Genomic DNA, 57,671 nt, shown 5'->3' with positions numbered 1-57,671 from the left:
CCTATTCATGGCGTTTGCCAGTTATTAAGCAAAATAACAGTACCAATCGCCATGGCAACAAATGCCCGACGGGATGAAATGGAGTTCAAACTCCAAAAAATTGGCCTAGCAGAACGCTTTGCAACTCGTTTTAGCTTTGATGATGTGGCCAATGGCAAACCTTTTCCCGACCTCTACCTAAAAGCCGCCGCGGCATTGGGGGTTGCCCCGGAAGATTGCATTGTCATTGAAGACTCCATTGCCGGGATTACCGCAGGGCGAGCCGCCGGTATGCGTGTTTTTGCCTTTAGCGAAACACTATCCGCTGACAAACAAACCGCCGCTGGCGCAACGGTTTGTTTTGACACCATGGAAGAACTCGAAAAGCTGCTCGGTTTACACTAGTTTGGCGGCGCTTCTTGCTCGCCAAACCAGTAAAAAGACCTATTAGCTCATGGATTTTAATTGCTTGAGCAGACTCTTTGGCAACTCTTTAATAGTAAGAGTGCCAGTGTCTGCATCAAAGTGAATGGACTCGCCAAGCAGATCACTGTCAAAACTCATGGTTAATGCTCGTGAGCTCCCTGAAAGACGCGTTAATTTTTTCAACCCAGCCTTCTCGACGAAAATTTCTTTTTCCATTTTAAAACTGTCTGAATCGGCGATTTCCAGAAACTTATTGGCCTGCTCCACCGAAAAGCGTGTTTCCACTTCACGAGCAATGTCCTTAATCTCCAACGGCTCCCGTTCTTCCGCTTTGCTTTGACAATGCTCCGATACAACACGTTTAAAATCATTTGCCTGTTTCGATGGTAAGCCTTCAGATTGGCAAAATGCAGAAGTCAAATCCACCAACTTACGGGTTTCTTTGGCTGCCGCCTTTGGCTCATCACAACCAATAAATTGCGTAAAGTACTCACTTTCAAATTTAGGCGCGCGACCAAAACGAAAGGCTATGTAGCGTCCCTCATCCTCCGCCTGCCAAGCACTAAGATTAATGCGCAACGCCATATGAAGCTTTTCTATTTCAATTTGCTCAACTTGCGACAAACTCAAATCCGCCCCAAGACCAATGCCTTGCTTGCGTTTTAACAATACAATGTATAAAAAATGCGCGTCATGCAGCTCATAATGGTTAAACCACAACAACCCGCCTTCCGCTTCTTCAACATTTTCTAAGTACTTTAAATACTCAGCAGCACACTCTTTAGAAAATCCAGCAAAATCCAAAAACGCACCATCTTTAAAATGCTTCGTCAACAGTGCAGGCAATTGTGATCCCTCCTCACTGCCATGTGGATTCGAAAAGCGCCCCGTATTCATACCTGAGCGGTTAAACAAATTAATGACCTGCTCAGAAAGTGCTTGGGCCTGCATATCGACCGGATTTTCATTAGGACGCGCAATCAATATTGCTTTACGTTCACCTTCATGCTTTTGAATTTCATGCACAATTAAGTTGGTAATAGACACCAGCAACCTCTTACGTTTAGTATGAATAGATTATGACCACGCCCTTAGAAAAGGCAATTCAACACCGATAGCACGACTTATGATCAAACCTAAAAGCACAAAGAAAGACACACGCAAAGAGATTGATTCTCTCGTCGAGGAATTCATCAAAGCTAAAGGACAGATCCAGCAAGTTGAGATGGGAGAATCTGGTCTTGTTGACGGCAAGTATAACACGAGCCACATAGGCTTTACCGAGCCCAAAAAAGAGCGTACACCACTAAATCACATTGTGGCCGCTCTAGATAAGCGAAAACACCCAAAAAACAAATCATCCAGTATTAAGAAACGCCCTAAAAAGAAAATCATCTACGACGATTTTGGCGAACCGATACGCTGGGTATGGGAAGAATAGTGCAAATATTTCCCTTGAGGTGTTTTTCATGGCTCAATACCTTTATTATATCGATATATCTCAATATATGGGCATCTTAAAAGCGATCAATAAGGAGTACTCATGTCAGCACGATACCTACATGCCATGATCAGAACCGACAAACCGGAAGAAAGCCATACCTTCTACACCCAAGGCCTAGGGCTTATCCAGACGCGCCGCATGGACAGTGAAAAAGGACAATTTTCGCTTATCTACTACGCGACAGAAAAGGGTGCACCAGAAGTGGAACTTACTCACAACTGGGATGATCGAACTTACAGCGGCGGTGATCAATTTGGCCACCTTGCTTTTGAAGTAGACAACATCTACGACGTCTGTGCCAACTTACAATCCATGGGCGTTACCATCTTGCGTCCCCCACGGGATGGCCACATGGCGTTTATCAAAGACCCAAACAACATCTCCATCGAACTATTGCAAAAAGATGGCAGCCTGGAACCCGCTGAGCCTTGGTTATCCATGGAAAACACTGGCTCTTGGTAACATTCCTATTTGAATAAACAGCCTGATTACAAAACATTTATTTTGTTTACACTTGATTACAAAAAATGTTTTGTAACAGGCTCCTACTACATTTGCACTACAGTCCAGCCCACCTAAATCTCCTAACCTGTATACAGTCAGAAGTTGAGCAGTGCTTTTTTCTTCTCGTAAAAGCTAAGAAAACACACTCAAAATATATGAGCCTAGTCAGTTAGGAGACTCTAATGAACCGCTATCGTTTTATGACGCTTTGTGCCATGACCAGCTTATTTGCTCTTGTACAGAATGTCTTTGCTGAGACAAATGCTCAACCGTTCCCCAAAGACAGTGTCTACAACAACAATGCCAGACTCTACAGCAGCGCGATTCAAACAAGACTCAATGACCAAGATGGAGACGGCGTCATCGATGGACGTGACCTATGCCCGAATACGCCGCCCAATGCTGTCGTTAACAATGATGGCTGCTCTATTCAATCCTCTAAACTATTCAGTCTAGACATGAAAGTCCTATTTGACTCAGGCAAAGCCGTTGTCAGACCGCAATTTTATCCGCAAGTCAAAAAACTGGCCGATTTCTTAAAAAAATACCCGAAAAGCACGGTAAATATTGAAGGCTACACGGATAATATTGGCAATCAAGCCTACAACTTAAACCTATCCCAACAACGAGCTTCTGCCATCGCCGATGTATTGATTCATATTTTTGGCATTTCGCCAACGCGAGTAGAAGCCATTGGGCATGGTCAGAACAACCCTATTGCTTCCAATGACACCGCCGCAGGAAGGGAGCGTAATCGCCGCGTGGTTGCTGAAGTCTTTGCGAAACAAAAAGCCAACAACCTCCGCTGGACCATTTACAGCGTCGATCAAAACCAAAATACTGCCTTTAACACAAGAAATTAGGCCTCGTCTTTTAGATGTTTTGCGCCTACTAAAGGTAAGGTCTCGACCAAAGCACCAAAAAAAACAGGCGTTATAAAGGCCGTTAAGCCTTTATAACGCAGTATTATCCCTCTCTACACAACCTACCTATAACCCAAAGACATATCTTAAATTCTACTTAACCGAAAAAAACCACCTAAACTCTTGTTTTTCTTAACCGATTGTTCGAAAAATAACCGACAGAATGAGTGACTCAACTAAAAACCAAGTCTATACTACTTCTTTGCAGTTTCTTTAGTTTTGCAGGTTGTCATGGACAGAGTACGTTGTAATCAAAAGACCATATCTCATAATAACAATATAAACAAAATTTATATCACATTATTATCCATCTTAACCATCACCATGACGCTATCATCACCAAGTGCAGGTGCCATGACCGTCCATGCGATTTACGAAGCTCCATCGACAGACACCACCCCTATTTTAGAACTGGGGTTTCCAGAACATACAACGCTTGTATCCATGGCGGATATTGAAAGCTTGCCGCTATACAAAACGGACAACATAAACCACTTTGATGGCCCCTCTGGTCAGTTCTATGGTGTCTGGCTGAATGACCTGTTAGCAAAATACCATCTTGAGAATGCACCACGGCTGCGTTTTACCGCATTAGACGGGTACGAAGTTTTTATCGATCAAGCAAACCGCCAAAAGCGACAATATTTTTTAGCCACTCGATTAAACAACCTTCCCATTACAGCGGATAATCTGGGCCCATTGATGCTTCTTATCCCCTATGACCTCAACCTCCCAGTTAACCAAGCTGAATCCAAAAGCCGCTGGATTTGGGCCCTTCATACCATAATCGCCCAATGAAAATCGCCACTTCCGCAAAAAAAATGCGCGTCATTGTCTGGCTGGTTTTTATCTTCTTCTTAATGTTATGTTTTGGATCCTTGTCATACTTCCAAAAACAGTCGCGCCAATTACTGGGCTCTAACTTCACAGCGCTGGTTATCGACGTGATGCAAGCTGAAGAAGATTCTCACTTATTAAAACGCGCCCTAATGCAATTAAAAAGCAACAGTCCCTATTTTGATAGCAATGAGCTGAAAGCGATTCGTTTAAGGTTGCAATATCGCTTTCCTATCATTGATAAAAAAATGCGCAACAGTTCATTTGAGCCAGAAACCTACATGCCTTATATAGAAAAACTACAAACATTAAAGGGGTTGCTCCCAGAATTAACCAAACGTATTGATAGCTACCAGAAAGACCCAAGCACCAAACCCTCTCTTGTCGCTTTATTAACGACATTTGATGTCAATATGAGCTTCGCTTATAACGAATTACACACAATTATCCAGGTCAACTCAGACATCGAACGCCGCTTAAAAAACAAATTAACCTTGCTTATTTGGGGACTAGTCTTTGCGTTCCTTTGCACGCTGTTCGCCCTATGCATTGCCATTACGCATTTGTATTCCAAAAGAGAAGAACTCACCATACAAAGCAATGAGGATCACCTTACCCAATTACCCAACCGACGTTTTATTGCAGAAAAAGCCCAGGAGATCCTAACAGGCAACCCAGATTTTATTGGCTTGGCTATTTTAGACCTGGACCACTTCAAAAAAGTAAACGATTTATTTGGCCATCCAGCAGGAGATGAAGCGCTCAAGGCCATCGCCAACATTATCAAGCAATACACTACACCGCCTCATGTTGCAGCACGTCTTGGTGGCGAAGAATTCTGTATATTGTTTACCAATATTTCAGAAAGAAAAGCCAACGCTATTTGTGAAGATATCCGACAGACCGTCGAAGAAACCAACATTCCCATCAACAATACCAGCACCCATATCACCATTAGTGTTGGTCTGTATTGCCAAGCTACACCTTGTGACGATCAAGTCTTTCGCCACATCTACCAGCTGGCTGACAGCGCACTCTATCTAGCGAAGAAACAAGGCAGAAACCAAGTCGTTTTGTTTCAAAAAGAAGTAATGGATCACGCTTAGCACCATCACCTATCGGAAAGAGTAAGCAACCAATCGATTGAGATAGAAAAGTGAATCGTTACGATTCACTTCTAACCATGGAAAAACAGCATAAAGTTAAGCATAATACTGCCCATAAGGTCAGGGTTCTTGTTGTATGGAAGCAAAACAACGAACGTAGAGAGACCTTTGCGCGATGCCACGAGCGACGCCAAGACGCGGCAAAAACAGACGAGAAAGCGGAGTTTATCGCTATAAATGGGCATTTTGAGTCTGTTTTTAACAAAGTATTGGCAAGCGCAGTCGTCGTGCAAAAGTCTCGTAGATTTTTTAAATGGCACTCCCCCTAATGCCAGTAACATGCCAAGCAAACACTAAGACAGGATTATCCTATATTCCGTATTAGCGAATGAGCTTGGGTTTCATAAATTATCAGTGGAAAGACTATGCTTCCGATACTTCATTTTATCTTTGCGTTGCTGGTTATCTTTGCCTTAGCCGCATTAGTCAGTTACGACCGCAAAAAGATCCGTTTTCAATACATCGCCCTCATGATTATTATTGAGCTTGCCATTACTTGGTTTCTGCTCAACTCATCATACGGCTTAGCCTCTATTCAAAGCGTTGCCACAGCGTTTGAGAAATTGATGAAATTTGCCGGAGAAGGCACCGACTTTGTCTTTGGCAATATGAACAAACAAGGTTTGGCATTTGTCTTTATCAATGTGCTTTGCCCTATCATCTTTATCTCGGCACTCATTGGTATTTTGCAACACTTTAAAATCTTGCCCTGGATTATTCGCATCATCGGTACGATTTTGTCTAAAGTGAATGGCATGGGCAAACTGGAATCCTTTAACGCCGTTAGCTCATTATTGCTTGGTCAATCAGAAAACTTTATTGCCTATAAAAGCATTTTGAGCAAACAGTCACCTCGTCGCATGTACACAATGGCTGCAACCGCCATGTCGACTGTGTCCATGTCCATCGTAGGGGCCTATATGACCATGCTAGAGCCCAAATACGTGGTACTGGCACTCATTCTTAACCTCTTTAGTACCTTCATCATTCTTTCTATTATCAACCCATACCGCCCACACGAAGAGCCAGAACCAGAACTAAACGACATGCATGAATCGCAAACTTTCTTTGAAATGCTTGGCGATTACATTCTAGCGGGCTTCCGTGTGGCCATGATTGTCGCGGCCATGTTAATTGGTTTTATCGCCTTAATCGCCCTACTAAACGCAATATTTAGCAGCCTGTTCGGCTTAAGCTTTCAAGACATCATGGGCTACCTGTTCTACCCACTTGCTTGGGTCATCGGCATTCCCGCACACGATGCGTTGCAAGTTGGCAGCATCATGGCAACCAAACTGGTGTCCAACGAATTTGTCGCCATGTTAGAAGTTCAGAAAATTGCCACACAACTTGAACCCCGTAGCCTTGGCATTCTATCTGTCTTCCTAGTCTCCTTTGCCAACTTTGCCTCCATCGGCATTGTGGCTGGCGCGATCAAAGGTGTCAGTGAAGAACAAGGTAATGTGGTGTCTCGCTTTGGCTTCCGTCTTGTTTACGGTGCAACGCTGGTGAGCTTGTTGTCTGCTGCTGTGGTGGGCGCGATTTTATAACTGCCCATAATAAAGACACAAAAAACCATTAAAAAAAGAGGTCAAGCGACCTCTTTTTTTTGATAAATACATTATGGTATTTACAGATAAACAGAGCGTTTACCATTACAGACCCAACTAGAAGACAGATGACACTGACCCGACTCTAGAAGAAACGCACTAGAACGAGAATACGATTAGAAAGACACGCACTCAGGTGAATCCACACGCATCACAGACTCTTGCTGAAATTGCTTTCTGTACAAATTACGCAGCGCTTCAATCTTCTCATTGCTGGCTTTGTCATTGGTAGGGTAAATCAGCATCAGCGCACGACTGTCTTCTTTCGCCACCTTACCGTCATTTCCCAACCACTGGCCTTTCGCCGCAAACACCGTTAAACCATCACGAAAACGCGGAGTGACTTCTTTATCAACAAACCCTTGCCACTGAGCCTCAGTAACCACCCCGCCCGCAGGACGACTCATGCCAAAATACAAGGTTGTCTGCTGCATTTGATCGCCCACTGTACAGGCCATAGCAGGAGCCGCCGACACCTCTTTAGAACCCATCTGCGCACAGCCAGACATCCCCAAAACCGCTACCGAGAAAACACCAACCACCATACTACGGCGAAAATAAGACTTCTTCATACTGTTTACCTTTTAGCCAAATACAAAGCGCCCGAAAACGCCAACAACGAAAATAAGAGACCTTACCGTTCCGTCGAAAAGCCCACCCATTAAGAAATGAATTTGAGGAGCATTTTACTGTAAACCGTATAAAATTTGCTAGCAATAAGGAAAACAGAGAAAGCCAATAGCAAGCTCCCCCACCCAAGCACCACATCTTATCCAAAAATAAAAATGAAGCCTAAGAGCACTTTACGGTAGAATAAACAAAAGTTTGCCAGCATTAAGGAAGAGCATGACCTTAGAAAAGTCGTCATTACACTACGCCTCATTAGCCTGATAGATTTCAAGACCAAGACGTGATAGAAACCAATAAAATGTCGTTGAAAAGGATTTCAATATGTCAATTAAAGACCAAAAATTGCTGTACCATTTAACAAGCCTAGAAAATCTTGCATCCATTCTTACCCATGGATTATTACCCCGTAGCCAACTAAACAATTTTACCGATGTCGCAGACAGTGACATCGTTACAAAACGCCAAGCTCAAAAACTACAAGACTATGTACCTTTTCATTTTTTCAGCAAAAACCCTTTTGACTTAGCGGCTCAGCACACTTACAAGGACAAAACTTTTGTATTGATCGCGGTAAGACGAGATCATGCCAGTTCCAATAACTGGCAAATCATTCCATGTCACCCACTTGCAAACGAAGAGACAACACGACTCAATTACAGCCAAGGAATGGATTCCATCAACTGGGGTCTAATGGACCAAAGAAACTACAGTGATCATCATTGTAAAAGCGTCTGTATGGCAGAATGCCTTTCTCCAGAAGCGGTTCCAGCCAATCAATTTTTTAAAATTTTCACCCAAAACCAAACAGTAGCTCAGCAAGTTCAAGAAATAATGAAATCTGTTAACATCACGGTCAGCACACAGATAAACGAGAATATGTTTGTAAAACATCATGACTAACCATTATCCAAACCTAAACCCTGAAAAAGCACTCATATGGAGAATCGTCCATAGAGACAACCTTGCTTGGATTTTGGATAATGGCCTTCATTGCGCTAGCTCACAAAAGCTCGCGGAGCATTATGAACCAATAGGCAATACAGACTTAATTCATAAGCGCACTCAGCGCAACATACCTATCGAACCCTATGGCACGCTAAGTGATTACATTCCCTTCTACTTTACCCCCTTCTCACCTATGATGTACAACATACACACAGGGCGCGGTGGCGTAAAAAAAAGAGCCAATGAGGAAATTGTCATCTTAGTGTCTTCGATACCAAAACTAATAGACTCAAAGGTGCCGTTTATTTTCACTGATCGTCATGCTTATACGGCGTTTGCAGAGTTTTTCAACACTTCAGACGAGCTAATCAAGCTAGACTGGCCTATTATTCAACAACGAAATTTTCAGCGTAACCAAGACGATCCTGCTCAAATAGAACGCTACCAAGCAGAAGCCTTGGTTTACCAACACTGCCCGATCACCAGTTTACTCGGCATTGTTTGCTATACTGACGAAATGAAACAGCAGCTTGAACAAATAGTAAGAGAAAAATCTTTAGCTATTGATGTTCGAAAAATGACACAGTGGTACTTTCAATGATTCATTACACACAAGGCAACTTACTGGAAGCGGATGTCGAGGCCCTTGTTAATACAGTCAATACCGTCGGTGTAATGGGAAAAGGCATCGCGCTTATGTTTAAAGAGCGCTTTCCCCAAAATACACAAGATTATTCAAAGGCTTGTAAGGCGAAGCAGGTAGAAACAGGCCGTATGTTCGTCACTCAAACGGATGAACTCGTGGGCCCCAAGTGGATCGTTAATTTCCCGACGAAGCGCCATTGGCGTCATCCATCTAAACTAGAATGGATTACAGAAGGCTTAATCGATTTAAAACAATTCATCCTTGATAAACGCCTAAATTCCATTGCCATTCCTGCTTTGGGTGCGGGTAATGGCAAGCTTGACTGGGAAAGCGTAAAACCTGAAATTGAGCGCATTCTCGGTGACCTAGAATCTGTCGATATTTTGGTTTTCGAACCAACACAACACTATCAAAATGTTGCCAAACAAAAAGGCCACACAAAACTCACCCCAGCCAGAGCCATGATTGCAGAATTAATTCGTCAATACTGGGTGATGGGGATGGAATGCACTTTGCTGGAAGTCCAGAAGCTGGCTTGGTTCTTAGAACGCTCGATTGAAAAACGCAACGGATCGAATAAAGCAGATAACCCTCTAGACCTCAGATTCGAAGCGAACTTATATGGCCCTTACGCAGATAGGCTCAGACACTTAATCGATCATCTGGATGGCACTTACCTACATTGCAACAAGCGCATTAATGACGCAGAACCACTCGACGTCATTTGGTTTGAGGACTCAAAACAGAGTCAGCTGAACGAGTACTTAAACAGTGCGGAAATGAAACCCTATCAGCCATCACTACAGGACACAATACAACTGATAGATGGTTTTGAGACACCTTATGGCATGGAGTTACTATCGACAATTGATTGGCTTATTAGCAAAGAAAACATTGAGCCGGATCTACAAAAAATCATTCAAGGTATTCAGCACTGGCCTGCTGGCGAGACAAGCGCAAAACGCAAAGCCAATTTGTTTGATGAACGTTCGATTAACATTGCCTTAACTCGTTTAAAAAGTGCCTATCAGGCACCTCACCAAAGCACGTAGATAATCATTAAAACGCCGTGATTTTCCCGTCATAACTCACGGCGTTAGGTTTTACCCTAAACTTCTTTTATCTCAACCTCTTCGACCGACGCTAAGTCTCTTCCAGTGCTGTCTTTCCATTCCTTTAAACCATTGGCACTGCGCCCCATAATCACCGCAGCGGCACTGGATGGACTGCTAAATAAATAATCCTGCTGGAAAACCAAGCACTCACCTTTAGTGACAATAACACCACCTTCGATCAATTCATCGCGAATCAATTGCGCCCATTTAGGGAAAGACGGCACGGTATCTTTCGTCACTACAGAGCCTGTAAACACCACAAAACCATCTGCTACTCGTTTGCCTCGGCCATTGGCGCCACGGGCACCTTTGAGATACAAACCATCGTCGGCTTGAAGAATATCATCCATGTGCCGAACCAGCGGCTCAAACACACGAAAACCCATGGTATTCACAAGAATCTGAACGTACTCGATAAACTCTTCCATTTCCGCTTGGTCGGACTCAGAAATAGCACTACGTGTAGGCGTGTTATCGTTTATCAAATCATAGCGCCCTGCTTGGTTGGCGATTTCAAACAATCTGGACTCAAGGTATTTGATATGAGCTTTATTCAGATTGTCGTCTTTACTAATAAAGACCACCGCCTCATTCCAGAAATCTTTTTTAGACACATGCTGAGCAAGGCGTTTAAACGCGTTTTCCGCTTCACCAATATAGACCTTGGGTTTTGAGGTAGAAGATTCCGTTTTGCCAAACAACAGATACACACAGGTGCTTTGTAAATCCGCTCGGTCGGCGCAATCTTTCACCTTACCTCGTGGAATACGATAAGCCTTACCATTCCAATTGGATAGCTCGCACACCATGCGCCCTTCTGGATCGGCATCCATTAAGAACAGCTTGATCGTTTTAGCGTATTGCTTGTTGTACATCTCACATTCCCTGATATAAACGTATTAGGTCTCTACTTAATAATATCGCCAAAGGTTATAAAACTTGCTCGACTAGGGCATCCGCAAGGTTCAGTTGCGTGGTCTGCGCTTCGCTAAGTCGGGCTTTCAGCTGGTCGCAGATAGTCATTAATTCATCGACTTTGGCGACGATTCGGTGTTGTTCTTCGAGTGGAGCCAAAGGTATGGGAGCTATTTTTAGTTTATCTTGCGATATATTCATTTGGCTCTCAGCCATACCAGACTTTACAGTCTCTAAAAATTCAGCAGTAGCTCCAGCATTTAAGCATAGTGAAATAAAGCGCTCAGACATTTCAACTTCGACCAAATGAAACCTAATAATTTTATCGGAGATCATTAAATGAGGTCTTGTTGATTGCACTAAACATGACACTCCTACTCGATTTTTAGGTCCTGCACGAGTTATTAAAATATCGCCAACCTTAACTTCATACTGAGGCTTTGGATCTTTTGCCGTATCCAGTACTTTATTTTCATATTCCCGATATTCCATATTTTGGACAGCGGTAGTTTTCAGAACTCCCCAAGTTTCATTATTTGGGGAAGGCTCAGGTGGACAAGCTGGACTCCACCCTGCATCCATTAAAGTTATCAATGAAGACAGACTTACCCACTCCCACCCCTTGGGCAGTTCAAACGGTTTTTCTTCTTCGGTAATAGGTGGTAGTGGTTTCTGTTTTTTGATTTTCTTTTGCTTAGTCAGTTCGTCTTTCTCGGCGGCGATGCGTTTTAGAAGCTCGGACGCAGGTTCGTCGTTGGGGTCTTGAGGCACAAGTTTCCCCATCACCGCGAGTTGCAGGATGGTTTGTTTTAACTGGTCGATGCTGTGCTCTGTGGTGAACAAGGTGTCGAAATGGCCGCTGATTCGCGTCCAGTTTTCCGCGAGCTCTTCAGCATTCTGGCTATTCACTAAAGTGTCTAGCAAGACGGTCACTAAGGTTTGGTGCGCATCAAGGCTGGATTCGGTTTGCGCTTCTAGCTGATCGCAAAGTGCCATAAGTTCATCGACTTTAGCGACAATGCGGTGCTGTTCAGACTCAGGAGGCAATAGCACCAGTATTGAATTCATCTTTGCTTGATTCATTTTAGGCTGAGCCATGCCAGTAATGTAAGGCAACAAAGAGATAGAGTTGATATACAAACATAGGTACTGAAGGAAAGATTCACTGATACCATCAACTACATGAGCATGGTTATTCACCCAATATTTTCCACGAGCAATAAATGCAATCGGAGTACTTCGACTCACAAGATTTGCACCATCTTCGCCTATCAGTAAAAGTGGCTTATCAAAAAGGTAATCATCAACTGTATCAATGACACCTGAAGCCCCATAGTAATCATAATTTCCTTTCTTGCTCTTTCTTTCATTCACTGACAACGGAATACGTCTAGCGTCTAAATTAAACGTAATATCCCCAAAATCGACAGCCTTCCAATTTAAAGGCAGGTCATTTGCAGAAATAGTTGCATCATGTGCGACTGCTTTCTTTACCGGTTTCAATTGCCCACTAGAAAGTAACTTTTCTTTTTCAGCGGCAATACGCTCTAGCAAAACTGAGGCGGGCTCATCATTGAGATCTTGAGCAACAAGCTTGCCACGCACAGCCAGTTCTAGAATCAGTTCGCGCAGTTTTTTGATGCCGTACAGTTCTATTTTTTTACTTGAGCCTCGGCCAGAGCTGGATTTGCGTTTGATGGCGCTGCTCCAGATATCGATATGCTCGGTAATCAGATTGTCTATTGGGCTATGGGGTTGCTCAGACATTACTTCTCTCCGCCCACAGTAGCGCTAGACGAATTTAACGCTGCACCCAGTATGTCTTTTAGCTGGTTGCGCAAAGCGGCGATGTCGTCTTGTTGTGCTTGATAGGTTGCCAGCAACTCTTCTGGATCGTGGCTTTCTACCGCTTCTTGGTAGGGGTTTTTAATGTTTAAGTCAAAGTTCCGTGCAATGATGTCATCAATGGAAACTTTCCAAGCTTGGTTGGTTTCCACGCGGCTGGCAAAGCCGTCCGCTTCGTCGCCCCACCAGTCGATTTCCGCCTGAAACTCTTCAAACTTCATTGGCTTGGTTTTGTTGTAGTTTTTTACACCTTCTGGATACGGATGCTCGTAGAACCACACGTCTTTTGTCGGCTGGCCTTTGGTGAAAAACAGGATATTGGTTTTAATGCCGGTGTAAGGGTTAAACACGCCGTTCGGTAAACGCACAATGGTGTGCAGGTTGCATTTTTCCGTGAGCATTTTTTTGATCTTGGTTTTCACACCTTCACCAAACAAGGTGCCATCAGGCAATACCACCCCAGCTCGGCCTTGGTTGTTCAGTACTTCTATGATCAATTGCAAGAATAAGTCGGCCGTTTCGCGGGTTTGCATGTCCGCTGGAAAGTTCTTTTCAATCCCGTCTTCTTCGGTGCCGCCAAACGGCGGGTTGGTAGCGATCACATCAATATTACTGTCCCAGTTCGCCAACGGCTGATTCAGGGTATTGCCATGGCGAATTTGCACGGGCACTTCAATACCATGCAACATCATATTGGTGATGCACAATAAATGCGGCAGTTGCTTTTTTTCCACGCCGTGGATCTGTTGTTGCAGAGTCTGATGATCTTCTGTGGTCTGCACATAACGGTCTTTTACGTGATCAAAACTACAAGCAAGAAAGCCACCCGTGCCTGCAGCAGGGTCCATGATACTTTCCCCTAGTTTGGGGTCGAGACGGTTAACGATAAACTGAGTCACGGCACGAGGGGTATAAAACTCCCCTGCGTTGCCCGCACTTTGCAAATCGCGCAGAATTTGCTCGTAAATATCACCAAACAGGTGACGCTCTTGAGAATCGGTAAAATCGATTTCGTTGAGTTTATTGATCACCTGACGCAGCAAGGTGCCGTTTTTCATGTAATTGTAAGCATCACTAAAGGCTTCTTTCACCACAAAACCACGAGGATTACGGTCTCGGGTGGCATCAAGGTTTTTCATGTCAGGGAACAGATCATCATTGATGAAATCTAGCAGATCGTCGCCAGTAATGCCTTCGGGATTAGTTGCCCAGTTGTGCCATAGGTAATTTTCTGGAATGGGCGCTTGGTAGGCGTCGTCTTGTTCGAATCTTAACTCTTCTTCTTGGGCATCAAAAATCTTTAGAAATAGTAACCATGACATTTGCCCAAGGCGTTGGGCGTCGCCGTCTACACCGGCGTCTTTGCGCATAATGTCTTGGATGGATTTAATAACCGTACTGATGGACATATTTCTCTCTATTATTCCTAATTCGTGCTTTGCTTGTTCAGCTCTTTCATGTTGAAACTCTGAAACTCAGACCACGCATTTAATCTACAGACTTCTCAAGGAGTCTAGTGAACGCAAGCATTAAGCCCATGGATGGGCATGACGCCCGTCGCGGACAGGGATGTCCGTTCAGGCTGTGCTGCGTTCACTAGACGATGTATGTCTGAAGTGCTTAAGTTAATGCAGGCTCATATATATGCCTAGGCAATCTGGTTCTGATACAACTCGTCTTCTAAGGCTTTCACCGCGTCATAGTAGGTTTCTTTTTTGCCATTGAAGCCTTTTTTAATGATTTCCTGCATCCGTCCTAATTGGTCGAACGGAGCCACTTTAAGCACTTGTATGTTTTCGATTTCCGCTACACCTGCATCGGCGTATTTATCGAGCAAACGACTAAGCACTTCTTGCGCTATGCCGTCGTAACGAGTGAAGTAGTTGCGTTTTTTCACTTGGTTGGCGCGCTCTTTGCGGGTCAGCGGCGGCTGATCATATACGATATGGCAAATCATATCGAATGGATCTAATTCTTTTCCTACTTCCTGTTCGAGCAACTCCCAAATAACCCCCTGCTCTTCCAGTTCGTCAATAATGGCTTGTTTGCGTTCTGCCGCTTGCCATGTTTTGACAAATTCATCGAGCGAGGCAAAACGCTTCGCTAAGGTTTTGCGGGTGTAGTCTTTAAAGGATTCGGTCACTAGTTTGCCGTCGGTATCATAGTATTGCACTCGCTCTGCAAGGGCTTTCACTTGCACACCATTCACGTGAAATTTACGAGGTTTGTCGTCATCGCTCCAGTCTGAATCCCCTAGTTGGTAATCTTCTCGATGCTCATAATCGTAATCCGCTTGCACTTCACGAATGCTGTCTGGATCAATGCTGTCATCTTGGCTTAGGTCGATGTCTTCCCCTTCGTGGATCATTTCATCAAGAAGAGTGTCGTCAGCAAAAGTCGCTGGTGTGCTGACTTTAATTTGCTCAGGCTCGCCATCAAAGCGCGGATCAGCAAACAGCTCGGTGGCTTTTTTAAAGTCCAATATGGTGAACCAAAGCTTACCGAACTTCTCATCAATGCGCGTACCACGACCAATAATCTGCTTGAACTTGGTCATAGACTGTATACCTTGGTCAAGCACAATCAACTTACAGGTTTTAGCATCGACACCTGTGGTCATTAGTTCCGAGGTGGTGGCAATCACCGGATAAGGCTCTTTTCGATTAGTAAAATAACTCAGCTGATCTTTGCCCTCTTTTTCATCCCCGGTAATGCGCATCACATATTTGTCGCTTTTCGCCATCTGTTCAGGATTGAGGTTAGCCAAAGCTCGACGCATCCGTTCGGCATGATCGATGTTGTTACAAAACACGATGGTCTTCGCCATGGGGTCGGTGCGCTTTAAATAGTTGGTCACGGTTTGCGCCACCAACTGGGTGCGCTCGTCGATTATTAGATTGCGGTCAAAGTCTTTCTGGTTGTAGATGCGGTCTTCCACCAAATTGCCATGCTTATCTAACTGACCCTTCTCTGGTCGCCAGCCTTGTACATCCACATCGATGTCCACACGCATCACTTTATAGGGTGCAAGGAAGCCATCTTCGATACCTTGTTTAAGGGAATAGGTATAAATCGGCTCGCCAAAGTATTCGATATTCGATACGTCTTCGGTTTCTTTCGGGGTGGCCGTTAAACCTATTTGTGTGGCACTGCTAAAATGGTCGAGAATATCACGCCAGTTACTATCTTCTGCGGCGCTGCCTCGGTGGCACTCATCAATCACAATCAAATCAAAAAAATCAGGAGAAACTTTTTTATAGACTTTTTGTATCTCTTCCGTGCCTGTCATACCCTGATACAAACCAAGGTGAATTTCGTAAGCAGGGTCAATTTTATGGCCTTTAATTTTGGTCATGGCCGTATCAAACGGCTGAAAGTCGTTGATAAAAGTTTGGTCGATTAAAGCATTACGGTCAGCCAAAAATAAAATGCGCTTTTTCTGCTTGGCTTTCCATAAACGCCAAATAATTTGGAAGGCGGTGTAGGTTTTCCCTGTGCCTGTCGCCATGACCAATAACAGGCGATTTTGACCTTTGGCAACCGCCTCTATGGATCGGTTAATGGCTTGCATCTGGTAATAACGGGGCGCTTTGCCCTCGCGATCGCTATGGTAGCTTTGCGTCACTAAGGGTAGCTGGTCGTTACGATAGCCTTTCCATTCACAAAATTTTGCCCAAAGCTGTTCGCAACTTGGAAAATCGTCCAGCGCTATCTCGCTTTCAACTTGGTTAGGATTGGTTTTGTCATGGAATAAAAAGCCATCGCCGTTACTGGCAAAAGCAAAAGGCACACCCAGACGCTCAGCATAAGCCAAGGATTGTTGAATGCCATGACCTACAGAATATTGATTGGACTTGGCCTCTATCACCGCCAGCGGCATGCCGTCTTTATAAAAGAGCGCAATGTCGGCTCTTCTCGACTTTTGTCGTGCTGCCATCTGGCCTCGCACCACCACTTTACCGTCGGTAATCGGAAATTCTTGCCGTATCTGCGTACGATCATCCCAACCAGCGCCTTTGACAACGGGTAGAATAAATTTCGTGATGATGTCGGTTTCTGATAATTTTGCTTTGTTAGTGCCTGAGGCCATACCTTTTATCCGCAGCAACTCCATTTAACGTCCTAATATAACGAAAGTTTTATGTAAAGCCGAGCCTATTTAGGAAGTTAGCTGAGAATGGGACTTTCAATGTCAAATCAAAGCTAATATTGATGGTTAAAAACGAGTGATGAATGAATTCTTGACAGTTTACAGTGGAACGCTAACTGCCTATGAAACGACCACCAATTTACTCTGTGTTGTTTTCTATATTCTCTGAGTGTTAGAATTCAGCCAAAATTATTTAGATGACTAAATAACTGCTAGTAAGGGAGGACAGCATGTCAGATACACACAAGAAAGATCATGCCGCATTGCATATTGTCGAAAAGACGATGACGACAGATCAACTGATAAAAAACCTGTATAAATCACCAAACACATTGACCATCGAACACTTTAAGATGGTTAACTCTCACTTGAAAAACAATATTGCAGATATTGGGCAAGTGGTATTAGTCTCCCCTCCTGGCGCTCAATCCTGCACTCGTGAAGAAGCCGCCTTCCAAGATACAGCACGAGAAGTGGATAAAACCCTAGCCAAACTTGATAAGCAAGAGCGTCGAGTGTTAGCCGAGAAATACGATTTTTTATCTACTATTGCTAGCACATCGGGGACGTTACTCGGTGTCGCACAAAATATAAGAGACCAACATCTAAAACAAGTCGCGACCATTCTAAAAGAAATAGAACAAGCTTATATCACAGGTTACTCCGAAACTAATCCTCTAAAAAGCAAAGCTTTTTTCGAAAGGAGAAAGGTGCTATTTAAGCGCCTTGATGCTGCGTTAAACCGATTTGCTCAACCTTCCATTGGCGGCAACCTTATCCCTGGTAATATAAAAAGTAACTTAGGGCTGAGTACGAAGAGCATAATGCATGCATGGAACAACAAACCGAATAATCCAACAAGCATCCCTAACTTTTCAAAAAATTATGAAACCGTTGCAAAGTCAGCTCGAAACCTAAAAAGATTAGGTTACGTGGGCATAGGCCTTACGGGTATAGATGCTTACGCCAGTGTGCAAAAAGCCTGTACTGTTGGTGATGAAGAAGCCTGCAAAAAAGCGGGGTATACACAATATGGTAAAGCTGCTGGCAGTATCGTTGGAGGAGCATCTTTAGGATCAATTACAATTTGGGCAACCTGTACCGCTATTTTTGAATTACCTTCTGTTGGCACAAGCGTTTTTTTATGTGCAATTGTTGTTGGTGGAGCAGCTGGATATGCTGGAGGAAAAATAGGTGGCAAGATAGGTGAAAGTGCTGGTAATCGTATATATACCACTAGGATAGGCGTTAAATAATATGGTTTTAAATGACAAAGCACTGGATATTTTACTTATTTATTTTTCAGCTCCAGGTGCCGTAGGCATTATCATTTGGTTTGTAATGGTTCTCTATTTAAAACATAAATGGATCCCAAAATTAGAAGACATTCTGGATAGTGGGGTTCATTTTTACAGCTTAAATGTGTTTTTAGCTGGACAAGGTGTTTTGCAATACGCCACCGTGTTTAGCAGTCGCTTTTATGCCAAACGTTTCGGTATGCTAGAAAAGCGAGACCGTGTACCTAGGCACATCCAACGATGGTTTATTGTCGCTATGTGGCTGTTATTGATAAGTACAACACTCTTTATAGGGTCTGGTATTGTGATATACATTTACACCTAACTTTAAATCGACCTCAATATCTGCATTTAATACAATGATGTTAAGCGATAATAAATTAGATATTTTAATTTTTGGTTTTGGAGCCCTAGGAATTCTGGGCACTTTCCTTTGGTTTGGAATCATTATTTATTTAAAACAAAAATGGCTCTCTGAACTAGAAGATATCCTTGATGATGGAGTGCGCTTTTACAGTTTAAATATCTTTCTAGCCGGACAAGGTATTCTCCAATATGCCACGGTGTTTAGTAGTCGCTTTCACGCCAAACGCTTCGGCATGTTGGAAAAAAGGGAAAAGGTACCTAAACATATCCAACGATGGTTTATTTTCGCTATGTGGTGGTTCGTTGTATGTTGCCTTCTCTTTTTTGGATCGGCTGCGGTTTTACATTTTTACTCTTAAACTCGCTGGCTAGCTCGTCGTCTCTGAATAATGGAAACTAATTAGACCAGTTTTTATTTTTCACTGTTTTCCCAATACCAGGATTCAGACTATTCGTAGGATCATTTTTTCTATAAAATGCTTTAAGCGCATCTTTCGCTTCATATAGCTGTCCCACATTGTGTTCAGCAGGATATTCCGCTCCTTTTTGGTCAAAGAAAGCCAGTAGTTTGTTTTTTATAATAGCCTCGTCTACACCCGCTTTTAATATGTAATCTTGATGCATTACGTGGCACATAAAATGGCCGTTATAAAGCTTGACCACAAACAACTCATCAAGCTCGGTCGGCAATTTTTCAAACCATTCAGTTTCATTACGCTTTAACGCAATATCAAGGGCCATAATGGCACCTGATTCTGGATTTAATGCGTGAAATCTTTTTGCAGCGCCGCCAGCAACAAATCTATTTAGAAAGGCTTTTCTCCCCTCCTCCTGAGTACATTCAAAAAATCCACCTTGGTTTGTTTTAAAATACTCTTCCAAATACTCATACGCTTCTTCTACACCACTATCTGACATATGTAACATTAAATGGTGTTCGTATTGATGACGATATTCACGTATTTTTTGGGGAAGATGATCAGGAAACAGACTTGAACCCCATTGCAAAACTCTATCTGAGATATGCTTAGGAAGAAAAGAAAATTTACCTAAAAACGCATCGACAGACCCTTTTAATTTAAAGAGTTTGGGCATTAAATTACTGCCCAGTTTTTCTATAATCAAGAAAGAGTCTTTTCCGTACTTATCACATACATCGAAATAATCTCGATGAATATATTCACCTGAAATAGGCAGCGCTTTAAAGCCACTTAAGATGTTTCGACGCATTCTTGTCAATACGTCTGTATCATTGGTTCCAATATAGAAGACTTTGTCTTGTTGCGGTTTAGGAAATGTATCTAAACGAACAGCAAAAACGATCAACTTTCCTGCACAGCCAGACGCTTCATATAGTAAACGAGCATCATTATTAAATCGAGCCGGTGTATCAGCCTCTACATCGCGAACTTTTTCCTGATACCCGCTATCACTGGCAGACTTTTCAGGGTAATGAATATCACTTTGTTTGTAAGACTGATGTTCCAAAGATTTAAGAATATCCTCAGGTTCCGTACCCAAGTTGATACCTAGATTATTTATAAGTACCAGTTTTTGATTTTCATCAATTTGTGCGTAAAGTGCCATTTCAGTGTAGGCAGGCCCACGCTGCACCAGCGCACCACCAGAGTTGTTACAAACACCCCCAATAATTGAAGCACCAATACAAGAAGAACCAATTACTGAGTGCGGCTCTCTTCCGAAACCGTTTAATACTTCTTCTAGTTCAAACAAACAACTTCCGGGAAAGGCCAAGACTTGCTTGCCTTGATCTAAAACATGGATACCCCTTAACTTTACCGTGCTAATGACAACTAACGTTCTATCGTATCGACCATAGGGTGTTGATCCTCCCGTCAACCCTGTGTTAGCAGCTTGGAGTATCATGATGACATCAGCTTCCACGCAAATTTTAGCCACTCGCCAAAGCTCAGTTAACGTTGTGGGAATAATGACAGCCATGGCACTGCCTCCCCCATATCGAAAACCTTCATAGTAAGTCGACGTTTTGCGCTTATCTGTTATGACGTTTTTACTTGTTACTATGCTTTTTATTGTGTCTAGAAAGTGTTTCGAATCTAGCGTTTTTTCTAACATCATCGTGTCATCTCTTTAAGTAAAAAAAGCCGACAACAAACAAACTACTGCCGGCCAACTCAGCTAACTCTAATTACTTTCTGATTCTTTAACGGCTTGCAAGAAGTCCTTTAACACTTTTGGGCCAATTATATTAGCTTGAGCATCAATCACTTGTCTTGCTACCTGCTTCATTCGAGCCAGCTGTTCAGGAGCAATGGTGTTCACTTTCATTTTCGTTTTTAAGAACGCAAGCGATTTTTGTGCTTGGGCGCGGCTATCTTTTCTTTCGTAATCACGAGACTTAATCGCGGCTTTACGAATAATATTCTTCTCATCATTGCTTAATTTATCCCAAAAACGCTTACTAATTAGCATTACCCAAGGGCTGTACACGTGATGCGTTATACTGAGATACTTTTGAACCTCATAAAACTTACTCGATTGAATGGTGCTGAAAGGGTTTTCTTGGCCATCAACTGCACCTGTCTGTAATGCGGTAAATAGTTCAGAGAAAGCCATGGGGACGGCGTTTGCCCCCATTTTATTAAAGAGCTCCAGAAACATAGGGTTCTCCATCACTCGAATCTTGATGCCTTTTAAGTCTTCCATTTTATAAATGGGGCGCTTCGAGTTTGTGAGATCTCTAAACCCATTTTCCCAATACACAAGACCGATTAATCCATGTGATTTCAAGCCATCTAAAAGACCTTGGCCAAATGGCCCATCTAGTACTTTGTCTGCTTGTGGCCCGCTATTAAACATGAATGGCAAATCCCAGACAGCAAATTTTTTGTCGATTCCAATGAGCGATGAAGTCGCCGTCATCATCATTTCTTGTGCGCCACCGATCAAAGCATTTTGCATTTGATTCTCATTTCCTAGCACTGAGTTTGCGAATGGCATAACCTTCATTTTGCCATGAGAGAGGCGGCTGACCTCCTCTTTAAACACTTCGACGGCTCGGCCTTGTTTACTATCTTTATTTAAACCATATCCAAATCTAATTATTCGATTATGAACATCTTGAGCAAATGACGAAACCGAACCAAACATTAATGCACCAACCGTCGATAAGATTAATATTGATTTAGTCAACTTTGCTCTATTTAAAACCGATTTGATATTTTTATTTTTATACATCTTAGGTTTCCTTTCTTGGTTTAATTTTAGAGAAAACTAGCAGGGATACTAATAATCTCCGGGAACAACACAAACACAACAATTAAAGATAAATAAATAAGTAAAAACGGAGAAATGCCTTTTGTTATTTTCTCAAGTGGTTCATTTGCTACACTTGAAACAACACTCAACACAGTCCCTACGGGGGGAGTTATCAGACCAACACACCCAACCATAATAAACATGACACCAAAATAAATAGGATCAATACCAGCTTGAATCACTAATGGCATCGTTACTGGAGCAAGAATTAAAATAGTTGGTGTTAAATCCATAACCATACCGATCATTAACATGACAATGACTATCGTAGCCATGAGTAATTTGGGATGGCCCATAAGCGGTGTTAAGAGTTGAATTAATTGCGAAGGCAAATCAGCCAAGGTGACCATATAGGATGACACAATAGCTGCAGCACATAAGAACATGACAATGCTGGTGGTATAAGAAGCTTGGATAAAGAGTGGGGTTAAGTCCTTAAAGCTTATCTCTCTATAGATTACTAGACTAACAAATAAAGCATAAGCTGCCGCAACAACTGCGGCTTCGGTTGGGGTAAATACGCCAAATCTTAATCCACCAATGATAATGACAGGCATTAGCAGAGCATAAAAACCGTCTTTGGCTACATTTAGCCGAGTTTTAATATCTTGACGAGGCTGAGGGGAAACATCTATAGATCTCATGCTCCATTTCCAAGCCAGAACTAAACCCAACCCCATTATTATCCCTGGCACAATTCCTGCCATAAAGAGCTTGCTAATAGACTGGTTCGCCGTCACTCCAAAGATGATAAATGACATACTTGGAGGAATAATAGGAGCAATAATCCCACCTGCAGCAATTAACCCCGTCGACCTGCCAATAGGGTAGCCATTATTTCTCATCATGGGTAACAGCAGAGTTGCAAGGGCTGCCGTATCCGCTATGGCAGACCCAGACAAACTGGCTAAAATAACAGCGGCAATGATTGCAACGTATCCAAGCCCTCCTCTTCGATGACCAACGCAACTTATTGCCAAATTAATTATCCTTTTGGATATGCCACCAGCATTCATCACTTCACCAGCTAGAATAAAGAAAGGCACCGCCATCAAAGGAAAACTATCAGCTCCATTTATCAGATTTTGGGCAATTAATTGAGCATTAAAGAAATCAAGATACCACATTAAAACAACGCCCGTTAACATCAATGAAAAGGCAACGGGTACACCTAAAATCATAAAGCCTGAAAGACTCAATAAAAAGATTCCTAATGTCATAGCTTACGACCTTTATGTTTTTTATCGCTATCATCAACGGGGTTAGCAGTAAGCCTCTTCTTTATCAGCATAGCTTCTTTAATCAAGTCTCGAAGTATATAAAACCCCATGCAGACAGAAGCAAAAAGACCTGATGCATATAGATATGCTAATGGATACTTAATTATCGTCGAGGTAATGCCCCAGCCAATTTCGTATTGATCCCAACTCCCCATTAAAAAAAGATAAAGACCATATAGCATGATAATACGTGCAACAATAAAACATATACTTTTAATGGATTTAGGGAGTTTGTTCTGTACAATATCGAAGCTTATGTGAGCATTTTTCCCAACGGCAAGAGTAGCCCCAAAAAAGATTAACCATACAAATAGAAATCTGGATAATTCTTCTGATGCTGGAAAACTTGACCCAAAAAAATATCGTAATATAACATTAATAAAAACGGCAAAAAACATGATAGCCAAGGTCAATGCCATAAGATACTCAATACATTTTTCAAATATTTTTTCCATTACATCCACCTTATTATTTTAATTTTATGAACACTTATTATTTAGTGAGAATGCCTTGGAAGATTATCCTTGGAAATGACGTTTAAATATAAGGTTGCAGGCTCTAAACACCCCCCTGTCGAAAGTTGTCCCACTAAACTTCTGTAGATTTCTTGCCAAGGTGTTTGAGATTTGGGAATAGACGGTATCCATTCAGATCGACGTTTCTTCATTTCCTCATCAGAAATGAGAAGGTTGATTGAGCGTTGGGTCAGATCGACTTTTAAAATATCATTTGTCTGGAGAAGGGCTATACCACCTCCCACTGCAGACTCTGGAGACATATTCAAGATGGACGGGCTGGCAGAGGTACCACTTTGCCGACCATCACCAAGGCACGGCAGTGATGAAATGCCTTTTTTCATTAATTCAGCAGGTGGATCCATATTAACAACTTCAGCACTACCAGGGTAACCCACAGTGCCTGCACCTCGGATAACCAGAATACAGTGTTCGTCTATATTCAGCTCTGGATCATTTATACGAGCATGGTAATCTTCAGGCCCTTCAAAAACGATGGCTCTTGCTTCAAAGGCATTTTCGGCTCCAGGTTCTGATAAGTAGGTTTTTTTAAAGGCTTCTCCCACAACCGACATTTTGATGATTGCACTGTCAAAGAAGTTGCCACTTAGCACGATAAAACCCGCTTTATGTTTTAATGGCTTATCACATGAATAAATAACGTCCGTGTTATTGGTCGCACTATTTATCGCTATTTCGCCAATTTTCTTACCACTTACCGTTAAACATTGCTCATTAAGATAATTCGCTTTCTGTAATTCATGGAGTACTGCGGGAACTCCTCCAGCACGATGGAATCCCTCACCCAGATACTTCCCTGCCGGCATGCAATTTACAATTAATGGAATATGCTCACCAAACGCTTGCCAATCATTGAGCGATAAATCGATTCCCATATGTCTAGCAATGGCAATTAAATGTGGAGGGCAGTTAGAGGAAGCCCCTAGTGCAGACGAAACGGCTATTGCATTATGGAATGAGTCTTTTGTCATAATGGCAGAAGGCCTTATATCTTCAAGTACCATCTCACAGATACGATGCCCTGTTGCATAAGCCATTTGACCACGTTCACGGTATGGCGCTGGAATACTGGAACAACTAGGCAAAGACATACCCAATGCCTCTGCAATGGCATTCATAGAAAGAGCCGTTCCCATGGTGTTGCAATGACCCACTGATGGAGAGGCCGCTGTGGTCAACTCCATGAACCCTTCATAATCAATTTTACCTTTTGCCAGCAGCTTTCGAGAACTCCAGATAACCGTCCCTGAGCCGATAAGTTCACCATCGTGGAAGCCATCTAGCATTGGCCCACCAGACAATACAATCGATGGCAAATCTGTTGTTGCTGCGGCCATCAAACATGCGGGGGTGGTTTTGTCACACCCCGTTGTGAGAACCACACCGTCTAATGGATAGCCATGAAGTATTTCAATCAGTCCCAAGTAAGCTAAGTTTCGATCTAATGCTGCCGTCGGCCTACGCGTTTGTTCTGCCATTGGGTGCACTGGAAATTCCATAGGAATACCACCAGCGTCCCTAATACCGTCTTTGACCCTTTGAGCAAGCTGTAAATGGTGACGATTACATGGTGTAAGATCACTGCCAGTTTGAGCAATACCAATAATAGGCTTCCCCGACTGTAACTCCTCCCGAGTCAACCCCTGATTCATATAGCGCTCTACATACAATGCTGTCATATCTGCATGTTCAGGATCATCAAACCACTGCTGACTTCTTAATTTAATGTTATTTGTATCTGGCATAATCGCACCTTATTATTTTTATAAATGGTTAGCTCTAGCTCACAAATTAGATTTCAGAAGTCCTCTATCGCTTAGATTTTTCAGAAGTGAATTGATACCGAAAGACCATGGCTCCACACAATTACTATGTGAAGTAATATTATTCAGTGAACCTAATTTGGGATTACTAATAGAGACAAGATCATTGATTTTATGAGTAAAACCGCTACCGGATAGGCCTCGATCTTGCGTCGGTGAAAACAACGTCCCTAGAAATAAATAAAAACCATCAGGATATTGGTGATTTTTGTTTATGGTTTGATTGACCAGCTCTTGAGGACTACGACTAATTTGCGTCATTGATGAAATACCTGTCATTACAAAACCGTCTTCACCTTTCACTTCGAGAGAGATCTCGGCTTTGGCAACATCTAAAAGAGTAAAGCGGTCATCAAATAAACGAACAAATGGGCCAATTGCACACGAAGCATTATTATCTTTAGCCTTACTCAGTAACAGTGCACTTCTACCTTCAACGTCTCTTAAGTTCACATCATTCCCTAACGTCGCTCCCTGAATAACCCCTTTACTGTTTACAGCTAGCACAACTTCGGGCTCCGGATTATTCCATTCCGACATAGGATGAACGCCGATAAAGCTACCACTTCCTACCGCTGAAAGAACAGGTGCTTTGGTGAATATTTCAGCATCTGGCCCAATTCCAACTTCCAAATATTGAGACCACATCCCCTTTTTAATCAGCAGCTGCTTAAGTTCCAAGGCTTTTTTTGAGCCGGGTTCGATAGCTTTTAAATTTTCGCCAACCACCTCTGCCACAAGGGATCTGATTGACTCGGCTTTAGAGAAGTCTCCACCAGCCTGTTCTTCTATTACCCTTTCAATCATACTAGAAGCAAAGGTGACACCTGCTGCTTTAATAACTTGTAAATCCAATGGGGGAAGTAGGTAAGGCATTGATTTGTTTGGTGTGGTATTTGTGTTTTCAAGAAGTTGACTTAACTGACACAACACCTCTCCGGCAACATGACAGAGCATGCCTACAGGATTATCCAGCTCTAAAAGCTCACTTAGAGTGGGGTACCACTTTGATATATCAATAACGTCATCACCTTTAATAAGAATTGGTGATGGACCAGATGGTTTCCCAGGCACCCAAGCTCTACCAATTAAACACGCACACTGATAATCATTTGGCAGGGTATTTTGGATAGTTAATGTCAAAGGCATATCGTTGACTTCCTTTTATTATTTTGAATTACGTTAAAGCGAGGTAGCGATAAAATCCAATGACAAATAGTAGACATCTGATAACCTATAGTTATCAAAATAAGGAAACAATATGGCTAGCATCTCTTTTTCCAGCTTTTGCAATTGGATGAAATTCAAACACCTAGTACTCATTGATTCGCTAGGAAAAACACAAAATATGCATTTAACCGCTCAATATATGAATTTAAGCCAACCTGCGGTGAGTAAAATGCTAAAGGAAATTGAAGGACTTTTAGGTTTTGACATTTTTGAACGACACCCTAGAAGTATGCCAGCCACAGATCTTGGAAAGTACGTTATTCATTTTGCCAATAAAATACTGAATGAGTCTGAAAGCTTCGTCGACCAAGTGACAAACCTAAGAGATGGAGGCTACGGATATTTGAAGGTAGGTGGAATATTTGCAGCTACTTCTGCTGCGCTTCCAAATGCGATCCTCGAAATAAAACAACGCTACCCACTTTTGAATATTGAAGTAGTCGAACAGACCAGTGGTAACTTAATCAAAATGTTAGAAGATAGAACACTAGACTTAGCCGTCGGAAGATTCTCGAATCAAAGCCAATTACCCAGTTTTGATTACACACCACTTGCCCCTGAAAACTTTTGTTTGGTCGTTAATTCAAAACACCCACTAAGTAAGAAAAAAGAAACATCACTAGAAGACTTATTTGAATGGCCGTGGTTAATGTATCCCGAGGGAACACCTATCAGAACACGCATGGAAGAGTCATTTAACAAAGCAGGGGTATCATTACCCAAAAATACTGTTGTAACTATTTCAGTACAAACGTTTCTAGAATTGCTACAACGTGGCCCTATGATCGGAATGCTGCCGACTGTTATGGTTCGTTCCCATTTAGAGAATGGGACACTCTCAATTTTAAAAACGCCACTGGAACTTATCCCCCAATATTACGGTATTTTAACGAGAAAGAATGAAGGGCTGGTGGGTCCTACTTTAGAGTTCAAAAACATTCTTCAAAAAAATGCGATACAAGTTCCCCCTCACTTCCAATGACCAATAGTTATCAATTGATGATATTTAACAATTGGAAAGTAATCAAAATGAGTCATAAATTACCTAACACATTATCAGCCTTAGGATAATAAAAATGAATGGTAAAAAAGTTCTCATTACTGGTGCTGGCCAAGGTATTGGGTTGGCCAGTGTCAAAGCTTTTCTAGAAGCAGGTGCAGACGTCATCGCGACTGACATCAATACAAAGAATCTCGAGAACATCCCAGGTGCTCAGACCTACCTACTCGATGTCACCTCCGAGTCAGACATTGTGGCTCTGAAAAAAAGCATCGGGCACGTTGATGTGATTTTTAACTGCGCAGGTTATGTCCATGCTGGAAATATTGAAGAGTGTGATCTGAATGCATGGAACAAGTCCTTCGATCTTAACGTGACCTCTATGTATAAAATTATCAAGGTATTTATACCAAGCATGCTAGCAAATGAAAACGGATCCATTATTAATATGGCTTCCGTTGCTTCAAGCATTAAAGGTGTGCCTAATCGCCTTGCCTATGCTGCTAGCAAAGCGGCCGTCATTGGTCTCACTAAGGCCATAGCTGCGGACTATATAAAAAATGGCATTCGATGTAATGCTATTTGCCCTGGAACAGTAGACTCACCATCTTTAAGAGGTCGCATCGCCGAACAAGCCATTCAACAAGGAACAAACGAAGAGATTGTTTATAAGCAATTCGTTGATCGCCAACCTATGGGGCGAATCGGCACGGCAGAAGAAATCGCAAAATTAGCCGTTTACCTTGGCTCAAATGATGCTTCCTTCACCACTGGAACCGTCCAAATAATTGACGGCGGTATGAGTATTTAACTCTCCCCTATTTTAAAAACACTTAGGAGCCTATTTTGAAATTATTACGTTATGGAAAAGTAAGTCAGGAAAAACCAGGTATCCTTGATCATCACGGCAATATTCGTGATCTATCCAATGTGATTACTGATATTGATGGTAATAATCTTTCTGATGAAGCCATTAAAAAAATAAGCGAACTAAAACTGATGGATCTTCCTCTCGTTGATTCAAATGAACGAATTGGCCCTTGTGTCGGCAATGTGGGTAAGTTCATTTGTATTGGTCTTAACTATGCTGACCACGCAGCTGAAGCAGGTATGCCAATCCCTCAAGAACCCATTATTTTCAGTAAATGGACAAGTGCCATCATTGGACCAAATGATGATGTTGACATCCCAAGAGGCTCCACAAAAACGGATTGGGAAGTAGAGTTAGGCGTTGTTATTGGCAAATCTGGTCGATATATTGCTGAAGAAGACGCCATTAGTCACGTTGCAGGATACTGTGTCATCAATGATGTTTCAGAAAGAGAATGGCAACTAGAGCGAGGTGGCTGCTGGGATAAAGGCAAAGGCTTTGATACCTTCGGCCCCATTGGCCCCTGGTTAGTCACCCGAGATGAAATAACGGACCCACATAATCTCAATCTCTGGCTAGAAGTCGATGGTGTTCAATATCAGAATGGCAATACCAGAACGCTAATTTTTAATATTCCTCAAATCATTTCATATCTAAGCCAATGCATGAGCCTGCAACCTGGCGACATTATTTCTACCGGAACCCCTCCAGGTGTCGGTATGGGTATTAAGCCAAATCCGGTTTTTTTAAAACCTGGGCAAACTATTAGGCTTGGTATAGAAAAACTTGGTGAACAGAGACAACATACCAAGTCTGCTGAATAGTTTTTGAGGCGACATTTCACTCCCATGGGGATGTGCTTCACGGCGATGAGTGTTAGGAATTTGCCTCCTACGCAAAGGGTGCTCTACGCCGTGAGGTGCTGTCTCAATCACCCAAAATCAAACTAGTCATAGAAAAATCCAACGGTGAATGATGAGTTTCTGCTTTCTTCCCTAGGCCAGCATGGGTATGCTGGTAAGCAAAAATAAATTGGGATCCGCTGTACCACTTTAAGGATTGATAATGACCGCTTTGTTGAGCTTCTTCACTACCCGTATTCACTCCAATGCCTATATCTTACTGATTTTATGCACTCTGTTTTGGGGTGGGAATACCATTGCAGGCCGTCTGGCGATTGCTCAGGTCTCACCACTGTCCGTGGTGTCTCTACGCTGGCTGATTGTCAGTGCCGTGATGTGGTTATTTTATGGCCGTCAAGTACGTCAGGAATGGCACATAATACGTCCCCATTTGTTAAAAATGGTACTGATGGCGACTTTGGGCTTCACCTGTTTTAACTCCCTGTTTTACATTGCCGCTTACCAGACCACCGCCATTAATATTGGGATCATTCAAGGCAGTGTGCCAGTATTGGTTCTACTCGGAGCCATGTTGCTGTTTCGGGAAAAAGTCCATCTTTTGCAGGCAATTGGCATTATTCTCACCTTACTGGGAGTAACTCTAGTGGCCACCCAAGGTCACTTAACCAAGCTGTTGGAACTGTCTATTAATCCGGGGGACGGCTATATATTGATAGCCTGCCTCTGTTATGCCATCTACACTCTGGCCCTACGTAGTAAACCAAACGTCTCCGCCATGGTGTTCTTTACGGTTCTGTCTTGTATCGGTGCAATCACGGCGCTGCCCGCGCTGGTCTATGAAATAGCCACTGGAGCGGCTTACTGGCCCACTCCGAAAGGCTGGCTGATTGTGTTGTATATTTCGTTCTTTCCCTCTCTGATTTCTCAGGTATTTTTTATGCGTGGAGTGGAGTTGATCGGCCCTGCCAGAGCGGGAGTGTTTATTAATTTTGTGCCGATTTTCGCCCCCATTTTAGCGGTACTACTGCTACACGAGACATTCCATTTTTACCATGCTATCGCCTTGGCCATGGTATTGGCAGGGATTTGGCTGTTGGAAGGCAAAAAAAGAGCGGTCAAATAAACTTACCGAGACCTTAAATTTACCTTGCCAGCATCACCCAGATGCCTGCCAACACAAAGCTTATCAGGGTAACTGGCACACCAATGCGGGCAAATTCGCCAAAGCTAATATGAATATCATGGGCTTTGGCTTGCTCGATCACAATAATATTGGCCACACTGCCGACGATCAGCAAGTTACCCGCCAGAGTACTGAAAATAGCCAGACTGTAAAGCAGATGATCCGGCCAATGCCCCATGGGCAATAGCAACATGACCCAGGGTACGTTACCGATGGTATTACTTCCCACTAGGGACAGGCCCGCCAGCACGGCGGTATGATCAATATTCATCGCACTGAGCAGATGCTGAAAGTCGCCAGCTAGCGCCGGCGCATTGGCTAAGGCGCCGGTAACAATAAACAAACAGGTAAAGAGCGCCAGTAGCTGCCAGTCCACCTGTTGCAGCAGGCGCTCGGTACCAAGCTTTCGGTTAAGCAGTAGCAACGCCACAATCAGCAATGACCAGCTCCCCCTATCTTCCACAAAAATAAAAATCGCAATAAGCGCTATGGTTGCCAACACGGCTTTCAGCAACAGGCGTGGCTTAAGCTGACATGGCTGAGACGGTTTGTGTTCTCTTGGTGCAATCGCGTGGTTGGTATCCATGAATCGGGAGCGGCTGATCACCAGATACACCACCCCCATGGCTAACAAAGCCGGTACAATACAGCGCCCTACGAAGGTCAGAAAATGCAGATCCCCAACATGGGCGATCAGCAGATTCTGCGGATTACCAATCATGGTGGCCACCGAGCCGGCGTTGGCAGCACAGGCTAGAGCGATTAAATAGGGTTTGGGATCCAGCCCTCTTTCCAGTAGGCCTCGGATCAGCACTGGCGTGGTGGCCCACACCACTACATCATTCGTCATTAAGGCGGACAACACACCAGCGATGACAATGACCACACCTAATAGATAACGGGATGATAAAGGCATATGTGTGATACGGTCGGCTACCCAGTCAAAGAAACCACTGGCGGCGTACTGACCGGACAGCACCATCAGGGTAAGTAACACAGCTAGAGTGGAAAAGTCGATTGATTCAAGGGCCTGGGAGCCGGACAAGGCCTGTGTCACCATCAACACCACGGCGCCGATCATAGCAACCCCAGTACGGTTAATGGCAAAACCTGGCCAGCGGCCCAGGGCCATACCAAGATAAACGGCAACAAAGACAGCGATAATCAGGCCATTCATTGGCGGTTCCTTAAACAAAAAGTGTTAGTAAATTAACCTGTGGTGTATTTGCATGACAAAACGCAAGATAAAAGGAATATAAACGCCCTCATTTCTTCAACCCCTCCCTAACCCTCCCCTTAAATAAGGGGAGGGAACTGGAAATGTATCAATAAAAGGCTCCTCCCCCACGACTCCCCCTTACTAAGGGGGAGGGGGTTATAAGGGGTCAATGCATTTGCTTTATAGTTTACGAAAACTATCTAAATGCACCATGGGGTTAGCAAATTCATAAATTCTGGGAGAGCATATCACTGATTCACTTAGCAACGTATGAGTCTCGAATAATTTCCTGAGCGCAAACATAAAGAAATGTCACCTGGCCCCGCTCAACTCATGAAGCCTTCATTAAATATTTACAAAATATTCGTGAAACATTCGTTAAATATTCGTTAAATATTCGTAAAGAGCATTCTTGTTATGATTCTTTTACAAAATTGGAGTATTTTATAGCCCTCTCCAAGAAGTAGTCCGAACATGAAGGATATTGATCAATGGCCAACCCTATCCCCTTACGAGATAGAAAACACACTCTCGAACTGGATCGTTGGCTCAAAAATCAAGCTAAAGCTGTTAAAAACCCGCTCAATATCGCAATCTCGCTTGGTAGTGTTAATGGCTTTTTCTTAATCGCTCAATGCTGGCTGTTGGCCCATGTGCTGAACGCCACCGCCATCGAACACCAACCTATTATAGCGGTTTGGCCCTATTTGGCTGGGATTGTCGGGGTATTTCTTGTTCGCGCTATTCTCAATTACGGCAACCAACGGTTCACTTTTGAAGCGGCTGCTCGACTGCGTACGGATCTAAGAGCAAAACTATTCAATCATATTCATCATTTAGGGCCAGCATGGAGCCGAGAACAGCGCTCTGGTGCGCGTGCAACCGAGTTGGTGGATGGTGTCGAGGAGCTAGAAAAGTACTTCAGCCTATATTTGCCACAAAAGCAGCTGGCGATCATTATTCCTGTAGCTATTTTAGTGTTTGTCTTTCCATTTGACTGGGTATCTGGGCTTATTTTGGCCATCACCGCCCCCTTGTTACCCATCTTTATGATCATCATAGGAAGTCAGACAGAAAAGCTGAATCGTCAGCAATGGCGCAGCCTGACACGTATGGGTGCCCACTTTTTTGATATGATTGAGGGTCTGACAACGCTCAAGTTATTCAATGCAGCCCAAAAAGAAGCTCGTTTTATTGGCCAAATAGCCGAAGATTATCGTCTACAGACCATGAAGGTGTTACGCATTGCGTTTCTTTCTTCCATGGTGTTGGAGTTCTTTGCCGCCATTAGTATTGCCATGGTCGCCGTGTATGTTGGTTTCCGGTTGATGTACGGTGATATTCATTATCTTAATGGTATTTTTGTCCTATTACTTGCCCCCGAGTTTTATCTGCCTTTACGTAGTATGGGCTCTCAGTTTCATGCTCGAATGGATGCCTTAGGTGCCGTTGAACCCATTATCGAACTCCTGAATACTCAACCCCCTACTGAACATAGTGGTAATCTTGAGTTGTGCCTGAAACAGGCACCGAATATTACCCTTTCCAACCTTGTGTTTGCTTATCCAAAGCGTGATCCTGTGCTTTGCGGTGTTAGCCTTAGTCTGCCAGCTGGTAGTCGTACAGCAATTATTGGTGTGAGCGGCGCGGGGAAATCCACGTTAGGACAATTGTTGCTGGGCTTTTTGAATCCGACGCAAGGTGACATCATGATTGATGAAACGCCCTTAGCACACATTGCCCCAAGCAGTTGGTATCAGCATGTATCATGGCTACCACAAAACCCCACCTTATTTCATGGCACTATTGAAGAAAATATTGCCCTATCGCCTCGTTTAGAAGGTCACGAGGCCGCTCTACAGCAAGCAGCAGAGGATGCACACGCATTGGATTTTATTAATCGCCTTCCGCAAGGGTTTCAGACCGTCGTAGGAGACCGTGGACAAGGGTTGTCTGGTGGTGAAATCCAACGAATCGCCTTGGCTCGTGCGTTTTACAAAGATGCCCCCGTCGTACTGCTTGATGAGCCTTCAGCCAGTTTGGACCCTCATAGTGAAACCCTGATTACCGCCGCCATCGCGAGGCTAGCGGTTGGCCGTACCCTACTCACCATTGCTCATCGGCTAACGACTATTGAGCAGAGTGATCAAATTGTGGTGTTGGACAGTGGAAAAATCATCGAACAAGGATCGCACGATGAATTAATGGCGTTAAATGGAGCTTACACAGAGCGCTATAACCAGTATCGCAAGGCCGGATTATGAAGCGTAAACGCAATAATAGAGAGCTCCGCTGGCTTATTAACATCAGCCGTCCCTACCTTGGTTGGATGATGGCTGGGGTTTTGCTCGCCACCACGGTAATTCTTGCCAATGTCGCCTTGCTTTCGGTATCTGGCTGGTTTATTACCGCCATGGCAATTAGTGGCCTGACGGGAGCCGCTATCAATTATTTTACTCCCGCCGCCGCCATTCGCGGGTTAGCAATTTTACGAACTGCGGGGAGATATCTTGAGCGATTAATTACCCATGAAGCGACGTTTCGCTTGCTTGCAGGGTTGCGCCAATGGTTTTTTGAAAAACTGGAACCTTTAGCGCCGGCACGACTTCAGTATTATCAAGGGGGCGATTTATTAAGCCGCATACGGGCTGACATTGATAGTTTAGAAAATGCCTACTTGCGGTTATTCACTCCCTCTTTAGCCGCACTGCTTGCTAGCTTTTTAATGATCATGTTCCTTTTATTTTGGAGCCCGGCTATCGCTTTAACCAACCTTGTGGGGTTATTGATTGTTGGCGTAGTGTTGCCCTGGGCTGCCCTGCATTGGGGAGCAAACAGTGGTAAGAGAATTGTTGAAGCAAGAGCCGTATTACGACAACGCGTCAGTGAAACCGTACGAGGCTTGGCTGAAATAACCCTTTATGGCGACAGCCAACAGCGTATCGACAGTATTCAACAAGAGAACAAGGAGCTAGTTGCGCCTCAAAGGCAACAAAACCGCATTAATGCCAGCAGCACCTCTTTGAATGGGCTGTTCAGTCAATTAACTTGGCTAGCGATGATCGTCATTGCTATTCCCTTGGTACAAAGTGGGCAGCTTGATGGTCCAGAACTGGTCATGCTGGCTTTTTTTGGCATGGCCAGCTTTGAAGCGGTTACGACCTTGCCTGCCGCTTTCCTTGCCTTGGGCGAAACTCGAAGTGCCGCTCGGCGCATTTTGGACCTAGTCGATGCAGAGCCTGCGGTTAGCGACCCTATTCACCCTTGTGCAGCCCCTGAACAATTTGACATACAATTTGATGCTGTCTGTTTTCGCTATCCGCAAAACACGCAACCTGCACTTCGCGAAGTCAGCTTCCGTTTAAAGCAAGGAGAAAAGCTGGCAATTCAAGGGGCAAGTGGTTCAGGTAAAACCAGCTTAACACAACTATTACTGAAATTTTGGGCAGCCGATAGCGGACAGATATCCATCGGTGCAACGAACCTAGAAGAATTAAGTGGCGACACGGTCCGCAAACTCTGCTCCGTCGTGTCTCAGCAAGTTCATTTGTTTAACACCACTCTGGCAGCAAACTTATGCCTTGCTAAACCCAATGCCACCCATGAGGAATTGGTTGAGGCTTGTCGTGCCGCAGCGATCCTTGACGATATTTTGGCTTTGCCTGATGGGTTTGATACCGAAGTAGGCGAAGCTGCCACGCGCTTATCAGGTGGACAAATCAGGCGCATCGGCATTGCTAGAGCGCTCCTTAAGGACGCTCCTATTGTCATTTTGGATGAACCCACAGAAGGTCTCGATGCCGCAACAGAACAGCAAGTAACCCAAGCGTTGGCGAGATTATTGCAGGGTCGTACAGCTATCATCATTACGCACCGTCCGCAGTTACTGACACTCGCGGATCATCGCTTGATGATGGATAACGGCCACATCGTTTTGTAATTTTAATTTTGTACATTGCGATAAGCGTGTTTAGGAAGACAAGTGACTTTTTAAACACTGAATAGAAAACTTTATGAATATAATATGAATTATAGTCATAAGGTTATAGCCATATCGTATAATAAGTCTATAGAGATTAACGTTTGCTCTGGTTTCAATATGACCAATGCACCCCTTTTCACGCTGCCTCAGGACAGTTTTTTAGCTTCCAACTTCTGGAGAAAAAAATGATAGATCCATCACTCATGACTGACCTTGCAAGACTTGATTTTGCTTGGATCACGTCGATGCATATCCTTTACCCGCCGTTGACAATCGGTTTGGCCACCTTTCTATTTTTTAGCGAATGGCGATGGCTTAAAACGAACGATGACGAATGGTATCGACTCACACGTTTTTTTGAAAAACTCTTCATCATTAACTTTGGGGCAGGCGTCGCCACAGGGATTACCATGGAAATGTCTTTTGGCATTCTCTTTGCGCCCTTTTCTCAGGCGGCTGGGCCGTTTTTTGGCAATATTCTTGGTTACGAAACCATTACCGCCTTTATGTATGAGGCTGGCTTCATTGGCCTGATGATTTTTGGTTGGGGCAAAATCAGTAAGAAGATGCACCTTTTCGCGACATTTAATGTGGCGTTTTCTTCTATGCTGTCTGCCATGTGGATTTTGGTGGCCAATTCTTGGATGCAAACACCAACTGGTGTTCACTTAGAAAAAGGCTTATTTCTAGTAGATAGCTGGACACATGCCATTTTCAACCCTAATTTCTTGACTGCATTCCCTCACATGCTGATTGCCTGTTTTGAAATTGGGCTGTTCTTTGTGGCGTCTATTTCGGCTTGGATGATTTATAAAAATCGCCACGCCAAAATGTTTATGCGCACTTTGACCGCCTCTATTATGGCATTAGTGATTGTCGCGCCATTACAGGTCTACATGGGAGATACACTAGGACGAACCGTCGCTAAATATGACCCCGCAGCCTTAGCCGCAATGGAAGGACATTGGCATACTTATAATGCGGATGGCACCCCAAATACAAGCTGGAATGTCATTGCTTGGCCTAATGAAGAGAAAGGAACAAACGATTTTCAAATTGCCATTCCTCATGTTCTTAGCCTACTCGAAGACCATAAATGGGTGAGTACAGTGCCAGGCCTTGATCAATTTAAGAAAGCAGATCGCCCTCCTGTCGTAGTTCCATTTTACTCCTTCCGTATTATGGCTGCGGCTGGAGCGGCACTTATGTTAGTGGCTTTTTGGGCTCTCTACTTACGCCTTCGAGGACAATTTACTGTCGAAAAGCTACAGAGTCGCCCTTGGTTTTTACGCATTGTTATCTTAAGTTCTATTCTACCTTATCTTGCCGTTTGGACCGGATGGTGGACCCGTGAAGTTGCACGCCAACCTTGGCTTATTAATGGATTAATGCGCACTTCTGAAGGGGTAAGTCAAATGAGCATTGGCGCAGAAATCGTCTGGTTTATTGGTTTCATGCTCTTCGATATTCTTGTCTGGTTCGGGGCTTGGTACTTCTTCTCCAAAGTTATCCGTAAAGGGCCTGACATGAATGCTGAGGTTATCCATGGTATCACACCAGAACCCATGCATTTGGGTGATATGCCCCACGAAGAAGTGGCTGAAGGAAAACCTTTGTTTGAGCGTCCTACCCTCTAATAGACATAGAAGAGAATTAATATGCAACATGTTATGGACTTTACAAACGGCGACCATTGGATAACCCTTGTTTGGTGGGCTCTAATTGGTATATTTGTCGTGATTTACATTATTCTTGATGGTTCCGACTTGGGAGCTGGCATCTATTCTTTATTCCATTCGGACAGTAAAGAAAAAGGGGCCATTATGGCCTCGATGGCAGGGACTTGGGATGCCAATGAGACCTGGCTCGTTATTGTAGGGGGCGCGCTTTTTGGCACCTTCCCTATGGTTTATGGTTCGGTATTCCACTATTTAATGATTCCTTTGATGTTTGTACTCTGGGGAATCATCCTCCGAGCGGTATCTTTAGAGTTTCATCACTACTCAAAAACCAGTAGAAAGTATTGGGATTGGGGTTTTGGGATTGGCAGTCTGATGGTGGCATTTTTTGCGGGCGTTTCGTTAGGAGCATTCCTGCAAGGCTTCCCAATGACGAAAGGCGAAGTACCCACATTTGGTGGTAGCTACTTGGAGTTCTTATCCCCCTTTAGTCTTTGGACTGGGGTAACCGCGACGATTGCCGCATCACTGGCAGGCGGCGTTTACATTCGTGCTCGCTTTGACCGAAACAGTGACACTTACCATAAGGCCCTAAAATGGACTAATTTGATGTTCTATTTAGCCTTAGTTGCCATTCTTAGCACCGTCATCTGGACATTCGTTCAGTTTCCATGGGCGAAAAGTAAATGGGCTGGACCTTACTGGTGGTTCTTTGTCCTCTCTGGTGCTGTGGTCCTTTTTGCCACTTGGTCGATGCGTCGTGCATCACATCAAAAACGAGATGTGGCGGCTATGATTTGGCTCGCAATCATTGTCTTCATTAACTTTGCTATCATGATGATCACGATCTTCCCTTGGTTTGTACCAAATACCATAACGATTTTCGATGCGGCTAATCCATCCAACTCAACGGGTGCGTTTACCTATTCGATGCTGTTCTTTATTCCCGTTATGCTTTCGTATAATTTCTATCAAGCTTGGGTTTTCCGTGCTCGTCTTGGCAAATTGGCAGGCTATGGTGACCACGACTAATGTAACGGTAGGGAGGCTATTCTAATGGCCTCCCTAAGATCATCATCTCCTAGCATACAAGCGTTATGGCGATTACGCGCCATGGCGCTGTTCTTAATCGGACCCGCCGCAGGGATTGTTCTAGTGCAATGCATCTTCGGGCTACCCACGGTTCTATGGTGGTCCGCTGGTGGCATGAGCCTATTCATGTTCACTATTTTCTTTACCCTGTTTTTGAAAGAACGCACGCTGCTTGTCAATCAGACAAAAGCTTCCTCCCCCAATAAACAGTGACCAAAGCTAGTTTGGTCACTATTTATTGACCAAACTAGCTTTGGTCAATAATTTATGTTTTGATAGTCTATATGAAAAGCCGTTAAGACTTTGCCATGTTAGAGCTTGTCATAGGAGGAGAGTTCGATGACATCGCTAAACAGTGTTGGAACCGTCAATAATACAGCTTATGGTATGTGTACAGGTGGGGTGATCACGGGAGACATTGTCAATTCCAGTGCCCTATCAGATGCGGAGCATCAAGCGTGTTTGCAGCAAATTGAGCAGACGATTGCTGTTTTTCAGGAAACCTTTCACGCCCAAGGCGACGTGTTTCGCGGCGATGAGTTCCAAGTATTTGTCCCCAACCCAAAAGATGCCTTACGCTGTGCAGTGCTATTAAGGCTCACTCTGATGAAATCCGTTAAAGATGCAGACGCCCGTGTCTCTGTAGGCATTGGTGGCTATAAACAGATCGAAAGCGAACTTAGAAAAACCGCCAAGGGCGAAGCCTTTCAACTGTCTGGCAGAGCGTTAAAAGACATGAAAGAAGAGCGGCTCAAAATCTCTTTGCCGACAGCCCATAATATGAGCCCCAGCGATGAATTATTAGTGCGCTACTTAGACTCTATTCTCACTGGACTGAGTGAAAAACAGGCTGAAGTCTTGTTCCCTCGCCTCCTCTACCCCGACTTAACTCAAGATGCGTTGTCAGACAAAACAGGCATTCATCGCCGTTCCCTCGCCTCACGGTTACAACGGGCGAATGCCACCTTGATACTAGACACCTTGGCAGTATTAGAAACCAGGATCATGTCAGTCAGAAATAAGTGACACATACTTTTTAAATTTTGCGGCTAAAATTTAAGTAAGATTGAGTGCAAACTGCAGTGGAGCGTCAATTCCCTTGTTAAGAGCTTCTGGTGAATGGCGTATAGTATAGTCAGGCGCAATTCCTACTCGAATAAAATCATTTGGTTGGCAAATGAAGTCATGTTTCGCTGAAATTTGGCACCAATAATCTCCTCCTAGATCCAGATTGATTGGCAAACCCGAGCTACCAGCAGATGTTTCACCAATTATTACGCAATTATCCATTTGCTTAGCATATATAAGAAAGTCTTCTGCTGCTGAGATTGTTTCACTATCAATCAATATACAAATATTTTTAACCGATATCGGTTGATTTGGAAAAACAACCTCAGATTCCCCCTCATACCAATCTGAATTATTTGAAATATTCTGTTTAGGATCAATATTATTAAAATATGCCGTATAAAATGCGTTAAATGCCAAAGCTCGCCAACGGGCACCATGTAAGTTTTTACTCGTAAGCGAGGATAAAAGCTTCATACAGAAAAGTCCATTCCCTCCACTGTTACCTCTTAAATCAATGATAAGCTTTGACATCACAGAAAGACTTCTAAGTTTATCTGAAATGTCATTAATTTCAGTTTCGTTAGTAAAAGATGAAAGATGTATGTAAGTCGTATCTCTATTAAATTTATTTATTTTAGACGTAAAGGATGGAATACTACCGTTTAAAGAAAACTCATTTAAACCATATAACTCATTAAGCTGTACATCCTTACGGTTTCCATTTGGCTCAGTGATTGTAATGACTGGATTGTTGCAGTGTCTGTCACTAAAAATGAACTTAAGAGCACTTGATATCCCATGCTCTCGACGTGAATATGAAACTCTTTTCATATTTTCATCCACGACACTCAGCAAGTCTTTATTGTTTATCTTCAATACTTCTGAGCCAATTGATACTTTTCCTTTTAAACGGTCTGACACACTTAAAACAATAAATTTTGAATCATGAAATTTTACATTAATACCGTAGTTCTTTGTCTCATTTCGATTCTTTTTAAATACATCGGTATGGGCATCGTTCAAACAATGGAGTAATTCTCTAAAAATACTGTCAGTGTTGTTAGGCTTGAAGTTAGCTACAGCATCAAAAAACATTCTATCAAATCGAGATTTATGCTCATCACTTATAAAATTACAGAAAAACCTATGAGTATTTTTCCAAAAAACAAGGATACTCTCTAAATCTTTCATAAAACCCCTTCCCCTTATCAAGACCCAGCTCTCACCGTTTAAAACATACAAGACCTATAATTTTTAGGCTCTATGAGCGCCCCTTTCCATATTGTCTAATATTGCGTCAAGTTTGTTTATTAATCTAGTCATTCCACTTCATCTTTAAATTCTCTTGTATTGAAAAAACAGCGTGTTCTGATATGTTTTAACCAAATAGGTTACTTAAAAACTTATTAATCCGACACTTAGGTTGTATTCTAACTGGGCTAAGTGAAAAATAGACTCTCATCGTCACTCGTTCGCGACACGGTTGCAACGGGCGAATGCCACCTTGATACTAGACACCTTGGCGGTATTAGAAACTGGCTTATAAAGGAGATTGGGATGCTTCAGGTCGATGGCTTGTCTGTGTTGCTTATGTTGTTGCTCGGTCATGTGCTTGGCGATTTCTTTTTACAACCCGATTCTTGGGTGAAAGATAAAAACGTGCGTCAAGGCCGCTCGCGTTTTTTGTACTGTCATGCCCTTGTTCATGGGGTCATTGTGTTGCTAATCTTGGCATGCGCGACCACTACCAGCCTCTCGGCTTCATTCCTTATTGGTGTCATCGTTGTCCTCGCCCATGGAGTGATTGATTACGCCAAAATCAAAATAGGCCGAGGTTTTCGCTGGTTCCTGCTTGACCAGTTTCTCCATATCGTCACCCTTGTGTTCGTATGGCTCTATCTATACGCGAACGCGTTTTCGCAACTCTCCCTGCTCGCGGATAAAGTCGATTACAACCACTTTTTCCTTATCACCTTAGCTTATGTGATGATGCTCAAACCTGCCTCTATTGTGGTCGGTGAAATACTGTCTAAATGGTCGGCTGATTTAAACACCACTGGCGCCATCACCCATGACAAAAAAGCAGAATCCTTAACCAACGCAGGCCAATATTTAGGTTACATTGAGCGCGTGTTAGTCCTGACCTTTGTGTTAAACGGTCAATACACGGCGGTTGGATTTGTGCTCGCGGCTAAGTCCATTTTTCGTATGGGAGACCTACGAGAAGCCCACGATAGGAAGTTTACCGAATACGTTATGCTAGGCTCACTATTTTCCATGAGCATCGCTTTATTTACTGGCTTTGTGATAGCCAAGCTATTGCCCTGAACGGTCAAGCCCGACCATTGCTCCACCCTACTCAATACTGAAAATCAATAATCACTAGAGAAAATTTCGTAATTGAAGCCGTCGCTCAAAAAAACAATGATGAAGATGAGATAAGAACAAAAAATTCATCAGGAGTTCAACATGAGCGAGATCTTCCAAAACATCCCTTTTATACAATACGAGGGGACCGAGTCACATAATCCTTTTGCTTTTAAACATTATGATGCCAAAAGAGTCATCATGGGCAAAAGCATGGCGGAACACCTAAGAATGGCAGCCTGTTACTGGCATAACTTCTGTTGGTCTGGGAGCGATGTGTTTGGTGCGAATACCTTTGACCGCCCTTGGAACAAGCCGTCTAATCCAATGGAGGCTGCCAAGCTAAAAGCGGATGCAGCCTTTGAGTTTTTTAGCAAACTGGGCATTGGCTACTACAGCTTCCACGATGTGGACGTTAGCCCAGAAGGATCATCCCTAAAAGAATACATTCGCAATTTTTCCGAGATGGTAGAAGTACTTCAAGCCAAACAAGAAACAACGGGCTTAAAGCTGTTGTGGGGCACTGCTAATGCCTTTTCTCATCCACGCTATATGTCTGGCGCGGCCTCTAACCCAAACCCAGACATTTTTACCTATGCCGCAACGCAAGTCTTTCATGCGATGAATGCGACTCATGCCCTTAAGGGTGAAAACTACGTGTTATGGGGTGGCCGCGAAGGCTACGAAACCCTGCTCAATACCGACCTAAAACGAGAGCGGGCTCAGTTGGGACGCTTTATGCAGATGGTGGTCGAACATAAACACAAAATAGGCTTTGCTGGCACCTTATTGATCGAACCCAAACCCGCTGAGCCAACCAAACACCAATACGATTACGATACCGCCACAGTTTATGGCTTCCTAAAAGAGTTTGGGCTTGAGAAAGAAATCAAAGTCAATATCGAGGCCAACCATGCCACCCTAGCGGGCCACAGCTTCCACCATGAAATCGCCACCGCTTGTTCTTTAGGGATTTTAGGCTCGGTGGATGCCAACCAAGGGGATGCACAACTAGGCTGGGATACCGATCAATTCCCGACCAGCGTGGAAGAATACACCCTAGTCACTTATGAGATTCTCAAAGCGGGAGGATTTAAAACCGGTGGCTATATGTTCGACACCAAACTACGTCGCCAATCCACTGACCTTGAAGACATGTTCCACGCACACATTGGTGCCATGGACACCCTCGCCTTGTCTCTGCAACGTGCGGTGAAGATGATCGAAGGAGAAACCCTGTCTAAGCTTGTCGAGAAACGCTACGCCAAGTGGAACGACACACTCGGCAGCGACATTCTCAGTGGCAAGCTCTCGCTACAAGACCTTGCCAACTATGCCGTTGAACATGACCTCGACCCTAAACCTGTCTCGGGCCGTCAGGAGATGTTAGAGAACATGGTCAATGGTTATATTTATCCTTGATTAGAAAGCGTCCAGCACGATTTGAGTGTTAAACGTCGTGCTGGATCTCTTTTAAATAATAAAAAAAGAAGACGACAACTATGACTCTTTCCGTAGCACAACCAAAAGATACGATTCTTCCTACCTACTCTCATAAATTGTCTGTGATTGAGAAGGTGGGCTATAGCCTTGGAGATTTAGCGGCTAACTTGATTTTTCAGACATTATTAACCTTCTTGGCTTTTTTCTATACCGACGTTTATGGCATTTCGGCAGGAAAAGCCACGGCCATTATTGCCTTTGGCTGTATGTTTGGCGCCTTTTTTACGCCCGTCATGGGAATCATTGCAGACCGTACACAAACTCGTTGGGGGAAATTTCGGCCTTGGATTTTGTGGACATCCATTCCCTTTGGCGCGGTGGCGTTGTTAGCCTTCAGCACCCCCAATTTCGGAGACAATGGTAAAGTGATTTACGCGTTTGTCACCTATATTGCTCTCTTAATGATCTACGCCGCCAACAATTTACCTTACTCCGCATTGAGTGGCGTATTGACCAGCAGTATGACGGAGCGCAATAGCTTATCGTCTTACCGTTTTGTCGCCGTTATGGTGGCGCAATTTGTTATTCAGGTACTGCTGTTACCGTTAGTACTCATTCTAGGCGATGGTGACAAAGCCACAGGCTTTCACAATACCATGTTATTGTTTTCCATCGTCGGCACCATTTTCTTTTTGATTACCTTTGCGACCACCAAAGAACGCATTCTTCCCGTTAGTACGAAAAGAAATGCCATTTTGGTCGATGTTACCGATCTCTTTAAGAATATGCCTTGGGTGATTATGTTATTGGTCACCATATTGATTTTTATCACGCTTGCCTTAAAAGGTGGCATGTATATTTATTACTTTGAGAACTATCTTAACGAAGCTCAATTGGCTTTATTTTTACAGAACATTGGATTTAATGACCTTATTACCAATCTAAATCATGTACTGAATACTCTCGGGTTATCGTCATTTAAGTGGCCTAAAGATGCTCCAACCTCAGCTTTCAGTGTGTTTAATGGGGTTGGCATTATCATGATGATCGTTGGTATTGGCTTTTCTAAAAAACTGGCGGACACCTTTGGTAAGCGTAATGTCTTTGGTAGCGCCCTGTTTCTTTCCACCTTATTTGTTTTAGTGTTCAAATTTCTCTCTGCAAATAGCATTGGCTTGGTGTTTCTTTCTCAAATACTCCATGGCTTTTTCTATGGCATTACCATCCCACTGCTTTGGGCGATGATTGCCGATGTTGCTGATTATTCTGAATGGAAAAACAACCGACGAGCAACCGCCATTATTTTTTCTGCCATGATTCTTGGCCTAAAAGTCGGCTTAACCATTGGCGGTTCTTTAGTGGCTGGGCTTTTAGCCCATTACGGCTACGATGCATCTCTTCATGTGCAAAATGCAGACACCATAGAAGGCATTAAAACTGCTGTCAGTCTGTTTGCCTCACTGCCCTTCTTTCTTGCGGTTGGCTGCTTAGCTTTCTACGGCATAAATAAACAGGTAGAAAATCAAATCGAAGAAGATTTGAATGCCCGCCGTCGATCCGCTCAATAACGACTGTTTTGCTTTACCAACAAGGATGAATCATGTCTGAAGAACAACTTGCTCCAGAAATCGTTGAAGACTTAAAACAACGGGCGCTATCGCAGCCCCTCGTTGAGCACATCTACACGGCGGACCCATCCGCTCATGTGTTTGACGGAAAAATCTATATCTACCCTTCCCATGATATTGAAGCGGGCATTCCATTTAATGACAATGGCGATCATTTTGGTATGACGGACTATCATGTTATTTCATTAGATTCGCCACAAAGCCCAGCCGTAGACAATGGTGTTGCTTTGGATATAAAAGACGTACCATGGGCCAGCAGACAAATGTGGGCCCCCGATGCAGCCCACAAAGATGGCCAGTATTACCTCTATTTTCCTGCCAAGCGTGATAACGGCCTTTTTCAAATTGGTGTGGCCATCAGTCATTCACCAAAAGGCCCATTCAAAGCCGAACCAGAAGCGATTCCAGGCAGTTATTCGATTGATCCGGCGGTATTTGAGGACGATGACGGCCAATACTATATGTACTATGGCGGGATTTGGGGAGGACAATTACAGCACTACAGAAACAACCAATATAGTGTGGAGTATGACGAGCCGACGGGTAATAGTCCGGCTCTGTGCCCAATTGTAGCCCGCCTAGACAGCGATATGACTTCCTTTTTGGAGACACCACGTCATCTACAAATACTGGATGAAGACAGTGAGCCATTACTCGCGCAGGATCATGATCGTCGTTTCTTTGAAGCCTCTTGGATGCACAAACATAACGGCAAATATTATTTCTCTTATTCCACGGGGAATACCCATTACATCTGCTATTCCATTGGAGACAACCCGTATGGTCCCTTTACCTACGCAGGTAGAATTTTAAATCCCGTGATTGGCTGGACGACTCACCATTCCATCTGTGAGTACCACGGGCAATGGTACCTTTTTTACCATGACTCCGTGCTGTCTAAAGGCATTACCCACTTGCGCTCCATTAAAATGACCCCTTTAACTCACAATGACGATGGTAGCATTCAGACCATCACGCCTTACCGCTCAGAATAAGCTTTGACTCCGCTTTCTTTATAGCCAAAGGGCTATAGAGAAAGCGGATCGAATGCCACTTAACGTCGCCTTTACTCCTTGGCAAGCCGCGACGACACGCGATATTCCCCTGGTGTCATGCCAAGGTTTTTCCTTGTGACTGTGTACATGTATTGCACGGAAGGATAACCACAGGTGCGGGCGATTTCATCAAAGGGCAAATCGGTGGAAGTGATCAGTTCACAGGCGCGGTAAAACTTGGTCATGTGCAGCTGTTCATGCATAGAACAACCTATTTCCTCGGTAAAGCGGGTTTCTAGGTTGGTACGGGAAATCCCCACAAAGTCGACGACTTGTGCAACTTTCACCCCTCGACAAGCATTATGACGAATAAAGTGCATCGCTTGCATGACATAAGGGTCTTTTAACGCGCGAAAATCTGACGACTGACGGTCTTCTATGCCCACAGGACTGACCACCACGAGCGCCTTTTCAGCGGCGTATCCTTGCAAGTTTCGATGCAGTATTTTGGCGGCCTCGTAGCCCATTTTCTTACAGCCCTGCTGCACCGATGACAAAGCCGTACGGTTTAAATATCTGGCCATGTTTTCGTTGTCTATGCCGACCACCGCCACTTCTTCAGGTACAAGAATATTCAGGTGATCACAAGCTTGTAATAGATGACGGGCACGGGAATCCGTAACAGCAATGATGCCAATGGGTTTTGGTAAGCTCATCAACCAGCCTTCTAAATCCTGCTGGGCGCTTTGCCAACACTCCGCCGAGGTACAAAGCCCCTGATACACATAAGGCTCAAAGCCATCCGCACTGACTTGCTCAACAAAGGCGTATTCCCGCTCATTGGACCAACGGGTAAACGGGGTACTCGGCACCCCGTAAAAAGCAAACTGAGGCAAACCTTTGCGCTTTAAGTGGTCATAAGCCAGCTTGACCAAGGCTCCATTATCGGTCGCCACATAGGGAAAACGTGGATAGTCTTCTTTGTGGTGGTAGGAGCCACCCACGGCGACCGTCGGAATTGTTGTGTCCTTAAGGAGTTCTTCCACTTCTGGATTATCAAAATCAGCAATAATTCCGTCTCCTTGCCAGTTTTTGAGCCCATCTAAGCGATAACGAAAATCGTCTTCAAAGTACACGTCCCAATCACATTGAGCCGCTTGCAAATATTCGCCAATCCCTTCGATTACTTGTCGGTCGTATACCTTATTGGCATTGAACACCAAGTTAAGTCGATAACGTTTTTCAAACATATTCCATCTCTTATTGTTATTCACATCGATGATAGATAGTTGAGTTTCTAAACTAAAGCAAACTTATAAGAGTCCTTTTACTCCTTGATATAAGGACTGAAAACGAGCCCGTTTTTCCTCGTATTGATCCAGCATATGAACACGAGGTTCATAACGTTTTATCAATTCCGGCTGAAAGCAAACCTCATGAACAGACGCCAAGCCTCGCACGCCAAGGGCCGCTAAACGGGCCGCCCCTAAAGACGGGCCAACGTCGCCCCCTTGTCGGTAATCCATGGGCACAGCCAATATATCCGCCAGCAGTTGCAACCAATAGGCACTTTTTGCCCCACCACCAATCACATCAATACTGTCCCCAATACTTTGTACCGAGTGCACGGCATCCAGACCATCCAGCAAGGCAAAAGTCACGCCTTCTAATACGGCATTGACCAGATCCAGCGCCTCAGTTTCGTGAGTCATCCCCCAAAACACGCCTTTAGCATTAGGGTCATTATGGGGCGTTCGCTCGCCACTCAAATAAGGCAAAAACGTTACTGGGCGAAAAGCCCCTTGATGCGCTTCTAGGGCTTGAAATGAAGCAGACACGTTCGTAAAACCTGTGAGTTTTGCGACCCAGTCCATACAACTGGCGGCACTTAAAATCACCGACATAGTATGCCATGTATTGGGGAACGCATGCCCAAAGCTGTGAAGCGCCATCGCAGGGTTCGCCGTAAAACCATCACTCACAGAGAAGATCACCCCGGAGGTACCCAGAGACAACATGGTTTGTCCCTCTGACACCACGCCCATGCCCACCGCGCCAGCGGCATTGTCACCTCCTCCAGCGACCACGGGCACCACGGGCAAAGACCAACGCTGGGCCAAGGTTTTATCTAACTCTCCGGTGATTTCTGGCCCTTCAAATACCTTTGGCATCTGCTCTACTGTAAGACCCGTTGCTGCCAGCATGCGCTCACTCCAGGCTCGCTGCTCCATGTCTAGCCAGAGGGTGCCTGAGGCATCCGACACATCTGTGGCAAATTCCCCTGTCATGCGCAGGCGCAAATAATCTTTGGGTAATAATACCTTCGCGGTTTGTTGGTAAATCTCCGGCTCATGCTGTTTAACCCAAAGCAATTTCGGTGCAGTAAAGCCCGGCATGACTAGATTGCCAGTAATCCCCTGAACATCGGGACAGTATTGCTGTAATCGTTGGCAGGCGTCAAAGGAACGGCCATCGTTCCATAAGATGGCGGGCCTTAGCACCCTATTGTCTTTATCTAGCAAAGTGGCTCCATGCATTTGTCCCGACAAACCAATGGATTTAACCTCCTGCAAGTTATGTTCAGCCGCCAGGGCCAGCATGGCGTCATCAGTAGCCTGCCACCAAGCCTCTGGGTTTTGCTCAGACCATAAGGCGTGGGGTCTTAAGACACTTAATGGGGCGGAGTAACTGGCGGCGACACGCCCTGCTTCTGTCAATAAAATCACTTTAACGGCGGAGGTACCAAGGTCGATTCCTAAATACATAATTGTGCTCTCTTCTCAAATAGTTAAACGTGGCTTAGCGGGCTTTTTTGGTTTTTACATCCAGCCAAACGGCCAATAATAAAATCGCCCCTTTCACGATCAATTGCCAAAAAGTTGGCACATCTAACATACTCATGCCGTTATCCAAGCTCGACATAATAAGCGCCCCCATAATGGCACCGAAGACGGTACCAACTCCGCCCGCTAAACTGGTTCCGCCAATCACACACGCGGCAATGGCATCCAGCTCTGCCATGTTTCCTGCCGCTGGCGAGCCTGCTCCTAATCGAGAGGTTAAAATTAAGGCGGCCACCGCCACCATGATGCCATTTAGCCCAAACACCAACATTTTAGTGCGCTCAACATTCACCCCGGACATGCGTGTCGCTTCGATATTACCGCCAATGGCATAGACTCGACGACCGAAAGCGGTACGTTTGGCAACATAGGTCAGGATTATGATCAAACCACCCATAAGCAAAATAGGCGTTGGAATGCCCCGGTAATGGTCCAAAATAAAGACTAAAGCCAGTAGTGCTACCACCATGGCAATGGCTTTGCTGTATTCAAACTGGGCGGATTGATTGCGCACACCGTGCTGTTGTTTAGCCTTACGGCGCGAATATACCCTTGCTAATAGCCCCAAACATAATAGACTGACCACGCTGATGCCCCAGCTAAATGGGATATAACTTTGACCAATCACAGACATGGCGCTGGATGTCGGTGCCACCGTCACGCCATCGGTAAAACCAACTAGGACACCACGAAAAGCCAACATGCCTGCCAAGGTCACAATAAACGATGGCACCCGCTGATAGGCAACCCACCAGCCGTTAAATAGCCCCAGAAGCAAACCGATTCCCAAGGTCAACAAAATGGTGAGCGCAATGGGAAAGTGAAACCAAACATCGAAAATCGCGGCAATACCGCCCAACAAGCCCATCATGGAACCGACGGACAAATCGATTTCCGCACTGACAATGACAAACACCATGCCAATCGCGAGCACGCCGACAATGGCCGTTTGACGCAGTAAATTGGAAATATTACGAGGAGAAATAAAAGACCCATCGGTCATGATGGTAAAAAACACGACAATAAACAAAATCGCCGCCACCATGGCGAACAGCTGTAGCTGGTTGGTTTTTATTTTTATAAACATCCTAGGCACCTTCTTTGATAGCACAATTCATAATGATTTCTTGAGTTAACCCTTGGTGATCAAATTCCCCTTTTAATTTCCCTTCGTGCATGACCAACACGCGATCACTAATACCGATCACTTCCGGTAACTCAGACGACACCATGATGATGGACACGCCCTCTTTCACCAGTGAATACATCAGCTTGTAGATTTCGTATTTCGCCCCCACGTCGATGCCGCGTGTCGGCTCGTCTAAAATCAAAATCTTAGGATGGGTTAACAGGCATTTGGCAATGATGGCTTTTTGTTGATTGCCACCGCTGAGATGTTTGATGGCCAGTTCAGGAGAGGCCATTTTGACCTTTAAGCGAGCAATGTACTCTTCTATGTCTTGATATTCTTTGTCTTCATCCACGCCCCCAAACACAGAGCTGAAATGATTCGCCTTGTAGTTATCCAATACTGACAAGGTCATATTGCGTCCAACACTCATAATAGGAACGATGCCGTGGCGCTTGCGATCTTCTGGCACCATGGCAATGCCCGCGGCTAACGCACTACGCTGGGAACGAATCTGTTTTGTCTGCCCCTCTAGCTCAATGCTTGCTCGATACTGACCGTTATAGCAGCCATATAAGCACTGCATTAACTCGGTTCGACCGGAACCAATTAAACCCGCAATGCCCAGAATTTCCCCACGATGCAGTTCAAAACTGACCTCATCAACTTGAGGTCGCGAGGCACCAGCTTGTATCGCGGTGGCATTATTAACTCGTAATACCACCTCTCCTATTTCATGATCCTCACGGGGAAAAAGCTCCTCTAGCTGACGTCCCACCATCATCGCGATGATGTCGTGTTGCGTTAACTCAGAAGCCGCCTTGGTGGCAATGTGGTCGCCATCTCGAATCACCGCCACCCAATCCGACAACGCCAACACCTCATCCAATTTATGGGAAATGTAAATGCAGGCAATCCCTTGGGCTTTCAGCTCACCAACAATATTGAGCAAAATGCGAATATCAGCACTGGTCAAAGAGGACGTCGGTTCATCTAAAATCAACAGTTTGACGTTTTTATTCAGTGCCTTGGCAATTTCGACTAACTGCTGTTGGCCCACACCTAGTTCACGCACCAAGGTATCGGGTTGTATATCTAGCTTCACGCGCGCTAATAGTTCACTGGCGCGATGATGCATGGCCTCGTCGTTCAAACGTGCAAACGAGCCAATTTCATTACCTAAAAAAATATTCTCCATCACGGAAAGCTCTTGGACCAGCGCTAGTTCCTGGTGAATGATCACAATGCCTAGAGCTTCAGTATCTCGAATACCGTTTGCCTGAATAAGTTTACCTTGAAAATAGATCTCGCCTTCATAGGAACCATAGGGCCAGACACCACTTAACACTTTCATTAAGGTCGACTTGCCCGAACCATTTTCACCGCAAACCGACAATACCTCGCCTTCTCCAAGGGTTATGCTGACACCGTTTAACGCCCGCACACCGGAAAAACTCTTCACTATATCGCGCATATCCAATAGGGGTTGTTTCATATCGACACTCTCTTGAAAGCAAAGGCGCCCAGATGAGCGCCTTATCATCAATAAATTAAGGGTTGTAAACGTCTTTATGAGAATGGAAACCGTCAGCAATAACGGTACTGTCGATGTTGCTCTTATCCACTGCGATAGGGGTGAGTAAGACGGAGGGCACGTTCATTTTGCCGTTATTCACTGTACCAGTGGTTTTGATTTTTTCACCTTTTGCCAGTTTCACCGCCAGCTCGGCACTGATGGTCGCTTCTTTTTTAATGGGCTTATAAACCGTCATGGTTTGCGTACCAGCGACAATACGACGCACTGCAGCTAAATCGGCATCTTGACCGGAAATCGCCACTTTGCCCGCCAAGCCTTGTGCATCAAGTGCTTGAACCGCTCCGCCCGCCGTTGAGTCATTGGAAGCAACCACCGCATCAATCTTGTTATTATTGGCGGTTAACGCATTTTCCATGATGTTCATTGCCGCTTGCGCTGACCATCCGGTGGCCCATTGATCTCCAACAATCTTGATATTGCCATCATCGATAGACGGTTGAAGCACCTTCATTTGTCCTTCACGGAACATTTTGGCGTTATTATCCGTTGGGGAGCCGCCCAGTAAGAAATAGTTGCCTTTAGGGACACGATTCAACAAGGCTTGCGCTTGCATTTCCCCCACACGAACGTTATCGAAGGACACATACAGGTCAACGTGAGCAAACTTAATCAGTCGGTCATAGGCGAGTACTTTGATGCCTGCCGCTTTGGCTTCAGAAAGAACACTGCCTAGCACTTCGCCATTTTGCGGTACGATCACTAGGACGTCTACGCCCCGTGAAATCATGTTTTCGATTTGCGAGATCTGGGTAGTGGCACTGCCATTGGCAGATTGGGTATATACCTTAGCTCCTAAGGATTCCGCTTCTGTGGTAAAAAAATCACGGTCTTTTTGCCAACGCTCAAGACGCAAGTCAGACATTAGCAAACCGATCTTTTCACCTGCCGCCATCACTGGCACAGAAGCAACGAGGCAACTGGCAATCAAACTCATAGAAAGGATCTTTTTCATCGTCTTCATTCCTTTTATTTTTATTCATTGAAGGATCTCCATAAGAGAGTAAGCAGACTGTAAATTGATGCTTTCACGAGAAGTATTATCTTTTTTTGTTTTGGTTTAGCGTTTTTACAAAAAAGCCCTTTGAGAGGATTTTCAAAGGGCTTAAAGATGATGTGTGTCAATAACAACGCAGACATTAAAAGAGGATAGATCTAACTTGGCAATAAAGCTCTTACCGCCAAGAACAACACAGAAGGCCCTAAAAGGCAGCCCAAAGCAGTATAGAAAGCCGCCGTTAAACAGCCATAAGGCACCAGCTTCGCATCTGTTGCCGCCAATCCGGCTGCCACACCGCTCGACGTGCCCATTAGGCCACCAAAGATCACTGCTGTTCTTGGGTTATTAAGTTGAATAAGGGGAGCAACAAACGGCGTCACCACCATCACTAAAATAGATTTAACCAAACCAGCGGCAATGGAAAGCGCCATCACCTCGGAGCTAGCGCCAATAGCCGCCCCTGTCACCGGGCCCACAATATAAGTAATCGCCCCCGCGCCAATGGTTGTGATGCTAACGGCATCTGTATAACCAAACGCCATGGCAATGGCTGCCCCAGCGATAAAGGAAGAAAAGATGCCAAAGAAAAGTGCCAGCACCCCACTTTTCCCTGCGCGTTTGATTTCTTCTATTTTGACGCCAAAACCGGTCGCGACAATAGCAAAGTCACGCAGCATCGAGCCACCCAGCAAACCAATCCCCGACAACAGGGGAACATCCACCACCCCTTTGTGCCCACCCGTAAAGGCACCACTGAAGTACGCCATGGTTAAACCTAAGAGAATCGCGATGGCGGAGCCATGAACCCGTCCACGGGTGAACTTTGCGGACAGCCAGTAAGAAAACCACATGGTCAAACCGATTACGGCAAAACCGACGATTAAGCTGTATTTTGTGCTAACTAACAATAAAGACTCAAACATAGTGTCACCTTAGACGCGGTCAGTAGAGGGAGACGAAATGGACGTTGACACTTGCGTCTTCTCTTTACCCATACGATCGAGCACTGGCACCAAGGCAAAACCAAGAACAACTGCGGTCACACCTGCACTAATCGCCATGGCACCGCCACTAAAGGCTCCAAATACATTTTGCTTTGCCGCCATCGCCACCACGACAGGAATATACACCGCACTCCAAAACTCAACACCCTGTTCCGTTTTTGGATCGATCACCCCTTTTTTATTGAGATAACTGCCAGACAGAATCAATAAAATCATCGCGATGCCGACACCCCCAACATTAGCAGGAAGGCCCAATAAGTGCCCTAACACCTGCCCGATACTGATACCGACTAACGTACAGATTGCTAATAATGCCACTCCATAAATAATCATACTGCTCTCCAATTTTGTAATTTTTGTTTTACTGGATAAAAAGGTTTTCTTCTTCGTTACCTTATCTTGAGTCCATTACCGTTTATCTTTGCTTTCTCCCTCCATTTACTGTCTTCCTCCAAAATATAAAGTATTCAACTTGGTATTTTCGACGCTATAACACACACCCTGACGAAGTGTGTTACGAAACAAACTGGTTAATGTGCTCCCTGGCGGCATTTCAATGGCTTTGGTCACGCCACGCTCGACGAGCATTTCGCAGCTATCATGCCAGTGCAGTTGTTGCGCCATATTAAGTGCTAGATCTTCCTTTATCGCTCTCGCTTGTCTGATCACTCTGGCTTTGGCGGCGCTGACGTAACGTACAACAGGCTCGTTTAGCTCGATGTGCTGAAATGTTTCCAACAGCTGCTGAGATGGCTCACTGAGTAAAGGGCAATGAGACGGGACGGCCACATCAAGCAGCGAGCTGGTACCCGAACCTTTTTTACGAATCCTCTCTGCCGCTTGTTTGAGTGATGCTTGATCACCTGCTAACACAAATTGCTTCGGAGCATTTAAGTTCGCTAGATAAATACGCTTGCCCTGATCTTGGAGTGCTTCCACCACCGCTTGCACTTGTTCAAGCATCGTGCCTGTGATGGCGAGCATGCCATAGCCAGACGGATAAGCGTTTTTCATGAATTCTCCACGCGTTTTCACCAGAGATAAGGCATCCGTAAAACGCAAACAGCCAGCCACAACTGCAGCAGGATAGGCACCAATAGACAACCCCAAAACATAGGCGGGTGTGATGTCATTCGCTTGCAGGTAACGCCCCCAAGCAACCCCACAGATAAGCAAACTAAGCTGTACATTCACCGTGTCTTTTAATGCCTCAGCAGAATCTAGAGCGCCTAACGAAATGCCTAACCCCTCTTCCGCTTGCTCAATCACCTCTCTCACTTGTGGATGCTTGGGTAAATGTTGCAGCATCAATGGCCGTTGCGCCCCCTGCCCGGGAAAAGTAAATACCGTGGTCATAAGCTCACCTCTTCTCGCCAAGGATCCCTCACCAAAAAGGGGCCAGTTTCCGATTTCAGCAATACCGTTTGACTCTGCCCCGCCCACTCCAATAACGCGATGGCCCCCGTGGGGGTTTCGATTTGAATATCCAAGCGACAGGGTAATTCAACGAAGTTTTGCCATATGTCCCGAGCGCAAGACTTGGTTAATGGCTCAGGGGATTGGATCACTAAATCAAGATCACTGTCCGCGTGTATTTGCCGCTCCCCTGTCGCTAACTCATAGCCAAGGCTGCCCGTTATTCCCCATGATAAATCGTATCCATTCAGCACTGGGGCGACGCTTGCCAACGCCTGCAACACGGGCATGTTGAACCGATCCGGATGCTCCATCCAAGCTTGCCGTTTGGCTATGTCATAAGGGGTGACGCTTGATTGCACAGCAGCCACAAACGCATAAGCAGCGCAACGCTGGCGTTTATTGGCACCACGCACACCAACGGCAATTAACTTGGGTGTTGCCATTTTTTCGCGGCGCACGACGACAGGGCCATCTCCCTCGGTTACCCAATAAGGCAAGCCCTGTGTTTCGTCTTTGGCAATCAACGAAGAACGATCAAGCCAAAGTAAATCGTGCGCCTGCCAAGTCATCATTTTGATGCCGCGCCTTTCCATTGGGCACGGAGCCGTTCACGTACCAAACGGGATGCCCCTCGATTTTCCCCTTGCAATCGCTTGGTGATTTGGGTGTCACCACCAAGGTTTTTCACCGCTTGAACCAATTGTCTTTGTACTAACTCAATGTCTTCAGGTGAGGGAGCAATGGCACTGCTAACATCGATAAAGTGGTCGATAAGCCCCAAGGTGGCAAAGCTTTTAAGATCGTAAGCCATAGGTGGTACGGTTTTGGCCAGCTCGTCCAGCGCGTCTTCCGAGCGCATAGTGATGCGTGCGGCGGCCGCTTTGCCCATGGCATGCACCATGACGCCTGAGTCATTCAACGCCAAAATACTATTGGCTTGATAACCGTGTGCTAAAAATGCCCCCGACATGGCTTTCCCCACTAATAGAGAAATAACCGGATGGCCTGCTTGCCTCGCTTGGACGTAAGCGGATACCGCACCAGCCAAGGCTTGATGAATGCCCAACGCTTCTTCTCTACGCCCATAAGCTTGGCTAGGCACATCAACGATAGCGATAATGGACGATTTATGTACTGGCTCAACCGTCGCTTCTTGCGACACAATATGGCTAACCGCCTCTGCCAAAGCCCAGCCTTCTAACAGCCCCACTTCCCCATGACGTGCTCGCGGATAGCGATTATGGGCATCGGGCTGAATCAACAATAGAGAACAGGTTCGTCCGGATAGCTCACCCTCACCAATCAAAAGAGAAGGTACCGCACCTTCTTTGACGGTCATTTGTGCTGCGAGCAAATCAAACCAAATACGGCCACGATGGGATGCCAACATATTCATAGGGACGCCTCCTTAGACAAGATCTCACGGGCCATTTCCGCTGTTATTTGTGAGCGAGTGTCCACCTTGTTCAGTCGATCTAAAGAGGATTGAATCGCTTCGCTACGAAATGCCTTCGGCACACCTTTACTCAGGTATTCTTGGACTTTTTGGCGCACTTCCATGACATCCGAGTCAATAAAACCGTTAATCAAGCCCGTTGCATCGCGTTGTTCGCCCCCTGTTAATCCCCAAATAAAGGGGCGATCCTGAGAGTCGTACTCGCTGACGCCTGCTTCTTGCTCAATCACCTGAGGCCCATTCAAACCAAGGCGACCTTCGCGGGTCATTAATAGATAGCTACATAAGCCTGCCGTAATAGACATGCCGCCAAAGCAACCCACAGGACCTGTAATCAAAGCGACAACTGGCTGAAACTGACGCAAGGCAACAATCGCCGATTGAATTTCAGCAATCGCCGCCAAGCCTAAGTTGGCCTCTTGAAGCCGCACGCCACCGGTTTCTAATATCAGTACCGCTGCAATGGATTCCCCTGCTTGATTCGCCTCGACCGCTAACTCAAGTGTGCCGGCTATTTTTGCCCCGGCCACTTCCCCCAAGCTACCGCCTTGAAAACTGCCATCGACGGCGATGGCCACCACCGATTTTCCATCAATCGAACCGCGAGCCGTCACTACACCATCATCAAACTGCGGCACTATGCCTTGCATTTCTAACCAAGGAGAGGTGACACGATCGAACGGCGTCACCATTTCCCGCATGGAACCCGCATCCAGTATGTGTTCAACGCGTTTTCTCGCACTTTGCTCAACAAAACTGATGGCCAATCTTGGATCATTTCCATTACTCATAAGACAACTCCTTG

At 44.6% G+C, this 57,671-nt stretch carries 53 protein-coding genes (2 of these 53 cut by a window edge); 27 read left to right on the top strand and 26 right to left on the bottom strand.

Annotation, left to right across the window (positions count from 1 at the left end):
• Positions 1–384, top strand: the 3' portion of a protein-coding gene (locus AC0VYI_RS11230; RefSeq protein ID WP_475449373.1) for an HAD family hydrolase. The gene continues 264 nt to the left of window position 1, outside the view; only the last 384 of its 648 coding nucleotides appear in the window; the start codon falls outside the window, past its left edge; the stop codon is at positions 382–384.
• A gap of 42 nt (positions 385–426) precedes the next feature.
• On the opposite strand, the gene AC0VYI_RS11225 is transcribed toward AC0VYI_RS11230, so the two are convergent.
• The gene (locus tag AC0VYI_RS11225) at positions 427–1,452 is read right to left on the bottom strand and encodes a nucleoid-associated protein (RefSeq protein ID WP_199476800.1); all 1,026 of its coding nucleotides are present in this window, start codon (positions 1,450–1,452) and stop codon (positions 427–429) included.
• 79 nt (positions 1,453–1,531) lie between these two features.
• On the opposite strand from AC0VYI_RS11225, the gene AC0VYI_RS11220 reads away from it, so the two are divergent.
• The 6 genes from AC0VYI_RS11220 (at position 1,532) to AC0VYI_RS11195 (ending at position 6,889) form a co-directional block, all read left to right on the top strand.
• Positions 1,532–1,846, top strand: a complete 315-nt coding sequence (locus AC0VYI_RS11220) for a hypothetical protein (protein ID WP_475449371.1) — start codon at positions 1,532–1,534, stop codon at positions 1,844–1,846.
• 102 nt (positions 1,847–1,948) lie between these two features.
• Positions 1,949–2,371: a VOC family protein gene (locus AC0VYI_RS11215; RefSeq protein ID WP_199476798.1), complete on the top strand. Its 423-nt coding sequence runs from the start codon at positions 1,949–1,951 to the stop codon at positions 2,369–2,371.
• A 224-nt stretch (positions 2,372–2,595) separates the two neighbouring features.
• Entirely contained in the window at positions 2,596–3,276 is a 681-nt protein-coding gene (locus AC0VYI_RS11210) for an OmpA family protein (RefSeq protein WP_475449369.1), read from the top strand.
• A gap of 291 nt (positions 3,277–3,567) precedes the next feature.
• Positions 3,568–4,134 (top strand): hypothetical protein, encoded by a 567-nt coding sequence (locus tag AC0VYI_RS11205; protein ID WP_475449367.1) that lies wholly within the window; start codon positions 3,568–3,570, stop codon positions 4,132–4,134.
• The gene (locus AC0VYI_RS11200) at positions 4,131–5,279 is read left to right on the top strand and encodes a GGDEF domain-containing protein (protein WP_475449365.1); all 1,149 of its coding nucleotides are present in this window, start codon (positions 4,131–4,133) and stop codon (positions 5,277–5,279) included. Before AC0VYI_RS11205 ends, AC0VYI_RS11200 begins: the two co-directional genes overlap by 4 nt.
• A gap of 425 nt (positions 5,280–5,704) precedes the next feature.
• On the top strand, positions 5,705–6,889 hold the full coding sequence (locus AC0VYI_RS11195) for a NupC/NupG family nucleoside CNT transporter (RefSeq protein WP_199476794.1): 1,185 nt from the start codon (positions 5,705–5,707) through the stop codon (positions 6,887–6,889).
• A 176-nt stretch (positions 6,890–7,065) separates the two neighbouring features.
• Here AC0VYI_RS11195 and AC0VYI_RS11190 read toward each other — a convergent pair whose 3' ends face one another.
• Complete coding sequence (locus AC0VYI_RS11190; protein ID WP_475449363.1) at positions 7,066–7,521, bottom strand: DUF3574 domain-containing protein; 456 nt, start codon at positions 7,519–7,521, stop codon at positions 7,066–7,068.
• 379 nt (positions 7,522–7,900) lie between these two features.
• Here AC0VYI_RS11190 and AC0VYI_RS11185 point away from each other — a divergent pair, with 379 nt between their 5' ends.
• From AC0VYI_RS11185 to darG, 3 genes are read left to right on the top strand one after another with little or no spacing between them, the layout of a single operon-like run.
• Positions 7,901–8,479 carry a DarT ssDNA thymidine ADP-ribosyltransferase family protein gene (locus AC0VYI_RS11185; RefSeq protein WP_475449361.1) on the top strand — a complete coding sequence of 193 codons (579 nt, stop codon included), beginning with the start codon at positions 7,901–7,903 and terminating at the stop codon, positions 8,477–8,479.
• Positions 8,472–9,125, top strand: a complete 654-nt coding sequence (gene darT, locus AC0VYI_RS11180; protein WP_475449359.1) for a type II toxin-antitoxin system toxin DNA ADP-ribosyl transferase DarT — start codon at positions 8,472–8,474, stop codon at positions 9,123–9,125. Before AC0VYI_RS11185 ends, darT begins: the two co-directional genes overlap by 8 nt.
• The gene (gene darG / locus AC0VYI_RS11175; RefSeq protein WP_475449357.1) at positions 9,122–10,222 is read left to right on the top strand and encodes a type II toxin-antitoxin system antitoxin DNA ADP-ribosyl glycohydrolase DarG; all 1,101 of its coding nucleotides are present in this window, start codon (positions 9,122–9,124) and stop codon (positions 10,220–10,222) included. The genes darT and darG overlap by 4 nt, the downstream gene beginning before the upstream one ends.
• 56 nt (positions 10,223–10,278) lie before the next feature.
• Here the strand turns inward: darG and AC0VYI_RS11170 are convergent, their stop codons facing one another.
• The 4 genes from AC0VYI_RS11170 to hsdR form a co-directional block, all read right to left on the bottom strand.
• Entirely contained in the window at positions 10,279–11,160 is an 882-nt protein-coding gene (locus AC0VYI_RS11170; protein ID WP_475449355.1) for a GIY-YIG nuclease family protein, read from the bottom strand.
• Between the two features lie 55 nt (positions 11,161–11,215).
• Complete coding sequence (locus AC0VYI_RS11165) at positions 11,216–12,967, bottom strand: restriction endonuclease subunit S (RefSeq protein WP_475449353.1); 1,752 nt, start codon at positions 12,965–12,967, stop codon at positions 11,216–11,218.
• Positions 12,967–14,454, bottom strand: coding sequence for an N-6 DNA methylase (locus AC0VYI_RS11160; protein WP_475449351.1), 1,488 nt, complete (start codon positions 14,452–14,454; stop codon positions 12,967–12,969). Before AC0VYI_RS11160 ends, AC0VYI_RS11165 begins: the two co-directional genes overlap by 1 nt.
• 239 nt (positions 14,455–14,693) lie before the next feature.
• Positions 14,694–17,135: an EcoAI/FtnUII family type I restriction enzme subunit R gene (hsdR, locus tag AC0VYI_RS11155; protein WP_475449349.1), complete on the bottom strand. Its 2,442-nt coding sequence runs from the start codon at positions 17,133–17,135 to the stop codon at positions 14,694–14,696.
• Positions 17,136–17,425: 290 nt separating this feature from the next.
• On the opposite strand from hsdR, the gene AC0VYI_RS11150 reads away from it, so the two are divergent.
• From AC0VYI_RS11150 to AC0VYI_RS11140, 3 genes are read left to right on the top strand one after another with little or no spacing between them, the layout of a single operon-like run.
• Positions 17,426–18,451: a BAR domain-containing protein gene (locus AC0VYI_RS11150; protein ID WP_475449347.1), complete on the top strand. Its 1,026-nt coding sequence runs from the start codon at positions 17,426–17,428 to the stop codon at positions 18,449–18,451.
• Position 18,452: 1 nt separating this feature from the next.
• Positions 18,453–18,818 (top strand): hypothetical protein, encoded by a 366-nt coding sequence (locus AC0VYI_RS11145; protein ID WP_475449345.1) that lies wholly within the window; start codon positions 18,453–18,455, stop codon positions 18,816–18,818.
• 34 nt (positions 18,819–18,852) lie between these two features.
• Positions 18,853–19,218, top strand: coding sequence for a hypothetical protein (locus AC0VYI_RS11140; RefSeq protein WP_475449343.1), 366 nt, complete (start codon positions 18,853–18,855; stop codon positions 19,216–19,218).
• Positions 19,219–19,255: 37 nt separating this feature from the next.
• On the opposite strand, the gene dld is transcribed toward AC0VYI_RS11140, so the two are convergent.
• The 6 genes from dld to AC0VYI_RS11110 all read right to left on the bottom strand — a co-directional run bounded on the left by dld (position 19,256) and on the right by AC0VYI_RS11110 (position 26,947).
• Positions 19,256–20,959: a D-lactate dehydrogenase gene (gene dld / locus AC0VYI_RS11135; protein WP_475449341.1), complete on the bottom strand. Its 1,704-nt coding sequence runs from the start codon at positions 20,957–20,959 to the stop codon at positions 19,256–19,258.
• A 66-nt stretch (positions 20,960–21,025) separates the two neighbouring features.
• Positions 21,026–22,078 (bottom strand): TRAP transporter substrate-binding protein, encoded by a 1,053-nt coding sequence (locus tag AC0VYI_RS11130; RefSeq protein ID WP_475449339.1) that lies wholly within the window; start codon positions 22,076–22,078, stop codon positions 21,026–21,028.
• 26 nt (positions 22,079–22,104) lie between these two features.
• A complete protein-coding gene (locus tag AC0VYI_RS11125; protein ID WP_475449337.1) occupies positions 22,105–23,379 on the bottom strand; it encodes a TRAP transporter large permease subunit in 1,275 nt (424 codons plus the stop codon).
• Positions 23,376–23,894, bottom strand: coding sequence for a TRAP transporter small permease (locus AC0VYI_RS11120; protein ID WP_475449335.1), 519 nt, complete (start codon positions 23,892–23,894; stop codon positions 23,376–23,378). Before AC0VYI_RS11120 ends, AC0VYI_RS11125 begins: the two co-directional genes overlap by 4 nt.
• 41 nt (positions 23,895–23,935) lie before the next feature.
• The gene (locus AC0VYI_RS11115) at positions 23,936–25,720 is read right to left on the bottom strand and encodes an IlvD/Edd family dehydratase (protein WP_475449333.1); all 1,785 of its coding nucleotides are present in this window, start codon (positions 25,718–25,720) and stop codon (positions 23,936–23,938) included.
• 39 nt (positions 25,721–25,759) lie between these two features.
• Entirely contained in the window at positions 25,760–26,947 is a 1,188-nt protein-coding gene (locus AC0VYI_RS11110; protein ID WP_475449331.1) for a fumarylacetoacetate hydrolase family protein, read from the bottom strand.
• Positions 26,948–27,059: 112 nt separating this feature from the next.
• Between AC0VYI_RS11110 and AC0VYI_RS11105 the strand changes: the two genes are divergently transcribed.
• The 4 genes from AC0VYI_RS11105 (at position 27,060) to AC0VYI_RS11090 (ending at position 30,885) form a co-directional block, all read left to right on the top strand.
• On the top strand, positions 27,060–28,010 hold the full coding sequence (locus AC0VYI_RS11105; protein WP_475449329.1) for a LysR family transcriptional regulator: 951 nt from the start codon (positions 27,060–27,062) through the stop codon (positions 28,008–28,010).
• Positions 28,011–28,104: 94 nt separating this feature from the next.
• Positions 28,105–28,839 carry an SDR family oxidoreductase gene (locus AC0VYI_RS11100; protein WP_475449327.1) on the top strand — a complete coding sequence of 245 codons (735 nt, stop codon included), beginning with the start codon at positions 28,105–28,107 and terminating at the stop codon, positions 28,837–28,839.
• 35 nt (positions 28,840–28,874) lie between these two features.
• Entirely contained in the window at positions 28,875–29,723 is an 849-nt protein-coding gene (locus tag AC0VYI_RS11095; RefSeq protein ID WP_475449325.1) for a fumarylacetoacetate hydrolase family protein, read from the top strand.
• Positions 29,724–29,964: 241 nt separating this feature from the next.
• Positions 29,965–30,885, top strand: a complete 921-nt coding sequence (locus AC0VYI_RS11090) for a DMT family transporter (protein WP_475449323.1) — start codon at positions 29,965–29,967, stop codon at positions 30,883–30,885.
• A 19-nt stretch (positions 30,886–30,904) separates the two neighbouring features.
• On the opposite strand, the gene AC0VYI_RS11085 is transcribed toward AC0VYI_RS11090, so the two are convergent.
• Positions 30,905–32,122 carry an ArsB/NhaD family transporter gene (locus tag AC0VYI_RS11085; RefSeq protein ID WP_475449321.1) on the bottom strand — a complete coding sequence of 406 codons (1,218 nt, stop codon included), beginning with the start codon at positions 32,120–32,122 and terminating at the stop codon, positions 30,905–30,907.
• Between the two features lie 533 nt (positions 32,123–32,655).
• On the opposite strand from AC0VYI_RS11085, the gene cydD reads away from it, so the two are divergent.
• From cydD to AC0VYI_RS11055, 6 genes are all read left to right on the top strand, one after another.
• Entirely contained in the window at positions 32,656–34,428 is a 1,773-nt protein-coding gene (cydD, locus tag AC0VYI_RS11080) for a thiol reductant ABC exporter subunit CydD (protein WP_475449319.1), read from the top strand.
• The gene (cydC, locus tag AC0VYI_RS11075; protein ID WP_475449317.1) at positions 34,425–36,104 is read left to right on the top strand and encodes a thiol reductant ABC exporter subunit CydC; all 1,680 of its coding nucleotides are present in this window, start codon (positions 34,425–34,427) and stop codon (positions 36,102–36,104) included. The genes cydD and cydC overlap by 4 nt, the downstream gene beginning before the upstream one ends.
• A 227-nt stretch (positions 36,105–36,331) precedes the next feature.
• Positions 36,332–37,783 (top strand): cytochrome ubiquinol oxidase subunit I, encoded by a 1,452-nt coding sequence (locus AC0VYI_RS11070; RefSeq protein WP_199476782.1) that lies wholly within the window; start codon positions 36,332–36,334, stop codon positions 37,781–37,783.
• A 21-nt stretch (positions 37,784–37,804) separates the two neighbouring features.
• Entirely contained in the window at positions 37,805–38,857 is a 1,053-nt protein-coding gene (gene cydB / locus AC0VYI_RS11065; protein WP_475449315.1) for a cytochrome d ubiquinol oxidase subunit II, read from the top strand.
• 24 nt (positions 38,858–38,881) lie between these two features.
• Positions 38,882–39,130: a hypothetical protein gene (locus tag AC0VYI_RS11060; RefSeq protein ID WP_199476780.1), complete on the top strand. Its 249-nt coding sequence runs from the start codon at positions 38,882–38,884 to the stop codon at positions 39,128–39,130.
• Between the two features lie 126 nt (positions 39,131–39,256).
• The gene (locus tag AC0VYI_RS11055; RefSeq protein ID WP_475449313.1) at positions 39,257–39,943 is read left to right on the top strand and encodes a hypothetical protein; all 687 of its coding nucleotides are present in this window, start codon (positions 39,257–39,259) and stop codon (positions 39,941–39,943) included.
• Between the two features lie 30 nt (positions 39,944–39,973).
• Here the strand turns inward: AC0VYI_RS11055 and AC0VYI_RS11050 are convergent, their stop codons facing one another.
• Positions 39,974–41,179 carry a S41 family peptidase gene (locus tag AC0VYI_RS11050; protein ID WP_475449311.1) on the bottom strand — a complete coding sequence of 402 codons (1,206 nt, stop codon included), beginning with the start codon at positions 41,177–41,179 and terminating at the stop codon, positions 39,974–39,976.
• Between the two features lie 366 nt (positions 41,180–41,545).
• On the opposite strand from AC0VYI_RS11050, the gene AC0VYI_RS11045 reads away from it, so the two are divergent.
• The 4 genes from AC0VYI_RS11045 (at position 41,546) to AC0VYI_RS11030 (ending at position 46,421) form a co-directional block, all read left to right on the top strand.
• Positions 41,546–42,316 carry a DUF3307 domain-containing protein gene (locus AC0VYI_RS11045; protein ID WP_475449309.1) on the top strand — a complete coding sequence of 257 codons (771 nt, stop codon included), beginning with the start codon at positions 41,546–41,548 and terminating at the stop codon, positions 42,314–42,316.
• 141 nt (positions 42,317–42,457) lie between these two features.
• Positions 42,458–43,777, top strand: coding sequence for a xylose isomerase (xylA, locus tag AC0VYI_RS11040; protein WP_475449307.1), 1,320 nt, complete (start codon positions 42,458–42,460; stop codon positions 43,775–43,777).
• Positions 43,778–43,857: 80 nt separating this feature from the next.
• Entirely contained in the window at positions 43,858–45,366 is a 1,509-nt protein-coding gene (locus AC0VYI_RS11035; protein ID WP_475449305.1) for an MFS transporter, read from the top strand.
• Between the two features lie 32 nt (positions 45,367–45,398).
• Complete coding sequence (locus AC0VYI_RS11030; RefSeq protein ID WP_475449303.1) at positions 45,399–46,421, top strand: glycoside hydrolase family 43 protein; 1,023 nt, start codon at positions 45,399–45,401, stop codon at positions 46,419–46,421.
• A 71-nt stretch (positions 46,422–46,492) separates the two neighbouring features.
• Here the strand turns inward: AC0VYI_RS11030 and AC0VYI_RS11025 are convergent, their stop codons facing one another.
• From AC0VYI_RS11025 to mdcC, 12 genes are all read right to left on the bottom strand, one after another.
• Entirely contained in the window at positions 46,493–47,671 is a 1,179-nt protein-coding gene (locus tag AC0VYI_RS11025; RefSeq protein ID WP_067017282.1) for a XylR family transcriptional regulator, read from the bottom strand.
• 63 nt (positions 47,672–47,734) lie between these two features.
• Positions 47,735–49,186, bottom strand: coding sequence for a xylulokinase (gene xylB, locus AC0VYI_RS11020; protein ID WP_475449301.1), 1,452 nt, complete (start codon positions 49,184–49,186; stop codon positions 47,735–47,737).
• 34 nt (positions 49,187–49,220) lie between these two features.
• Positions 49,221–50,351: a sugar ABC transporter permease gene (locus AC0VYI_RS11015; RefSeq protein ID WP_067343019.1), complete on the bottom strand. Its 1,131-nt coding sequence runs from the start codon at positions 50,349–50,351 to the stop codon at positions 49,221–49,223.
• A 1-nt stretch (position 50,352) separates the two neighbouring features.
• The gene (locus AC0VYI_RS11010) at positions 50,353–51,888 is read right to left on the bottom strand and encodes a xylose ABC transporter ATP-binding protein (protein ID WP_475449299.1); all 1,536 of its coding nucleotides are present in this window, start codon (positions 51,886–51,888) and stop codon (positions 50,353–50,355) included.
• 55 nt (positions 51,889–51,943) lie between these two features.
• Complete coding sequence (gene xylF, locus AC0VYI_RS11005; protein WP_475432180.1) at positions 51,944–52,942, bottom strand: D-xylose ABC transporter substrate-binding protein; 999 nt, start codon at positions 52,940–52,942, stop codon at positions 51,944–51,946.
• 200 nt (positions 52,943–53,142) lie between these two features.
• Positions 53,143–53,910 carry a malonate transporter subunit MadM gene (gene madM, locus AC0VYI_RS11000; protein ID WP_475449297.1) on the bottom strand — a complete coding sequence of 256 codons (768 nt, stop codon included), beginning with the start codon at positions 53,908–53,910 and terminating at the stop codon, positions 53,143–53,145.
• Positions 53,911–53,919: 9 nt separating this feature from the next.
• Positions 53,920–54,324 (bottom strand): malonate transporter subunit MadL, encoded by a 405-nt coding sequence (madL, locus tag AC0VYI_RS10995; protein WP_475449295.1) that lies wholly within the window; start codon positions 54,322–54,324, stop codon positions 53,920–53,922.
• 105 nt (positions 54,325–54,429) lie between these two features.
• Positions 54,430–55,347: a malonate decarboxylase subunit epsilon gene (gene mdcH / locus AC0VYI_RS10990; protein ID WP_475449294.1), complete on the bottom strand. Its 918-nt coding sequence runs from the start codon at positions 55,345–55,347 to the stop codon at positions 54,430–54,432.
• A complete protein-coding gene (locus AC0VYI_RS10985; protein ID WP_475449292.1) occupies positions 55,344–55,982 on the bottom strand; it encodes a malonate decarboxylase holo-ACP synthase in 639 nt (212 codons plus the stop codon). The genes mdcH and AC0VYI_RS10985 overlap by 4 nt, the downstream gene beginning before the upstream one ends.
• Positions 55,979–56,806 carry a biotin-independent malonate decarboxylase subunit gamma gene (mdcE, locus tag AC0VYI_RS10980; RefSeq protein ID WP_475449290.1) on the bottom strand — a complete coding sequence of 276 codons (828 nt, stop codon included), beginning with the start codon at positions 56,804–56,806 and terminating at the stop codon, positions 55,979–55,981. Before mdcE ends, AC0VYI_RS10985 begins: the two co-directional genes overlap by 4 nt.
• Positions 56,803–57,657, bottom strand: a complete 855-nt coding sequence (locus tag AC0VYI_RS10975; protein WP_475449288.1) for a biotin-independent malonate decarboxylase subunit beta — start codon at positions 57,655–57,657, stop codon at positions 56,803–56,805. Before AC0VYI_RS10975 ends, mdcE begins: the two co-directional genes overlap by 4 nt.
• Positions 57,650–57,671, bottom strand: the end of a protein-coding gene (gene mdcC / locus AC0VYI_RS10970) for a malonate decarboxylase acyl carrier protein (protein ID WP_199476760.1). Its footprint extends 293 nt past the window's final position; only the last 22 of its 315 coding nucleotides appear in the window; the start codon falls outside the window, past its right edge; its stop codon occupies positions 57,650–57,652. The genes AC0VYI_RS10975 and mdcC overlap by 8 nt, the downstream gene beginning before the upstream one ends.

It is taken from the genome of Marinomonas sp. 63XJN7_9_ISO-PGPR-S23-217, from assembly GCF_056173515.1.
Note: the sequence above shows the minus strand (reverse complement) of the source record. Positions and strands in the feature narration are given on the sequence as shown.

What these genes read in the sequence shown, in the direction of transcription:
- AC0VYI_RS11050 (WP_475449311.1), bottom strand. Translation starts at nt 41,179, where the DNA reads ATGAAAGATTTAGAGAGTATCCTTGTTTTTTGGAAAAATACTCATAGG.
- AC0VYI_RS11105 (WP_475449329.1), top strand. Translation starts at nt 27,060, where the DNA reads ATGGCTAGCATCTCTTTTTCCAGCTTTTGCAATTGGATGAAATTCAAA.
- AC0VYI_RS11015 (WP_067343019.1), bottom strand. Translation starts at nt 50,351, where the DNA reads ATGTTTATAAAAATAAAAACCAACCAGCTACAGCTGTTCGCCATGGTG.
- AC0VYI_RS11085 (WP_475449321.1), bottom strand. Translation starts at nt 32,122, where the DNA reads ATGAATGGCCTGATTATCGCTGTCTTTGTTGCCGTTTATCTTGGTATG.
- xylA (WP_475449307.1), top strand. Translation starts at nt 42,458, where the DNA reads ATGAGCGAGATCTTCCAAAACATCCCTTTTATACAATACGAGGGGACC.
- AC0VYI_RS11120 (WP_475449335.1), bottom strand. Translation starts at nt 23,894, where the DNA reads ATGGAAAAAATATTTGAAAAATGTATTGAGTATCTTATGGCATTGACC.
- AC0VYI_RS11115 (WP_475449333.1), bottom strand. Translation starts at nt 25,720, where the DNA reads ATGCCAGATACAAATAACATTAAATTAAGAAGTCAGCAGTGGTTTGAT.
- hsdR (WP_475449349.1), bottom strand. Translation starts at nt 17,135, where the DNA reads ATGGCCTCAGGCACTAACAAAGCAAAATTATCAGAAACCGACATCATC.
- AC0VYI_RS11210 (WP_475449369.1), top strand. Translation starts at nt 2,596, where the DNA reads ATGAACCGCTATCGTTTTATGACGCTTTGTGCCATGACCAGCTTATTT.
- AC0VYI_RS11165 (WP_475449353.1), bottom strand. Translation starts at nt 12,967, where the DNA reads ATGTCTGAGCAACCCCATAGCCCAATAGACAATCTGATTACCGAGCAT.
- AC0VYI_RS11010 (WP_475449299.1), bottom strand. Translation starts at nt 51,888, where the DNA reads ATGAAACAACCCCTATTGGATATGCGCGATATAGTGAAGAGTTTTTCC.
- AC0VYI_RS11070 (WP_199476782.1), top strand. Translation starts at nt 36,332, where the DNA reads ATGATAGATCCATCACTCATGACTGACCTTGCAAGACTTGATTTTGCT.
- AC0VYI_RS10975 (WP_475449288.1), bottom strand. Translation starts at nt 57,657, where the DNA reads ATGAGTAATGGAAATGATCCAAGATTGGCCATCAGTTTTGTTGAGCAA.
- AC0VYI_RS11195 (WP_199476794.1), top strand. Translation starts at nt 5,705, where the DNA reads ATGCTTCCGATACTTCATTTTATCTTTGCGTTGCTGGTTATCTTTGCC.
- madL (WP_475449295.1), bottom strand. Translation starts at nt 54,324, where the DNA reads ATGATTATTTATGGAGTGGCATTATTAGCAATCTGTACGTTAGTCGGT.
- madM (WP_475449297.1), bottom strand. Translation starts at nt 53,910, where the DNA reads ATGTTTGAGTCTTTATTGTTAGTTAGCACAAAATACAGCTTAATCGTC.
- darT (WP_475449359.1), top strand. Translation starts at nt 8,472, where the DNA reads ATGACTAACCATTATCCAAACCTAAACCCTGAAAAAGCACTCATATGG.
- AC0VYI_RS11215 (WP_199476798.1), top strand. Translation starts at nt 1,949, where the DNA reads ATGTCAGCACGATACCTACATGCCATGATCAGAACCGACAAACCGGAA.
- AC0VYI_RS11125 (WP_475449337.1), bottom strand. Translation starts at nt 23,379, where the DNA reads ATGACATTAGGAATCTTTTTATTGAGTCTTTCAGGCTTTATGATTTTA.
- cydD (WP_475449319.1), top strand. Translation starts at nt 32,656, where the DNA reads ATGGCCAACCCTATCCCCTTACGAGATAGAAAACACACTCTCGAACTG.
- AC0VYI_RS11140 (WP_475449343.1), top strand. Translation starts at nt 18,853, where the DNA reads ATGATGTTAAGCGATAATAAATTAGATATTTTAATTTTTGGTTTTGGA.
- AC0VYI_RS11145 (WP_475449345.1), top strand. Translation starts at nt 18,453, where the DNA reads ATGGTTTTAAATGACAAAGCACTGGATATTTTACTTATTTATTTTTCA.
- xylB (WP_475449301.1), bottom strand. Translation starts at nt 49,186, where the DNA reads ATGTATTTAGGAATCGACCTTGGTACCTCCGCCGTTAAAGTGATTTTA.
- AC0VYI_RS11220 (WP_475449371.1), top strand. Translation starts at nt 1,532, where the DNA reads ATGATCAAACCTAAAAGCACAAAGAAAGACACACGCAAAGAGATTGAT.
- AC0VYI_RS11150 (WP_475449347.1), top strand. Translation starts at nt 17,426, where the DNA reads ATGTCAGATACACACAAGAAAGATCATGCCGCATTGCATATTGTCGAA.
- AC0VYI_RS11170 (WP_475449355.1), bottom strand. Translation starts at nt 11,160, where the DNA reads ATGTACAACAAGCAATACGCTAAAACGATCAAGCTGTTCTTAATGGAT.
- AC0VYI_RS11190 (WP_475449363.1), bottom strand. Translation starts at nt 7,521, where the DNA reads ATGAAGAAGTCTTATTTTCGCCGTAGTATGGTGGTTGGTGTTTTCTCG.
- darG (WP_475449357.1), top strand. Translation starts at nt 9,122, where the DNA reads ATGATTCATTACACACAAGGCAACTTACTGGAAGCGGATGTCGAGGCC.
- AC0VYI_RS11045 (WP_475449309.1), top strand. Translation starts at nt 41,546, where the DNA reads ATGCTTCAGGTCGATGGCTTGTCTGTGTTGCTTATGTTGTTGCTCGGT.
- dld (WP_475449341.1), bottom strand. Translation starts at nt 20,959, where the DNA reads ATGATGTTAGAAAAAACGCTAGATTCGAAACACTTTCTAGACACAATA.
- AC0VYI_RS11035 (WP_475449305.1), top strand. Translation starts at nt 43,858, where the DNA reads ATGACTCTTTCCGTAGCACAACCAAAAGATACGATTCTTCCTACCTAC.
- cydC (WP_475449317.1), top strand. Translation starts at nt 34,425, where the DNA reads ATGAAGCGTAAACGCAATAATAGAGAGCTCCGCTGGCTTATTAACATC.
- AC0VYI_RS11055 (WP_475449313.1), top strand. Translation starts at nt 39,257, where the DNA reads ATGACATCGCTAAACAGTGTTGGAACCGTCAATAATACAGCTTATGGT.
- AC0VYI_RS11060 (WP_199476780.1), top strand. Translation starts at nt 38,882, where the DNA reads ATGGCCTCCCTAAGATCATCATCTCCTAGCATACAAGCGTTATGGCGA.
- AC0VYI_RS11025 (WP_067017282.1), bottom strand. Translation starts at nt 47,671, where the DNA reads ATGTTTGAAAAACGTTATCGACTTAACTTGGTGTTCAATGCCAATAAG.
- mdcE (WP_475449290.1), bottom strand. Translation starts at nt 56,806, where the DNA reads ATGAATATGTTGGCATCCCATCGTGGCCGTATTTGGTTTGATTTGCTC.
- AC0VYI_RS11185 (WP_475449361.1), top strand. Translation starts at nt 7,901, where the DNA reads ATGTCAATTAAAGACCAAAAATTGCTGTACCATTTAACAAGCCTAGAA.
- AC0VYI_RS11090 (WP_475449323.1), top strand. Translation starts at nt 29,965, where the DNA reads ATGACCGCTTTGTTGAGCTTCTTCACTACCCGTATTCACTCCAATGCC.
- xylF (WP_475432180.1), bottom strand. Translation starts at nt 52,942, where the DNA reads ATGAAAAAGATCCTTTCTATGAGTTTGATTGCCAGTTGCCTCGTTGCT.
- AC0VYI_RS11030 (WP_475449303.1), top strand. Translation starts at nt 45,399, where the DNA reads ATGTCTGAAGAACAACTTGCTCCAGAAATCGTTGAAGACTTAAAACAA.
- AC0VYI_RS11130 (WP_475449339.1), bottom strand. Translation starts at nt 22,078, where the DNA reads ATGTATAAAAATAAAAATATCAAATCGGTTTTAAATAGAGCAAAGTTG.
- mdcH (WP_475449294.1), bottom strand. Translation starts at nt 55,347, where the DNA reads ATGACCACGGTATTTACTTTTCCCGGGCAGGGGGCGCAACGGCCATTG.
- AC0VYI_RS11110 (WP_475449331.1), bottom strand. Translation starts at nt 26,947, where the DNA reads ATGCCTTTGACATTAACTATCCAAAATACCCTGCCAAATGATTATCAG.
- AC0VYI_RS11205 (WP_475449367.1), top strand. Translation starts at nt 3,568, where the DNA reads ATGGACAGAGTACGTTGTAATCAAAAGACCATATCTCATAATAACAAT.
- cydB (WP_475449315.1), top strand. Translation starts at nt 37,805, where the DNA reads ATGCAACATGTTATGGACTTTACAAACGGCGACCATTGGATAACCCTT.
- AC0VYI_RS11100 (WP_475449327.1), top strand. Translation starts at nt 28,105, where the DNA reads ATGAATGGTAAAAAAGTTCTCATTACTGGTGCTGGCCAAGGTATTGGG.
- AC0VYI_RS11160 (WP_475449351.1), bottom strand. Translation starts at nt 14,454, where the DNA reads ATGTCCATCAGTACGGTTATTAAATCCATCCAAGACATTATGCGCAAA.
- AC0VYI_RS11200 (WP_475449365.1), top strand. Translation starts at nt 4,131, where the DNA reads ATGAAAATCGCCACTTCCGCAAAAAAAATGCGCGTCATTGTCTGGCTG.
- AC0VYI_RS10985 (WP_475449292.1), bottom strand. Translation starts at nt 55,982, where the DNA reads ATGATGACTTGGCAGGCGCACGATTTACTTTGGCTTGATCGTTCTTCG.